Here is a 44247-nt window from a genome sequence, read left to right as displayed (position 1 = left end):
GAGCAAGGCTGTCAACCTCTTTCAGCCATGGGAATTCTTCCTTGTACTGTGCAGGGGTATTGTTCAGCTTCTTGCCAGTTTCCTTGTAATGGTCAAGGCGGTCTCCAAGCATTTTGTTATAGATGAATCTGGCACAGCCGAAGGTCTTGGCAAACATAATCTTCTGTTCAGTTGTTGGGTAGAGCCTGTATCGGTATGCCTTATTCACTATAATCACCGCCTTCCTACCAATATTTTATCACAAAAAAGTCACAAAGTATCGTATGGCTCAATTACTTACGTAAATTCGCCAGAAGTCCCCCACCTAAGAGGTGGAGGACTTCTGGCGTACTAGGTTAAATACAATTTGCAAAAACAAACAGCGGGCAGCTGACTTGTCAACAAAATTGACTTATCAACCACCCGCTGTTAACGAGTTTTCTTAATGTGCAGACTGCTTCTGCATAAATTCCTACACCCGCATAATCGGCAGTTTAACCAATTCGCGCGTCATTAGTATTATACATTGGCCAGAGCCTCCAACGCCTGCTCCGTAGTCATAAGAATCTCTCGTGGCTTACTGCCCAAATTAGGCCCCACGATATTTAGCTCCTCCATGGTATCAATCAGCCTTGCGGCCCTTGTATAACCGATATGGAAGCGGCGCTGGATGCTGGAGGCCGAAGCCTGTCCCGTGCTCATGACGAGATTTACTGCATCACCCAGCAGGGCATCGGTTTTGGGTGCACTGCGGGCACCGCCCTTGCCGCTATCTTCTTCATTTGCGGCTTCCATTTCCCGCTGGGTAAAGGCTTCGATTTCCTCATTGGGTTCCATTTCCTGTCCTTGGGCACGAATGAAGTCCAACAGTGTCTCCACTTCCCCATCGCTGATAAAGGCACCCTGCACACGGCGGGGCTTGGAGGCACCAATGGGGAAAAAGAGCATATCACCACGGCCCAGCAGTTTTTCGGCACCACTGCGGTCAAGGATGGTACGGGAGTCAATCTGACTCGATACGGCAAAGGAAATCCTCGACGGCACATTGGCCTTGATAATACCTGTGATAACATCTACAGACGGCCGCTGCGTAGCCAGCACCATATGGATACCGGCGGCACGGGCTTTCTGGGCCAGGCGGCAGATAGCATCTTCCACATCATGGGGAGCTACCATCATGAGGTCAGCCAACTCGTCGATGATGATGACGATGGCTGGCATCTTATCATCCGGGAAGCTGTCATTATAGCCCTGCATATTGCGGACACCCTTTTCCGCAAACTTGCTGTAACGCTTCTCCATTTCCTGCACTGACCAGTTCAATACAGAGGCCGCCTTCTTGGCATCGGTTACCACTGGCACCATCAGATGGGGAATCCCGTTGTAGTTGGACAGTTCCACCATCTTGGGGTCAACCAGGATAAACTTTACCTCATCGGGCTTGGCCTTGAAGAGAATGCTGGTAATCAGGGTATTGATGCAGACGGACTTACCTGAACCTGTGGCACCAGCTACCAGCAGATGCGGCATCTTGCCCAGATCGGCAAAAATGCCTTGCCCGCCGATGTCCATGCCCAAACCAACGGTGAGCTTGGATTTAGCCTTGTCGAATTTGGCATTTTCCAATACTTCCCGCAACTGCACACCTTCCAATTCCTTATTCGGCACTTCGATGCCGATGGCACTTTTGCCGGGAATCTGCTCAATGCGCACGGAAGCCGCAGCCAATCGCAGGGCAATATCGTCTGCCAGATTGGTGATCTTGCTGACTTTGACGCCCGGTGCTGGTTCCAGCTCATAGCGGGTAACCGACGGGCCATGGCAGGCATTGAGGATATTGGCCTTGACCTTGAAATCCGCCAATGTCTGTTGCAAGATACGGGCATTATCCGCAATTTCCATTTCCAGGTCAGCATTCTGACTCTTGACGTGTTTGCTGAGGATTTCCGTAACTTTCGGCAGGATGTATGGCTTGACAGGCTTCGGCTGTTCCTCCACTGCTTTTTCCGAACCATCAAGGATGGCCGCCGCTGGCATGATGGGCGCGATTTCCCCATAGCTGGGCATAGCCGTGCGCCTGGCGGCATCCTTCATGGTTTTTGCCGAAGGCGCTACCGGCTTGGGCTGGGCTACGCCTATGACAGGCTGGCGCTCCAGTGGATTTTCAGGCTGACTGGTCAGATTTGACCGGTCAGTTGACTGGTCAAGCGCTTGCTCTAGAGGCATGAAATCATCAGCCAATCCCAGCCCAGGCTCTTCGCCGCTATCTTCCTGCTCGTCATCGCTTCTGCCGTATTCAATGGTAAACTGCGGCAGCTCTGCTGGTTCCGGCTCTGGCGGCGGTTCTGGTTCAAAATCGTCCACCGCAGTTTGAACCGCGGTTGTTTTCGCCTCTTCCAAAGGAGGCTGAGCGAAATGTTCATCTTCCTCCTGATTATAGAAGGAAGATTTGACCTTCTCCACCACTTTTTCTTCCATGCGCTCGCTGACATCAGCCACCTTTTCATAGGCTACAGCCATGGCCTTGCCCGTGGCAGCGGCGCTTTTTGCTGCCGTGCGCTGAGTGCGCAGGACACCATTGGCCAAAGACCAGGTGGTACTCAGAAGGACCGAGCCGATCACACCGGCTACCAGCAAAATAGTCGAACCATCGACGCCAAAGAACTTCCGCAGGATCAGGAGCAATGCACCTGCCAGCAAACCGCCCCCCTTGGGCAAACTTTCCGGCAGGATCTCGGCTCCTGGTTCAATCATAAGACTATGCCAAACAGCCAGCACAGACAGGAACAATAAGCCCATGCCAAAAAATCTCGGACTATACACCAGCCCATGATGTTTGACAATATACTGATAGCCAATCAGCAGGATCAGCAAAGAAATAAGGATTGCCCCGACACCAAACATATAATGCAGGCACTTGGCAAAATACACCCCGACAAAGCCGACATTCAAGCCAAAAAGGCCACAAATGGATATAAGGCTTACCGCTGCTAAGAAAAGGCCCCATAATTCATACTTGCGTTCGGGATTGGCAGCAGGCTTTGCTGTTGTCTTCTTCCTGCCAGAGGCCTTTCTGCGCCGCGGAGCAGTCTTTCGCTCCGCTACTTTCTTATTCAAGGGATCACCTCAACCATGTTACTTTGTGAGGCGCTCAGCACAGCGCTGGGCCTCGAAGAAGATACGCTCTTCATCAAGCGTCTTGAGCTCGTTGTTTTCCATGATGACCTGACCATCACAGATAACCGTATCCACGGAGCTGGAATTTGCGGCATAGACCAGCAGGGAAACGAGATTATTCCGTGGGAACCAGGCCGCACTGTTCATATCCCAAAGGGTGATATCTGCCTTTGCCCCAGCTTCCAGACGGCCCAGGTTATCGATGCCTACAGCCTTGGCACCGTATTCCGTGCCCATCTTCAAGGCCTCAAATGCAGGAACAGCCAGCGGGTCGTACTCGTTGACTTTATGCAGCATAGCTGCCAGATTTACCTCTTCCAGCATGTCCAGATTGTTGTTGGAGGAAGCGCCGTCCGTGCCCAGAGCCGTGACTACCCCTTCTTTGAGCAGACGGGGTACCGGCGCAAAGCCGCTGGCCAGTTTCATATTGCTGCCCGGGTTATGTGCAACCGCGATCTTATGTTTCTTGATGATTTCGATATCGTTGTCATCCAGATGCACGCAGTGCGCAGCCAGTACATGGTCATTGTCAAAGATGCCCGTTTCTTCCACCCAGGCAAAAGGACGCTTGCCATACTGCTTGAGGGAATCCTCTACCTCGGTTCTCGTCTCATGCATATGGATATGGATACCTGCGCCTAAATCCTGTGCCGCTTTGGATACCTTTTTCAGGAATTCCGGCGGACAGGTATAGGGAGCATGAGGGCCAAACATTACAGAGATACGGCCATTATTGGCACCATGGAACTCCTTGTAAAGTTCCACATTTTCCTGCAGCTTCTTCTCTCCGTCCGGTGCCACGCCGATGATACCACGGCAGAGCACACCACGGATACCGGCATCCAGCGTTGCTTCGGCTACCCGGTTCATATACGGCCCATACATATCAGCAAATGTGGTGGTACCAGAACGCACCATTTCCACCATGGCCAGCATAGCTCCCCAGTAAATATCCTCTTCATTGAGTTTAGCTTCTATTGGCCAGACCTTGTCATTGAGCCATTCCATCAAAGCCATATCATCCGCATAACTGCGGGTCAGCGTCATGGATGTATGCGTATGGGCATTGACAAAGCCCGGCGTAGCCAGATGATTCTTGCCATCAATGATCTTACCCGGACGGAAATCCTCCGGCACCTCTCCAATAGCAGCAATCTTGTTGCCATCCAGCATGATATTGGTCAGCGGTGTCGTACCATCCGGCAGCACCACATAAACGTCTTTGATTAAAGTTTTCACAAATACTCCTCCTCTTATTTATTCCAAATTGAGATATGACCGTTGTTCCGGCGTGAGCTCATCAATAGCCAGCCCTAAGGATTTCAATTTCAACTCAGCCAATTTCACATTGACTTCATTCGGCATCAGATGTACCTCCTTGGCCAGCTCTTTGCCGTGTTCCAGCAAGTGCATCATGGAGAAGAACTGTACACCGAAAGACAGATCCATGATTTCGGCCGGGTGACCATCACCAGCAGCCAGATTCACAAGACGGCCCTCTGCCAGCAGGTAGATCTTGCGGCCATCCGGCTGCAGGAATTCCTCGATATTGTTGCGCACCCTGCGGCGGGACTGTGAGAGGCCTTCCAGTTCGGGGATGTTGATTTCGCAGTCGAAATGACCGGAGTTGGCCAGCATAGCACCATCCTTCATGGACTCGAAATGACGTTTGACGATTACATCCTTGTCACCGGTCAGCGTCAGGAAGATATCGCCAATCTTGGCAGCTTCATCCATAGGCATTACCCGGAAACCGTCAAAAACTGCTTCAATGGCCTTGATGGGGTCAACTTCCGTAATCACGACATTAGCACCGAGGCCCCGGGCACGCATGGCGCCGCCCTTGCCGCACCAGCCATAGCCAGCGATAACCACAGTCTTGCCCGCAATTACAAGGTTCGTAGTCCGCATGATGCCATCCCAGGTGGACTGGCCCGTACCATAGCGGTTATCGAACAGGAACTTCATATAAGCATCATTAGCGGCAATCATGGGGAATTCCAGCTTGCCTTCCTGAGCCAGGCCACGCAGGCGATGCACCCCCGTCGTGGTTTCCTCGGAACCACCGACAATCTTCGGCAGCAAATCACGATGGGTGGTATGCAGGGCATGTACCAAATCACCGCCATCATCGATGATGAAGTCCGGCTCAATCTTCAGCGCTTCGTCGATGAACTGGAAGTATTCCTCCTCCGTGCAATCATGCCAGGCAAAGACATGGACACCGTCTTCCACCAAAGCAGCAGCCACATCATCCTGCGTAGAAAGCGGATTGCTCCCCGTGATGGCCACTTCTGCCCCGGCATGCATGAATACCTCTGCCATATAAGCAGTCTTGGCCTCCAGATGCAGGGTAATCACCATCTTTTTTCCGGCAAAAGGCTTAGTCTTGGAAAATTCTTCGTCCACCGCCCGCATGACCGGCATAAAGTTCTTTACCCATTCGATTTTATCATGGCCGGATGGAGCCAGCTTAATATCGCGAATCATTGATTTCATGGTAATGCCCTCCCTACTACTATATAAGCCAAAAATCTCAAACTTTATTGTAACATGAAAACACGCTTGCCGCCATCTTATTTTTCCAGACGTTTATCCAGTTCCATATAGTCTGTCAAATCAGTCACCAGCGGCGTGATGGAGATATAGCCTTGCTCGGTGGCATAGATATCCGTGGCATTGCCCTTGTCCCGGTCATAGATTTCCCCAGCCATGGTATAAAATACCCTGCCATCCCGTTCTTCTTTCGTAAAGGCATTGAGATAGTCCCGCTTGCCCTGACGGCCAAAGACATACTGCGGCACATCATCCTTCAGGAACAGCGGGAAATTCATATTGAACAGGAAACATCTGCCCTCCTCCGGCATCAACTTCCGGAAATCCCGGGCAAAGATCTCCGCCGCTTCCTGATAAGTCAACCGGCTGTCCGCATCCAGCGACAAGGCAAAGGCAGGAATATCGTGGAAATACCCTTCCATAGCTGCGCCCACCGTTCCTGAATAGATGATATCCGTGGCAAGGTTCGCCCCGTGGTTGATGCCGGAAATCACCAGATCCACCGGCTTGTCTTCCGTCATGAAGGCTTCAATATAGAGTTTGGCACTATCTGCCGGCGTACCGCCAACAGCCCAGGCCTCAATGCCGTATTTTTCCTCCAAGGCTTTGTCCCGCGCCACTTCGATGGGCTTGCCAATGGTCAGAGCATTGCTCATGCCGCTCTGCTGCTGCATGGGTGCGGCCACAATCACTTCATGTTCCTGATGCAACGCCTGCACTAATGCTTCAAGGCCAGCTGCTTTTACACCGTCATCATTTGATAATAAAATACGCAAAAATCTTCCTCCTCCGTTCGTGCACTACCCCCTATTTTACACAATTTTACCACTCTCGTACAATAATATTTGCGCTGACGGAAAAAAGAGCGTATAATAGGTGGGTAAAAATTCTCAAGCGAGGAGTATTATAGTATGGCAAATAGATTTTATGATCTGACGGTAGCTGGCTGCAAGCGTTCGCTGCCCATTTTGAATGTTACGGACAAATTGGCGATTGCGGGCTTCATCATGCTCGGCGACCCGGATCTGACACTGGCCTGCGCCAAGGAATTGGCTAAGAAGATTCCAGCCGAAACGGACGTAATCCTTACGGCAGAAACCAAGGGTATCCCCCTGGCTGCCGATCTCGCCCGCGAACTGGGCATGGAACGTTATGTGGTAGCCCGCAAATCCGTCAAGGCTTACATGGAAAATGCTGTCTGGGTGGAAGATATCTCCATCACCACCAAGGGCGTGCAGAAGCTTTGCCTTGATGGCGTGGACGTTGACCGTCTCAAGGGCAAGAATGTCCTGCTGCTGGATGATGTCATCAGCACCGGCGGCTCCATGAAAGCACTCACCGAACTCACCGAAAAAGCTGGCGGCAAGGTAATCGGCGAGGCTTGCGTCCTTGCTGAAGGCGATGCAGCCAAACGCAAGGACATCATCTTCCTTGAAGCATTACCACTGTTTGACGCTGAATAAAACACAAGTCAGGGACACATAAAGAAAAGACAAGCTCCGATTCCAAGAGCTTGTCTTTTTTTATATGCGGATTTCACGGCGTACAGCATATTCAGCTACGCGATTGTCTGTCCAGGTACGTTCCGGCATGTTACGCCGCTCTCTTTGCAGACGGCGCAATATCGCCACCCGCCGGGGCGGTGCCGGAAAATCCTGAGACACCGTGAATATAGAAGCATTCGCCAGCTCCACCGCCAACATCCTCGCTGGCAGGACACTTACCTGACGGCAAGAATCAGCTAATGGTGCCCAGACAAAAGCAGCCAGTAACATCATAACGATCAAATTTCTTTTCATCCATACATGATAAGGCAAGATATGCCTTTCCGATTCCATTCACCTCCCTATGATCAATGAAGGCAATTCTAACAGAAAGCATGGTATTAATCTGTAACCAATGTCACAGAACCACAGAAATCTTCACCCGCACATCCAAAAACCTGTTACGCAGTCAATTCCTTGGCCGATTCCTTGCGCCGCAGAGAGAAGTTGCACAACTTCTGGGCCAGCCAACCCACTACCAATCCCAGAATATTGGAGCCGCAAATATAGGCAAAAGCATAGCCAAGATTCAGCCAGTAGTCACTCTGAACAGGAAAGGCACTTAAATAATAGCCGGCAAAAACACAGGAAAACGTATTGAAGCCTACCAGTGAATGTTTGATGCAGGATAATTTCAGCGATACCATCAGCACCAGAATCATGATGAAGACCGCCAGCATATTGGCAAGCAGCCCACTCATGAAACCGGCGAAAACGTCCGTGAGTACCACCGCCGTGAGTGCCATGATGCCAGATGCAACAGTGGTAACAGTCCCTTCCTTTATCGCCTTGCCATTGGCTCCGATAGCCAGATACCAGGCCCAGCCGATAAACACAGCCCATACCGGCAGTTCCAGCAATGCCCCCAGGCAAGCCACAGCAGAAACAGCCGCCACTACAACATCCGTCTGATTGATATCCTTTATTGCCCGAATTACTTGTTCCATAAGTCACGCTCCATATATTTTATATTGTTTATTATTATTTTACGCAGATGCGAAGTTTCTGAAAAGGACATGAGTCCCGTTGCAAAAAAAGAACTGCTCCATAAGGAGCAGTCTTTTATAGCATCCAGTAGATTATCATCGGTTTATCCGGCACTATATTTACTTCAAATAGGTCATTTGTTATAATGAATGATATTATCAACAAATCTTATCATAATCTTAGGAGCTGTTCGTTGAATGAAATGTAGCAAATGCGGAAAAAAACTGGAACGAAAGGTCAATTACTGCGCCCATTGTGGACACAAAATCGGGAGGCAAAGCAATCATACCAAGCTGATTGTCGCCTCCATACTCGCCCTTTTCCTCTTATTTGTGGGCGGCGGCATATTAAGCGCCCGCCATGTCATGCAAGCATCCAAAGCACCAATTGCCGAGCCAAATCAGGAAGCTACGCAGAATACGGCAGAAGGCAAGATCGCCGGCGCACAGGCGTTTTCCCTAAAACAGCCCATCAGTGTTCCTCATAATGCTGAAATCACCGTCAACGAACTGTCTTTCGGCAACAAAGCCGAGGGCAGATTCAGCGGGTATACCGCCGATGACGGCAAGACCTTTGCCATGATCACTGCAAACGTAAAAAGCCTGGCCAAAGAACAGGTTGACGAGCAAACTACCCCTCATGTTTCAGTAATCTATGATAACGGCTATGAATATAAATGCTTCCCGGTCAAGAAATCCCATGAATACCTTGATCGTCATTTCCTGCTGGAACCATTGACCAACAACAACATCATCTACCTTGTGAACGTAGACCCATCTATGGCTCATGACGGCAAAGCGCTAAAAATCAAGGTGCAAATTGGCACCAAAGCATTTGTCTGCCGCGTTCGCTGATTCCATACTAAAACACTTGCATTTTACATTTGACACTCCCCATGCCTAAAGGCAGGGGATTCTTGGTTCGATGAACACTGCGGTTTGACCGTAGCCAGACTGACTTACACGTTCTCCCCAAGCGTGAATTCCCGTGTGCCCCACGGTACTGATTTATGTTAGGCAACCTGTTTTTGTTCAAGTGCCTTTCGCAGTATATTTACAGCAGCATTGGTATCTCGGTCATGATGCGAACCACATTCGGGGCAAATCCACTTTCTGACACCAAGATTTTTAGTCTCCACGTTCTGGTGTCCGCATTTCGAGCAAGTCTGACTGGACGGGTAGAACGTATCTACCTTCAAGACTTCGGAGCCATGCAATTCTGCCTTATACTCAAGCTGACGGAAGAACTCAGACCAGCTTACGTCCGATATGGCACGAGCTAACTTGTGGTTTCTCATCATGTTCTTGATTTGCAGGTGTTCTATGGCTATAGTCTTGTTCTGTCTAACCAATGCCGCAGATGTTTTGTGTAGAAAATCCTTGCGGATATTAGCTATACGTTCATGAACTCTGGCAACACGGCTTCTAGCCTTATCCCTATTCACAGACCTTGGCATTTTTCGAGAAAGCCGTCTTTGTTCTCGCGCGAGCTTTCTAGTCAGACGCCGCAGGATTCTGGGATTGGCAACAGTATTTCCATTGCTGTCTGAATAGAACTCCTTTAAACCCACGTCAATGCCTATTTCTCCGCCGTCATTGGTCTTGAGCAAAATTCCCCTGTCCAATTCTACGCACAAAGACACAAAATACTTGCCAGAAGCATTACGGCCGACTGTAGCATTGAGGATTCGCCCGTCAAATTCACGGCTCTGCTTGATTTTCACAGTTCCGATTTTTGGCAGTTTAATTCGATTCCCTACGATACGGACGCCTTTGCTCTGATTCCTGGTGCGGTAGGATTGGCGATGGTTATGCTTGGATTTGAAGCGCGGGTATTTTGCTTGGTGTTTGAAGAAATTCTGGTATGCTGTGTCGAGATTCTTCAAAGACTCCTGCAATGCCATGCTGTCTACCTCTTTCAGCCAGCTATACTCCTTATACTTTTTCAAGTCCGTCAGCATAGCACTTGTCTGATTGTAGGTTACAGACTTATGGTTTGCAGTCCATTCATCTCTACGGATGGCGAGAAAATGATTGAACACAAATCGGCAACATCCCAGAGTATGGTTAATGCGTTCTTGCTGGGCATGGTTCGGGTATATTCTGAATTTGAAGCCCATTGTGTACTTGTCCATTTTCTCACTTCCTTTGCGATGTTTTCTGGCTCTCGATATACTGCTTCACGATGTTAAGCGGAGTACCACCGACAGTGGAGCAAAAATAGCTGTTTGTCCATAGGCTAGGCAGTTTAGTTGTCAGCCATGGAAATTCCTGCCTCAAGATGCGAGAGGTCTTGCCCTTGATAGTCTTTACGGCTTTGTGAACACCGAACTGCGGGTGAACCTCCAGTAAAAGATGCACATGGTCTGGCATGATTTCCATTTCGATTACATCGACTTGGATTTCTTCACAGATTGACTTGACCAGCTCCTTTAGTCTGGTGTCAACGCCATTGACCAACACTTTTCTGCGGTACTTGGGACAGAACACGATATGGTACTTACATGAATATACGATATTGTGGCTTGAATGATATTTTATTTCTCCCATGTTTGTATTATACAACTTTAAGAAAGCTAATACAACACAAGTTAAAAAGTAATTGTCCACCTTCAATTACCTACGTAAATTCGGTGGACACGCCGTAAACCCCCATAACTAAAGTTAGGGGTTTTACGGCGTTTTGGATAAGCCTTTCCATTCCGAATCAGATACATGAAAGCCTTCGGCTGCTGCTTTCGATAAAGGAGACTGTTGGCCAAGCTTATCCGCTTATAAATCGTTACCTTTGGATAAACCGCTCTAGCGACTAAACTGTGGCGGTTTAAGTTATAAAGTTTTTACTACTGTGAGTGCAACCGCTGGGCGGCACCTTCTATACGCCTATTCTAACATCTGCCTGAGTTGTTGGCAAATGCTTTTAAAATGCAAGAGCTAATTTATTGACTACTAAAATTACCAGAATTATAATTAATAAAAGATTATAATAGTTGCTTGGCCTATGATAAATATCATACGTCAGGGATGACAGCTGTTTTCATGATATGGAGGCTTTTGAATGCAATCACAAGACTTGAAGCACACGATGCAAAACGTAATCTGGGACGATGCTCCCGTGGATGTCACCGAAGAAGTCAACTTCATCTGGTCTATCGCCAACAAGTTACGTGGCCCTTACCAGAGCGATAAGTATAAGAACGTCATCATTCCCATGACCATCATCCGCCGCTTTGAATGTGCCTTAGAGAAGACCAAACCTGCTGTGCTGCAGATGGTCAGTACCAATCCCAACATACCAGACAAGGTTCTCTATAAAGCCGCTGGTTATTCCTTCTACAACAAAAGCCGTCTTTCCCTAAATGAGCTGCTGAATGACTCGGCTAACATTGCAGAAAACTTCAAATCGTATTTGCAGGGCTTCTCCCAGAATGTCAAAGACATCATTGCCAATCTGGAGTTCGAGAAGGAAATCATCAAAATGGATAAGCATAACCGCTTATATGGTGTGGTGGATGCTTTCTCAAATGTGGATTTGAACCCGGCGATTATTGACAATGTAAAGATGGGCTATATCTTTGAAGACCTCATTCGCCGTTTCTCTGAAAATGCTGAAGCCGGTGACCACTACACCGGTCGTGATATCATCAAAGTCATGGTGGAGATTCTCCTAGCCGAAGGTGCCGACGATATCTTTGATGACCACAAGGTAGTTACCGTGCTGGACCAGGCCTGCGGTACGGGCGGCATGCTCTCCACCTCCTACAACTGGATTAAACGCTTCAACAACACGGCAGAGGTCAAACTATACGGCCAGGAAATAAACCCGGAATCCTTCGCCATGTGTGTGGCGGAAATGCTGATTAAGGGCGAGGATGCCGATAAAGTTCAGCATGTCGATACCATGAAAACCGATAGCTTTCCTGGACAAAAAATGAGGTTCGTCATCGAAAATCCTCCTTTTGGTCAATCCTGGGGCGGCAAAGATGCTTCTGAAGGTGTCGAATCCGCTGTAAAAGATGAATTCGACAAAGCACATAGCCGCTTTATGGCTGGCTTACCTGGCACCGGCGACATGCAGCTGCTGTTCATGCAGTCGGCCATCGATAAAATGGACGATACCAATGGCCGTGCGGCCATCATCGAGAACGGCAGCCCCCTCTTTGCTGGTGGCACCGCCTCCGGTGAGAGTCAAATCCGCCGCTATATGTTAGAGCATGACTTAATCGAAGCCATCATCGCCCTGCCCACCGACCTTTTCTATAACACCGGCATCGCCACCTATATCTGGATTCTGTCCAAAAACAAACGGGAAGAACGTCAGGGAAAAGTCCAGCTGATTGATGCCACCCAGCTATATCACGTTCTGCGTAAGTCCCTAGGCAAGAAACGCAACGAGATTACCGCCGAGGACCGTGAGGCTATTGTCAAACTCTATGCCGACTTCACCGAAAACGAGAATAGCAAGATATTCCGTAATACGGAGTTCATGTATCGTGAGTACGCCGTCATGCAACCCCTGCAGCGCAGCTATGCCATCAATAAGGAGCGCATCGAGAATATGTTGGCAAAAGGTTCCTTAAACAGCATATACGATGAAGGCAAAATTGCGGAACTGCAAGCTAAAGAAGACCTGTCAGACAAAGACAAGAAAAAGCTGGATACACTTGAAGGCGGACAACCACTCTACGAGGATATCGTTACCACCCTGCGTAACTCTGTCTCTGACACGCTCTACCTGTCCCCGAAGGAATTCGAGCCAATCCTCAAAGCGGTCTTGAAACCGCATGCCGTAGAACTGGCCGTAAACAAAACCTTATTCAGCAAAATTATGGACGGCCTGTCCCTGATGGATAAAACTGCCGAAATCCAGCGTGACCGCAAAGGCAACATTATCTATGACAAGGAAACCAAAGACACGGAGATTGTCCCCTTCGAGGAAAATATCGACGACTATATGACCCGGGAAGTCCTCCCCCATATCCCCGACGCCAAAGCCTTCTTCGAAGAAGATATGAGTAAGAAAAAACCCGTCATCAAGACCGGTGCCGAGATTCCCTTCACCCGCTACTTCTACAAATATGTGCCACCCAAAGCCAGCGACGAACTGGCCCAAGAATTCTTCGCCCTCGATAAAAGTGTCAACGAGCGCATAGCGAAACTCTTTGGAGGCGCATTATGAGAGAGATGAAAGATAGTGGGATTGCGTGGATTGGGGAGATTCCTAAAGACTGGTCTGTTATCCCGTTAAAGTATTTATTATCCAATGAAATAGATAGCCTCCGTGTCGGACCATTTGGCAGCGAGTTAAAAAGTACAGATTTTACTGATGAAGGATATTGGGTATATAACCAACGTACAGTATTAGATTATAACTTTACTACAAACGATACCTATATTTCTGAAGAAAAATATCGCACAATGGCAGGTTTTCAAATTCGTCCTAAAGATATTTTAATTACCACTCGTGGAACCATTGGCAGGATTTGTCGTATCTCCGACAAATTCTATAAAGGAGTCATTCATCCATGTATTATAAAATTTAGGATTAATGAAGATGTTGTACTATATCCATATTTGGAATTAATTTTTAATTCCTCAAGTTTATTTCTGACTCAATTAACATATCAAAGCAATGCCACAACTATTGAAGTCATATATGGAGGAACCTTAAAGAATCTCATGGTTCCAATCCCTACGGACATCAATTTACAAAAACGTATTTCTAAATATCTCATGCGTCGCTGTAATGAAATCGATAATATTATTAAGGATATCCAACGTCAAATCGAAGTCCTGCAGGAATACAAGCAATCCGTTATCACAGAGGCGGTTACCAAAGGGCTGGATAAAGATGTGGCTATGAAGGATAGCGGTATTGACTGGATTGGTAACATTCCACACCATTGGACTGTGAAAAAAGTAAAGTATCTTGGTGATTCAAGAAACGGATTAACCTATAAGCCGATTGATATTGTTGATGAAAACGAAGGAACTTTAGTTTTGAGATCATCAAATATTCAAGACGGTAAATTAGTTTTTGATGATAATGTATATGTATCTAGTAGAATACCTAAAAACTTAAAAGTAAAAAAAGGGGACATTTTAATTTGTTCAAGAAATGGCAGCCGCGAATTAATCGGCAAAAATACACTTATCGATGATGTAGATGCAACATTTGGCGCGTTCATGATGATTTATAGATGTATAGCCCCACGTTTTATATATTATGTATTAAACTCGGAAGTATTCAAATATTATCTTGGAACTTTTTTCACATCAACCATTAACCAATTAACCGGTTCTAATTTTAATAATATGAAGATAGTATTCTGTCCTGACGAAGAAGAACGTCAAAAAATAACAAATTATCTTGATGAAAAATGTTCCAAGATTGATGTCATAATTGCCGACAAACAAAAGCAACTTGACACCTTAATCGAATACAAGAAATCCTTGATTTATGAGTATGTAACTGGTAAAAAGGAGGTGCCTATGGATGCATGAGATTTTATCGGAACGGGAATACCAGGCCTTTATCCTGGAGCAGCTGCGGGATGAGAATGGCTTTATTATCCGCAATGCCAAGACGGATTTTGACCGGACCGTGGCCATGGATAGAAAAATGCTCTTTGCCTTTCTGGAGGACACCCAGCCGGACGAGCTGGACGCCCTGCGGAAAATCTATAAGGAACGTACTGAGGAAACTATCGTCAACTACATCAATCAGAAGGTAACCTCCAAGAAGGACAGCCTGATTTCCGTGCTGAAGCATGGCATCGAGCCCACCACGGGCATCGTCCTGAAACTGATGTATGATAAGCCCGCCTCCAAGCTCAATCCTGACCTTTATGCCAAGTATCAGAAGAACCGTTTCTCCGTTATGGAGGAAGTATGGGCAAGTGACGACGAGCGCGTGGATGTAGTCATTTTCCTCAATGGCCTTGCCATCATGACCTTTGAGCTCAAGTGCAACTATCAAGGGCAGTCCTATGCGGATGCTATCTATCAGTATCGCAAAGACCGCAACCCCAAGACACGCCTGTTCCTGTTCAAGGCTGGTGCACTGGTCAACTTTGCCATGGACCTCACCGAGGTGCACATGACCACGAAACTTGCCAAGGACACCACCTATTTCCTGCCCTTCAATAAGGGCAATGGCGAAGGCGTCCAGGCTGGCAAGGGTAATCCCGTATACGAGGATAAGTACAGCGTCAGCTATATGTGGGAAGACATCCTGCAGAAGGATACCATCTTGGAGATTATCAATAAATTCATCTTTGTCGAGGTATCCGAGAAGTTCAACGAGGCCACCTGTAAAAAAGAGACGCGGGAGAACTTGATTTTCCCGCGCTATCATCAGCTCGATGCTGTGCGCAAACTGCTGGCGGACGTAAAGGTAAATGGCAGCGCCCTGAACTACCTGATCCAGCATAGCGCGGGTTCCGGCAAGACCAACAGCATTGCCTGGCTCTCCCATCGGCTGGCATCCCTCCACGATGATGCGGATAATATCATCTTTAACCATGTTATCATCATGACAGATCGCGTCGTGGTTGACCGCCAACTGCAGTCCGCCGTGCGCGCCATCGACCACAAGAGCGGCCTTATCCGCGTCATGGATGATAGCTGCACCTCCGCTGATTTAGCCAGCGCCTTATCGCAGAATACAAAGATTATCGTCACGACCATCCAGAAATTCCCCTTCATTGTCGATGAGGTCAAGAACCTCAAGGAACAGCGCTTTGCCGTAATCATCGACGAGGCCCACTCCTCCACGGCCGGCAAGAATATCGCCGCCGTTACCAAGGCCCTGGGCTCAAAAGAGGCACTGGATACCGAGGAAGAGCGCGATATGGAAGATGCCATCGCCGAAGAGATTGAGCTGAACGGCAAGCAGGCCAATGTCTCCATGTTTGCCTTCACTGCCACCCCGAAGGCCAATACCCTGAAGAAATTCGGGCGGCTCAATCCGCAGGGGATGTATGAGGCCTTCCATATCTACTCGATGAAACAGGCCATCGAAGAAGGATTCATCCTCGATGTACTCCAAAACTACACCACCTATGATACATTTTATAAGATCAACAAGATTATCGAGGATGACCCCGAGCTCAAGACCGCTGAAGCCAAGCGTAAGATTGCCCGCTATGCCGCGCTCCACGAGACCAATATCGCCCAGCGCATCGAAATCATCATCGAGCATTTCCGCACCTCCGTCATGGACGGACTGGACGGTACGGCCAAGGCTATGGTGGTTACCGGCTCCCGTCCGGAAGCCGTAAAGTACAAGCAGGCCTTCGACAGATATATCCAGCGGAAAGGCTATGATATGAAGGCTCTCGTCGCCTTCTCGGGCAAGGTAAAGCTCGATGGCGACGAATATACCGAATCTGGTATTAACGGTTTTGCCGAGCAGAAAACCCGCGACAAATTCGACACACCAGAATACCGTGTCATGATTGTGGCCAACAAATACCAGACGGGCTTTGACCAAAAGCGGCTCTGCGCCATGTATATCCTCAAGAAACTCCGCGGGGTTGCGGCTGTCCAGACCCTTTCCCGTCTCAACCGCATCTGCCCGCCCTATAAGAAAAAGACCTTCATCCTGGACTTTGTCAATGACTATGAGGATATCAAGAAGGCGTTCTCGGTGTATTACACGGTGACCTTCCTCTCCAACTCCATCCGCCCCGAGGCTATCTACGAACTCGAGGCCAAGATTGATGCCTATGGCATCTTTGATACGGAAGACGTCGAAAAGGTCAATACGCTACTATACTCCAAGGACAGCCACCGCAAGACGCGCATCGCCAGCATCCTGTATAAAGTGCAGAAACGGATGGAACATTACAAAGATGATGAGCACAGGAAACTGATGAAACTGCTGAAAGGCTTTGTCAAATACTATGAATTCCTCATCCAGGTCACCAGTTTCGAAGACCATGCCATCCATGAGAAATACACCTTCATCGACTGCCTGCTGGCCTTTGTCAACATCCGTCACAGCGGCGGCGGGTTCGATTTGCGCGGCAAGGTAAAGGCTACCGATTTCGTCCAGAAACTCAATACCACCTATGTAAAAGAAACCATCGTGCCTTACCCTGTTGTTACCTTGCCGGTGCCGGACGATATCAACGTATCACCAGAAACCTACAAGAAACTATCCCAAATCATCGAGGAAATCAACAGCCGCACCGGCAACAGTTTTGACAACGACGTTGCCGTCAAATCCATGCTGCAGCTGCGGGACATCATGCTCAAATCCGATGACCTCAAAGCCAGTGCGCAAAATAACACCGCTGCGAACTTTGAGATTTCCTTCTTCAACCGGCTCGATGATATCCTCGTCGAAGGCTACGAACACAACCAAGACTTCTTCTCCCTGCTGCTGAGAGACGAAGAACTTAAACGCTATTCCATGGGCATATTTGCCGATGAAGTATATCGGACGTTAAGAACAGACCAGTAACTCGTGAAACCAAAATAGCCGGAGAGCTGACTCGTCATTTGACCAGTCAGCCCTCCGGCTGTTTTCCTCTTTCCCTATCATTGTCTTTTATTCCACATCACTCACAAGGATTCAAAGCCCTCATGTTCAAGTAGTTTTTGGAATACCGAACCAATAGGTTCACGTATAACCAGCTCTGCCCACGAATCGGCAACAGTAGCTGTCTGATTTATAACAACTAAGTGCCTGCCCTGAAAATATTCTAAAAGATCTGCCGCAGGATGTACAGTTAATGATGTTCCTCCTACGATCAATGTATCTGCCTGCTGCATAAGCGATTCCGCACGCATTAGGTTTTCTTCATCCAGCATTTCATCGTATAAAACGACATCCGGTTTGATTATCCCACCGCATACGCACCTGGGCACTTCGCTTTGTTCCTGTATATCCTCCAACGTATAGTATGTATGGCATTTCACGCAATAATTGTTATAAATATTCCCATGCAATTCTATCACTACATTGGAGCCAGCCTGTCTATGCAGTCCATCAATATTTTGTGTGATTACACCGATTAATTTCTTTTTCTGTTCCAACTTAGCTAAAGCATAATGACACGAATTGGGTTTCGCATCGGAATGAATAAGAAATTTTCGATAGTATCTATAAAATAGTTCTGGATACCGTTCAAAGAAATCATGGGATAGTATTTCTTCAAAAGAATACTTGTCATGAAACAAGCTATGCCCCATGCCATGAATCCCGCGAAAGTCAGGTATTCCCGACTCCGTAGATGTTCCAGCTCCACCTAAAAAGACAATCTTACTGCTCTCACTTACTATGTTGAATAAATTATCCATAACAAATCACACGCCTTTAATGTTATCAGAAAATCTCTCCCACATATCATTACGCGCTTTCAATAAATCATCTACTTTTTGGTGCATCGCCACACATCCCAAATCATAATTTGGTTTTATACTCAACAAATCTCGCGAAAGTTCAAAGTTCAAATTTGATCTGTAATATCCTATCAATCGTCCGTCCTTTTTTATATCTATTTTTTCGGTTTGATCAGCTGCAAATAAATATAAATATTGACAACCTATCATCTTTATTATCTTCTCAATTTGTGGTACTATTTTTTCCCAAAAAAGCCCAAACCCTAACGGTATCCCCCTATATTTTTGAGTGGGATATTTTATATTTTTACAAAAATGCTGCAGTTCTAACGCCGGGTAGCAGTCTCGAACCAACTCCGAACTCTTATCATCTCTCGCATATTCAGCCGACTTTAACATGTCTGCCTTATCACGAGCAAGATTTAACATTTTATCTGCCTTCTCATAATTATCATTATCCGTATAATATTTTTCTAAATCTTTTAATGAAGCCTTATCATTTTGAAGCATTGCCTCTACTAAAAGTCTTAGCACTTCCTTATCCTCATCGTCTGACAAAGCATCGAATTCATTCTTTGTATATAACAAACCACACTTCAATGAAAAAAAAGCTGCTACTCGTGAATTTTCATCCACAACAAGATAGACGCATGTCTCGCCTTTACTATCGGCCTCCCATGCGTCCTCTTTTAAATAGCGTTCTAAGGCAATACCATTTTCTATTGCACTAAACCCTTCTATAATCTCTTTATTCTTTTTACAAGAAGTCAGTCTTACAATACGAAATTTAGCGAAATACTTTCTTACGTCTCTAATTTCCTGTTCCATTAATACACTAACTCTACACCATGTTTACGCTCAAATCTAACCCTTACAGCGTCGACTTTAATATCTTTCACTGCAATATGTACATTTCCATTTTCACTAGCCTTTAACCCCCGTCTAGCTTTTTTCCAGCTAAACTCTTCATGCGATAACATACTCAGACTCCACGAGGACATCTTGCCATACTCGTTTAGCACAAACTCTATAACTTTTTTTACTTTACTATCTTTTATCTCAGCACAGTCTTGAAAATCTAATGCCGTACGGAACAGTGTTCGAACACTTAAAAGAACTGGACCATACTTCCAGCCTTCAAAATCTTCTGAAAACAGCTGTTCATCATACCTTACGAGGAATTCTCTTTGGGCAAAATACATCAACTTATGCATCTTCATTTCATCCATATCATGCTTATGTCTCTGCTTATAGCCTAAGAATAGCGCTTTTTCCACATCTCTTGCAGTTTCCACGCTAACCCCTCCCATCTAAAACCTATCTACATTTATATTATACTACATTTTCGCCTCTTTTGGATTATTTATTTGTATTGTTTAGTTTATTTATTATTATTATTTTTTATTATTACTACTTTTATATTATATTATTCGGGACACTTTTGAAAACTCCTGCTAAATAAATATGTAAATATTTATACCTATTTTACCCATTTTTCAGGAGCAAATCCATTTTCATAATATGTCAGGCTCCAAGTTGGCTCTTTGTTCCCCAATGGCTTTTACCATACCAGTCCTCACAAAAAACAGCCTTACAGAGACTATTCTTCTGCAAGGCTGTTTCGTTATATCTGACAAGTCAATTTGACTTATCAAATCTGTTGACTGGTCAAATTCGTATTGGTCTTTTTTTCAGCGTCGATAAGTTCCTGTGCGGCGGTCAGCTGCAGTTTGACCTGCTCTGTTGACGTACCGCCCAAGGAAATGCGCTGGTTGACACAGGTCTCCGGCTTCAAGGCCTCGGCAATGTCGGCCTCGAAGAGTGGCGAGAGTTCTTGCAATTCCGGCAGGGTCATATCGGCAAGATATTTGCCCTCGGCAATGCATTTATGCACGGCCGTACCGGATACCGCATGTGCCTGACGGAAGGGCATGCCCTTCTTTACCAGATAGTCGGCAAGGTCGGTTGCATTGGAGAAGTCCTCCTCCACGGCCTTGCGCATAACATCTTTCTTGACCTTCATACCACGGATAAGCTGAGCATAGACACCCAGGCTGAATTTCACCGTGTCGATGGCGTCAAATATGCCCTCCTTATCCTCCTGCAAGTCCTTGTTATAGGCCAGTGGCAAGCCTTTGACCGTAGTGAGCATGGCCATCAGGTGGCCGATTACCCGGCCCGTCTTGCCGCGCACGAGTTCGGATACATCGGGGTTTTTCTTCTGCGGCATCATGGACGAGCCCGTGCAATGGGCATCGTCAAGTTCCACAAAGGAGAACTCCCGGCTGCACCAAAGGATGGTTTCTTCCGACAAGCGGGAAAGATGTACCATCAAAATGCTGGCCGCCGACAGGAATTCCATGATGTAGTCACGGTCGCTGACCGCATCCAGGCTGTTGCTGTAAATCTGCTCGAAGTTCAGCTGCTTGGCCACCAGTTCCCGGTCGATGGGGAACGTGGTGCCGGCCAGGGCACCTGCGCCCAAAGGCATGATGTCTGCCCGTTTGTAAACGCCTTCGAAGCGGGCGTAGTCACGGGAGAGCATGCCGAAGTAAGCCATCAGATGATGGGCAAAGAGAATGGGCTGGGCCCGCTGGAGATGGGTGTAACCAGGCATGATGACATCCTGATTTTTCTTGGCCAGCTCCACCAGGGCTTCCTGCAGATTGATGATTTCCTGCTGGACAGCCACTACTTCCCTACGCACATACATGTGAGTATCGAGAGCCACCTGGTCATTGCGGCTGCGGGCAGTATGGAGCCGCCCGCCAGCTTCGCCAATGGCTTCGGTCAATCGCTTTTCGATATTCATATGAATATCTTCGAGATCCACGGAGAAGTCAAAATCCCCCGCTTCAATCTGGCCTTCAATGTCCTTGAGGCCCTGCAGGATGGCCCCGCAGTCGTCCTCGGAGATGATGCCGCATTTGGACAGCATGATGGCATGAGCGATGGAACCGGCAATGTCCTCGTGGTACATGCGCTTGTCAAAGTTTATGGAGGCCTGGAACTCGTTGACCATTTCGTCTACGGTCTTGGTGAAACGGCCTCCCCACATAGCCTCGCTCATTTACCAGTCTTCTCCTGCATCAGGGCACGAACCTTCAGCGGCAGGCCGAAGAGGTTGATGAAGCCCGTAGCATCTGCCTGGTTGTATACGTCATCATGCTCGAAGGTTACGAATTCCTGGCTGTACAGGGAGTACGGGGAAGTGGAACCTGCGGAGATGATGTTGCCCTTGTAGAGTTTCAGTTTTACCTGGCCCGTTACGGTCTGCTGGGTGCTGTTGACGAATGCATCCAGAGCTTCGCGCAGCTGGCAGAACCACATGCCATCGTAAACCAGTTCAGCATAGCGGATGGCAACCTGCTGCTTGTAGTGATAGGTGTTGCGGTCAAGGCAGAGGTATTCCAGTTCACGGTGTGCATAGTAGAGCAGAGCTCCGCCCGGATTCTCGTACACGCCGCGGGACTTCATGCCCACCAGACGGTTTTCGCAGATATCCACGATGCCGACGCCGTTGCGGGCACCGATCTTGTTGAGTTCTTCCATGAGTTCCACAGCGCCCATTTTCTTGCCGTTGACACCCACCGGTTCACCCTGTTCAAAGTCGATGGTCACGTATTCCGGTTCGTCCGGAGCATCCTTGGGAGCCTTGGAAATCAGGAACATGCTGTCTTTCGGTTCGTTAGCCGGATCTTCGAGGTCAGCACCTTCATGGGACAGATGCCAGATGTTTCTATCCATGGAATAGGTCTTGTTTTCCGTAGCGATGGGAATGTCATGCTTCTTGGCATATTCGATTTCAGCGGAGCGGGAGTCAAGATCCCATTCACGCCAGGGAGCAATCAGGGTGATGTTCGGAGCCAGCGCCTTGACGGTGAGTTCGAAACGTACCTGGTCATTGCCCTTGCCGGTAGCGCCGTGAGCGATAGCATCCGCGCCTTCCTGCTTAGCGATTTCTACCAGTTTCTTGGCAATGATGGGACGGGCAAAGGAAGTGCCCAGCAGGTACTTATCTTCGTAAACAGCGCCAGCCTTGAGGGTGGGCCATACATATTCCTTGAGGAATTCTTCCTTGAGGTCAGCGATATAGACCTTGGAGGCACCGGATTTCAGCGCCTTATCATGAACGGCATCCAGTTCATCGCCCTGCCCTACATCAGCGCAGCAGGCGATAACTTCGCAGCCATCGTAGTTTTCCTTGAGCCAGGGAATGATAACGGAGGTATCCAGACCGCCGGAGTAAGCCAGAACTACTTTTTTAATCTGTTTAGCCATAATATTACTTCCTTTCCACTTCTAAAATCTATAATCGCCTCAGCCCATAGTCAAAGCCATAATGGCCTTCTGGGTATGCAGGCGGTTTTCTGCTTCGTCAAAAATCACATGGGCGTTTGCTTCCAACACTTCCTCGGTGATTTCCTCACCGCGGTAAGCCGGCAGGCAGTGCATGACGATGGCCCGCTTATCGGCATGAGCCAGAAGCTCCTTGTTCACCTGATAGGGAGCAAAGATTTTCTTGCGTTCATCATGCTCCTCTTCCTGGCCCATGCTGGCCCAGGTGTCGGTAACCACGATATCGGCACCTTTGACGGCTTCCACCGGGTCGGTTACCAGTTCGATGCTGGCGCCCGTGAGCTTGGCATCTTCTTTGGCCAGCTTCGTCACCGTGGCATCGGGCTTGTAGTTTTCCGGGGTAGCTGCCACAAAGGTCATGCCTGCTTTAGCACAACCGTACATGTAGGAGTTGGTCATGTTGTTGCCATCCCCCACATAGGCCATCTTGAGGCCCTTGAGGTTCTTGCCCTTGTGCTCCTGAATGGTCAGGAGGTCCGTAAGCACCTGGCAGGGATGCAGCAGGTCCGTCAGGGCATTGATAACGGGGATATCGGCGTATTTTGCCAGCTCCTCCACCCGGTCATGACCGTAGGTACGAATCATGATGCCGTCCAGATAACGGGACAATACCCGTGCCGTATCCTTGATGGGTTCGCCGCGGCCCAACTGCAGATCACGGTTGGACAGGAACAGAGCCTGACCGCCTAACTGATACATGCCCACTTCAAAGGAAACCCTTGTTCTCGTGGAGGATTTTTCGAAAATCATGCCTAAAGTCTTCCCTTTAAGCAGATGATGTTCGATCCCCGCCTTCTGCTTGGCCTTCAATTCATGGGCAAGCGTCAGAATTTCCTGTACTTCATCCACGGAAAGTTCGTGGATGGATAACATATCGCGTCCTTTTAACATCCAAAGCCCCCTTAGTCCGCGTATTTGCCGATCACTTCATCCATTACGGCAAACGCTTCGTCAATCTGTGCGGTCGTGATGATGAGTGGCGGGATAAAGCGCAAAACTTTCCCGGCCGTGCAGTTGATGATGAGGCCCTGAGCCAGGCAATCATTAACGATATTCCGGCCATGGTCTGCGCTGACCAGCTCTGCTCCGAGAATCAGCCCTTCACCACGCACATCTACTATAAATTTTGGATATTTAGCAGCTAATTCCTGCAATTTATCCTTAAAATATTTGCCTACGACCTGGATATTTTTGAGGAAATCTTCCTGCGGCACCGTATCCAGTACCACATTGGCTGCGGCACAGGCCAGGGGGTTGCCCCCGAAGGTGGTGCCATGGTCGCCGGGCTTGAAGGCCGCTGCCACCTTGTCGGTGACGATAAAGGCTCCGATGGGCACGCCGCCTGCCAGGCCCTTAGCCAGGGTCACGATATCCGGCTTGATGCCGTAGTTCTCATAGGCGAAGAACTTGCCGCTGCGGCCGATACCAGCCTGAATCTCATCGAGAATCAACAAAGCGCCATGCTTGTCGCAAAGTGCTCTGACCTGCTTGAGGTAATCCGCATCCGGTGTATGGACGCCGCCTTCCCCCTGAATGGTCTCGAGCATCACAGCTGCCGTCTTGTCGCTGATCTTTGCTCCCAGCTCGGCAATATCGTTGTAATGCACATAGCTGAAACCAGCGGGCAACGGCCCTAAGCCCTCATGATAATGGGGCTGGCCCGTAGCCGTCAGCGTGGCAATGGTACGACCGTGGAAGCTTTCCCAGGCGGAGATGATTTCCGTCTTTTCCGGGTGGATGCTGTAACCGTACTTGCGGGCAATCTTGATGGCCCCTTCGTTGGCTTCCGCACCGGAATTGCCGAAGAAGGCCTTGTCCAAACCACTGAGCTTCACGAGCTTGGCCGCCGCATCAGCCTGAGGCTGGGTGTAGTAGAGATTGGAGCAGTGGATGAGTTTCCCTGCCTGCTCAGCTACGGCCTGTACCAGTGCCTTGTTGTTATGGCCCAGCACATTTACTGCAATGCCCCCGAGAAAGTCCAGATATTTCTTGCCGTTAATGTCCCAGACATAGGCACCATCGCCATGGTCAAGGACTATCTTATAGCGGTTGAAGACCGGCAGGTAACTTGCCTGGTCCTCCGCAAAAATTTCCTGTTCCTGCATAGAATGTCTCCCTTTTTATTTAACGCACCACCTGGGTGCCAATGCCCCGTGAGGTGAAGATTTCCAAGATGATGGAGTGCGGCAGGCGCCCATCGATGATATGCGTCTTGCCCGTGCCCTGCTCCAAGGAAGTCAGGCAGGCTTCCACTTTCGGAATCATGCCGCCGGCGATAATGCCTTCTTTGATATACTGGCGGGCATCCGGCAGGTGCAGCGTGGAGATGAAACTTGACTTGTCATTGAAGTCCTTGTAGATGCCTTCAATATCCGTCAAGAGCAGCAACTTTTCTGCTTCCAAAGCCCCGGCAATCTCCGCCGCCACATAGTCAGCGTTGATGTTGTAGCTCTCGCCGTTATCTCCGACACCAATGGGCGCGATAACGGGCACATAGCCCTGCTCCAGCAGGTCTTCGAGAATCCCCGTGTCCACCTTTTCCACTTCGCCTACATAGCCGATATCCACCGTTTTGGTGTCCTCGCCTTCGTAGACCGTGGCCAGCTTCTTCTTGGCCTTGATGAGGCCTGCGTCTTTACCGCTGAGGCCCACAGCCCGCACACCACGGCGGTTCAGGAGATTGACGATTTCGGAGTTTACCTTGCCGTCCAGCACCATTTCCGCAATCTCGATGGTTTCCGCATCGGTAACCCTGAGGCCCGCTACGAAGTCCGACTCCTTGCCCACCTTCTTGAGGAAGCCCGTGATATCCGGGCCGCCGCCATGGACGATTACCGGACGGATGCCCACATATTTCATCAGGGCAATATCCTGCATGACCTTTTCCTTAAGGTCATCATTGATCATGGCGTTGCCGCCGTATTTAATGACGATGGTCTTGCCGTAGAACTGCTGGATATAGGGCAGGGCCTCCACCAGGATGGCGGCTTTGTCTTCTGCTGTAAACATCGCCCTGCCTCCTTAGGTGTGATATTCGCCGTTGATCTTCACGTATTCATAGGAGAAGTCACAGCTCCAGATATCGGCTTTTGCATCGCCTTCGCCCATATCGATGTCGATGACGATATCATGGGCTTCCATGACCTTGCGCAGTTCCGTTTCGTCGTATTTTGCGCCGACGCCATTGGCGTAAACGGGAATGCCGCCGAATTTCACCACGGTCTTATCAGGATCCATGGGCACGCCGGCATACCCCACGGCACAGATAACTCGCCCCCAGTTGGGATCCTCGCCGAAGAAGGCCGTCTTGACCAGCGGGCTCTTGGCTACGCTCATGCCGATGGTCTTGGCATCGGCAAAGCTCTTGGCGCCGCTGACGGAAATGGTCAGGAACTTGGTAGCGCCCTCGCCATCGGCCGCAATCTTCTTGGACAGCTCCTGGCAGATATTCTTGAGGGTAGCCTTGAAGAGTTCATAGTCCTCGTTTTCCTCGGTAATCTTGGCATTGCCAGCAACACCGTTAGCCATCACGATAACCATATCGTTGGTGCTCATATCGCCGTCAATGGAAATCATGTTGAAGGAAACCTCCACGATTTCCGACAGTGCCTTCTGCAGGAGCTTGCTATCGATAGCCGCGTCCGTGGTGATGAAGCAGAGCATCGTTGCCATGTTGGGCTGAATCATACCGGACCCCTTGGCAATGGCACCGAAGCGCACTTCCTTGCCCCCGAGGGTGATTTCCGTAGCGCAGGCCTTGGAATAGGTATCCGTGGTGATGATGGCCTTGCCGGCGTTCTCGCTGCCCTCGGTGGAGAGCTCCTTTACCGCCTGTTTGATGCCTGCTTCCATCTTGTCCATGGGCAGGTTCACACCGATAACGCCCGTGGAAGCTACCACTACATCATCAGCCTTGCAGCCCAGAGCCGTAGCCGTGATATCCTGCATGGCAGCGACGTCCTTTTCGCCCTGCTCGCCGGTGCAGGCATTGGCGCAGCCCGCGTTGGCAGTGATGGCATGAGCCATGCCCGTAGCCACAACCTTCTTGGAAGCCCGCACCGGTGCCGAAGCCACGGCATTCTGGGTAAAGGTGCCAGCTACTGCCGCTTCCTGTTCCGTGTAGATGACGGCTACGTCGAGGTTGCCGCTCTTCTTGATGCCGGCTTTGACGCCAGCTGCCTGAAATCCCTGCGGATAGGTAACACCCGCTTTTTTATGTGCATCACTAAACATGAATATTCCTCCCAAAAATTTTTGTCTATTGCTTCAATCAGGGATAAATGGGTACGAAATCCAATCCCATGCGTTCTTCAAAGCCACAGGCGATGTTGAAGTTCTGTACTGCCTGTCCTGCCGCCCCCTTCACGAGGTTGTCGATGGCGGAAAGGACGATTACCCGGCCCGTGCGCTCATCCACATGCCAGGCGATATCGCAGAAGTTGGAGCCTCTGACTTCCTTCGTCGAAGGATATGCTCCCTCGCCCAACAGTCGGATAAAGTATTCTTTGCCGTAGAGCTTCTCAAAGGCGGCGCTGACGAGATCAGCCGTTACGCCTTCTTTGAGACTCGCATAGCAGGTGGAGAGAATCCCGCGGGACATGGGCACCAGATGAGGCGTGAAGTTCAGGAGAACCTTTTCCCCGGAAAGTTCCGTCAACGCCTGCTCAATCTCCGGCGTATGTCGGTGCTTGGCCACGTTGTAAGCCCGGAAGTTATCATATAGCTCTGGGAAGTGGTTGACCTGCTTGGCGCCGCGCCCTGCTCCCGATACACCAGACTTGGCATCCACGATGATGGTATTCACATCAATCAGATGCTGCTTGGCCAACGGTGCCAGTGCCAGGATGCTGGCGGTGGTGAAACAGCCGGCGTTGCCGATAATCTTGGCGGATTTTATCTGCTCCCGATAGAGCTCTGCCAGACCGTAAACCCTTTCCGCATCCTGATGGGTGTGCGGAACATGGTACCAGGCCTCGTAAACTTCCGTATCCGTGAAGCGGTAATCTGCCCCCAGGTCGATGATCCGCACCGGCATCCCCGCCAATGCCCGGCCAACTTCCATGGCGTGGCCATGAGGCAAACCGATGAAAACGAAGTCGCTGTCCTTACCAATCCGCTCGATGTCCTTCATGGACTCCAGCTCCATATCGTAAAGCCCCCGCAAATGCGGATAAAGGCTGGCAATCTTCTCGCCGGTATGACTTTCCGAAGTGATATGCACCACTTCCGCTTGCGGGTGCTGATAGAGCAACCGCAACAGTTCGGCACCGGCATAACCGGTAGCTCCGATAACGCTGACCTTCATAGAGAAATCCTCCTCTGGTATCAATTTGACCTGTCAATACGGATTCAGTTTCCGTTATTTTTGACCTGCAAACTGTACCCTGTAAACTATGTTTATAATTATACAACCATCATGCATAAAATTGCAACCCCTATTTATAAAAATTCATGTTATAATATGAGTAGAATTTTTCAAGGAGTATACTTATGAAAAAACATAAAAAACGACGAATTTACCGAAAATTTTTCCGCTTTATCTTTCTTCTGGGATTGATTTTCTTGCTTGCCTTTTTCCTGGCAGGCGGTTTTACTTTCTTCGCACCTCGGACCTGGCAGCATGTGGGAGATTTTCTCCCCAGGCTCGCTGCTGTTTTGCCTGCCAACCAGCAGCATGATCCACCTAAGACTATTTCGGTCACGGATCGCCTCAGCCGCATGATTTTTCTCAAACGAGCAGTTGATGCCCGTATTGATCGAGAACATTATGTGAAACTCCGGGATATTCCCGAAGATATGCAGAATGCTATCATCGCCGTAGAGGACAACCGCTTTTACAGTCATTACGGTTTTGATGTGCAAGGTATCATGCGGGCTACCCTGGTGAATCTCCAGTACGGAGAAGTCACCGAAGGAGCCAGCACCATCACTCAGCAATTGGTCAAGAACCTCTTCCTTTCCCACGAGCAATCCTTTGGCCGCAAAGCGGAAGAACTCCTGCTCTCTCTGGATATGGAAGCCAACTACAGTAAGAGTGAGATCCTTGAGCTCTATCTCAACACCATTTACTATGGTTCCAATTATTATGGCATTGGTCCGGCAGCCCAAGGTTACTTCGGCAAGAAACCTCAGGATCTGAAGCTGCCCGAAGCTGCTATGCTCGCGGGCACTCCCAACGCCCCTTCGCTCTACTCTCCTTACGTAGATTTCATGCTGGCCAAAAAACGCCAGTTCATTGTGATTGACGCCATGGTGCGCAATGGTTATATTGACGAAACAACCGCTGAATCAGCAAAAATCAAACCGCTGTATCTAGCCACCCCCACAGACTGATCTTATAATGAAAAGGAGACAGGACTCCCCTTATCGGGGAGCCTGTCTCCTTTCTTTTATTTCTTTTTGCTATTAGCCTTTAACTGATCATCAGTAGAACGATCTAAGTGTTTATAGAACTGTTCACAAAGGTTGTTGAACGTAGCTACGGAATCCTCTTCGCTTTTATTCGCACGGATTTCATAGGTATAGAGCAATTCGTTGGTGCCTGCTTTGAACACATCAAAGAAGAACGTAGTACGGCTGCTGTTTGCTACCGTCAATACTACATAGGCATCTGCATAATTTGCTGCATTTTCCTTGAAAACCTTGGCAGCCTGACGGCGGTCAAGGGACTTGATATCTACGTTTGTAGCGGTCTTGATGCCTTCGGCTACGCCATCATATGATATCACATAACGGTGGGATACCCGGCTGGCATCAGACAAAATCTGCGTCAATAATTCCTTATTCGGAGCCTTATCACTGACAGGCATATACAGCGGCGCAGCCACAGCAATGCGCTTTACGGCAGTAATATCAGCACCTTCCTGTACCGTAGCCCTGTCAGCATTGGCAAAGGCCACCTGTGCGCTAAATACAACCATGCACATAATGAGCAGCATTTGAACAAATTTTTTCATGGATTGTTTCCCTCCACACATATAAAATTTTGCGAAAAATCGCACCAACTCTATTTTACACTATTTAAACCAATTCTGCTAGTGTCTCAATCAAAAATTCGTCGCTTCTAAAAAATTCAAGGCTGCCTTCATACCATCTACAGCTGCGCTCATAATACCACCAGCATATCCTGCGCCTTCTCCCATCGGATACAGCCCTGCCACACCATCAGCCATCATGGTTTCCCGGTTGCGGCAAATACGGCAGGGCGCAGATGATCTAGCCTCTACTCCGGTCATTACCGCGCCTTTATGAGCAAACCCTTTTATTTTACCATCAAAATAAGGCAATGATCCCTCCAGCGTTTGCGTAAGAAAATGCGGCAGACATTGATGCAAGTCCGCAGCCTTTACCCCCGGCTGATAGGTCGGTGTCGTCAGGAATTGCGTTGACCCGGAAGTACCAGCCAGGAAATCTCCCACCGTCTGCACTGGCGCATAGTAATTCTTTCCACCTGACACAAAGGCCGCTTTTTCCAGCTCATCCTGCAACTTCATCCCAGCCAATACTTCCTGGCCGAAATCATCAGGGCCGACCTGCACCAGCAGCGCACTGTTGGCAATACCGGAATCGCGCTTATAATTGCTCATGCCATTGGTGCAGACCTGTCCTTGCAAAGAAGTTGCCGCTACTACCTGACCACCGGGACACATGCAGAAAGAATACGCCCCCCGGCCGGTTTTAGGATCTTTATAGGTCAAAGCATAATCCGCTACAGGCAGACGGGGATTTCCCGCATCCTCACCATACTGAGCTTGATCGATAAATTCCTGAGGATGTTCAATGCGCACACCAATAGCAAAAGGTTTCGCCTCCATCCTAAGGCCTTTATCCAATAACATGCGGTATGTATCTCGGGCAGAATGGCCAATTCCCATAAACACATCACTGCAAGGAATGCGCTTTTCTCCATTGACAATAACCGCCTGCATCCGCCCCTGCACGATTTCCATATCCGTAACCTGCGCATTGAAACATACCTCACCGCCTAAATGGATGATTTCCTCACGGATATTCTTCACAACCCCCTGCAACAAGTCCGTGCCGATATGCGGTTTATGAAGATAGCGGATTTCTTCCGGAGCACCAGCCTTAATAAAAGCTTCCAGCACATCCTGGATATGTCCATCACTGATGCGGGTAGTCAGTTTGCCATCTGAGAATGTACCAGCTCCGCCCTCACCAAATTGGACATTGGATTGTTCATTCAAGGTACCTGTCTGCCAAAACAATTCAATAGCCGCCTTACGGCTATCCACATCACCGCCTCGTTCTAAGACCAGCGGATTCCAACCAGCTCTGGCCAGCGTCAATGCAGCGAACATGCCTGCAGGGCCAAACCCCACTACGACCGGACGCAGCTCACCCTCCTTATAGGGACGGAAATTATGGAAAACTTTCTTTTTCTCCGGCAGGATTTCCACGTTTTTATCCCTGCGCAATTTTTTCAGCACAGCCTTTTCTGGCATATTCACCTTAACGTCCAGCATATAGACAAAACTCACTGGCGCGCCACGATAACGGCGGGCATCCACAGCCTTACGCACAATTACCACCTCAGCAATGGCCTGAGGTGGTAATTGCAAGCGTTTGGCCGCAAGTGTTTCTAACGGTAATTCCGTATCAAAAGGTATCTGCAGATTTTTTATGCGAATCACTTGTAGCTTCACTCCATATTTTTTCCTGTTTTCTTACTCTTTACCACAATATGCACCAACACATCATGATTGGTTACCGTCACTCCCGCCGGGAGTTCCAGTTTTACGGTCTTATTGGTATTTTTTAATACATCAGCCAGCGAGACTTTCTCTGTCGGGACAGAGGTAAGATTGGCGATGATGTTTTCTGAACCAGCAATCTCAATCTGCAAAGGTTCTGCCTTCAAAGCTACCAGTTCAAGATTATCAGGCAAATCATCACCAGGTATCGGCTGAATGGTAACAATCTTCTTGGTAAGGCCACGAGCCATCTGCACGGCCACATACATCGTGGAAGGCTGTATAGTCAGCCCCGACACTTCTTTCCCTTCGGCATTGATAGCTGTCAACGGCACTTGCAAAGCGAAATCCGTATCATTTTTGCTGGTAAGCCCCACATAGCCAATCAGACGATCCACTTCTGTAACCAACGAAGCCGGGCCTTCCACCAGCACTTCGGAACTGGCCTGACTGACACTGGCCACCGTCACACCGCTGGCTGGCGAACCATTCACATTGATATCGGCCCTTACCCTCCGGCTGATGATGGGATCTAAATTGACTTCTACCGTATCAGGGGTCATGTCCACCAATTCAAACCCTGGGGGCATTTCCATGCGCACCTTGTACTCTTTCTTTCCTTCTTCGGCTCCCCGTAAGTCCACATAAGCATGAAAATCCACATCACTATTGTTGACAAAAAGAGATCTGACACCACGGACCGTGACTTTCACCTTATCTGTGCCTTGCGTGACTTTATATCCTTCCGGTACATTCAATAACTGCACCTGAACCGTGAAACTGCCCTCAGAAGACGGATTCTGATCATTCATCACGTAACCCCAAAGGATCAACGCCACCAGCATGGCAACAATTTTTGCGACTAAATTACGTTGTATCAAACTGCGAAAGCGGGAAATCATTTCTTCTTCCTCCAGTTCATTACCATATCTTTGATACCAGTGGTGGGCATTTCAAAAGCAGGCATCAGCACTTCCTTCAGGTATTCCGGGCTCAAATGGCGCATGATATGACCGTTTTCTGCCACAGAAATCGTCCCCGTTTCTTCACTGACCACCACAATCAGAGCATCGCACTGTTCAGAAAGACCGATAGCCGCCCGGTGACGTGTCCCGAGTTCTGTAGAGAGGGCACGATTTTCCGTCAGCGGCAAAAGACAGCCTGCTGCAATCAACCGATTTCCCCGGATAACGGTAGCACCATCATGCAAAGGTGTGTTGACGATAAAGACATTAAGCAGAAATTCTGCCGAAATCAACCCATCTATCTGAATCCCTGTAGCGCTGACATCATTCAGGCCCATATTGCGCTCAATAACCAGCAGAGCACCGGTCTTCGTTGCAGAAAGCTGCTTTACAGCCTTCGTTATTTCATTAACTACCGTACGAGCTTCTTCATCATCCAACAATGCCGCCGTTCCCAAAAAACGCCCCTGTCCCAGATGCTCCAACGCTCTCCGCAATTCCGGCTGAAAAACGATAGGCAGCGCCACAAAGAGCAGCGTCACTGCTTTTTGCAGCAGCCAGGATATCACATGCAGATCCAGCCAGCTGCAGACCATGGTTACGGCCAACAGGACCAATATCCCCTTCACCAACGTGATAGCCCTTGTATCCTGGAGCATTTCATAGATTTTATAAAGGATTGCTGCCACAATCAAAATATCCAAAACATCAAACCAGCCAATGGTTGACAGAATGCCGTGGAATTGTATGGGCAAGGAAAAATCAATCGGCATAAACAAAACTCCCTAGTGTTACATTCCTGTTATATCTTCATCTACTATTATAAAGAGAATTCGTGTTCTTTGTAAAGAACTCCTTGTTATTATTGTAATAAGTTTACGCCTTTTTTCTAAAAATCACATGAAAAAAGAAGATTCGCCGTCAAGAAACGACAAATCTTCTTTCGTTTACTGATTATTTGATTTCGCGAATCCAGCCTTCCGGTGCCTCTACCGTACCAAGCTGCACACCTCTGAGCGTGTTGTAGAGTTTCGTAAGGACAGGTCCCATTTCCTGCATACCGCTGGGGAATTCAATGGTCTTGTCTTTGGATACGACCTTGCCTACCGGGCAGATAACAGCAGCCGTACCACAGAGGCCAGCCTCAGCAAATTCTTCCAGTTCCGTAAACTTCACAGGACGATGCTCAACCTTATAGCCCAGATTTTCGGCCAAAGCCACCAACGAACGGCGCGTAATGGATGGCAGGATAGAATCCGATTTCGGTGTAACGATAACATTATCCTTGGTAACAAAAAGGAAGTTAGCACCACCGGTTTCTTCTACATAAGTACGCGTAGCTGCATCCAGATACATATTTTCGTCAAAGCCGTTTTCATGGGCTACAATATAGGGATGCAAGCTCATAGCATAGTTAAGGCCTGCCTTGATATCACCAGTACCATGAGGAGCAGCACGGTCAAAATCACTGACGCAAATGGTGATCGGCTTGATACCATTCTTGAAATAAGAACCAACCGGCGTACCAAAGAGGCGGAACTGATATTCATCTGACGGTTTAACGCCAATAACCGGGCCCGTTGCAAAAAGGTACGGACGCAGATACAGTGCACCACCGGATTCATAAGGAGGAATCCAATCCTTATTGGCAGCAACCACCTGATCCACAGCCTCCATGAACATCTCTTCCGGTACCGGCGGCATAACCAGACGTTTAGCTGAATCCACCATACGTTTAGCATTCAGATTCGGACGGAATGTTACCACCCGGCCATCCTTCGTACGATAAGCCTTCAAGCCTTCAAAAACTTCCTGGCAATACTGTAATATACCAGCGCACTCATTGAGTACGATCGTGGCATCTTCCGTCAAACCACCTTTTTCCCAGTGACCATCCTTATAGTTGGCCACATAACGCTTGGTAATCGGCTGATAACTAAAACCGAGATTTGACCAATCAATGTTTACATTTGCCATGCTAAAACCCCTTTTCTTTTCCTCAAAGTAACTACATTCTATTCCTGCAATACACAGTTGTCAAGTATTTCCATACATTTTCATGTTTTTGTCACCAAAAAACTATCTTGTTACGTTCTTTGAGGATATTTGTCTGTATGGTTGGGACATCATGAATCAGCGGCCAGCCATCTGTTTTTGCCGCAATTCCTTTAAAGCAGCAGGCAGATTATCCCGAATATCGCCAGCCAACAGCCCCTCTCCCTTTTCGCCATAAACAATATCGCCTGCCCGGCCATGAAGGTATACACCAGCCAAAGGTGCCAAGCCGCCTTCCGTCTGTTTCATCAGGCCGGTAATGGTTCCCGCCAGCACATCTCCGCTGCCAGCTGTGGCCATCCCCGGATTTCCCAGCGAGGAAAAGAATGCCATTCCATCGGGATAGACAATCAATGTGCACTCGCTCTTTACCACCAATATGCACTGATACTCCGATGCAGCTTCCCGTACAATGGGCAGAAGCGCCTCCTGTAACTCCGACACGGATACGCCTAACAGTCCAGCCATTTCTCCTAAATGAGGTGTCAGCACCGGAACCTGCGGCAATTTGCTCAAATCATCCGGCTGATTATTGAAGGCAAATATAGCATCTGCATCCATGACCAGAGGTTTGTTGACTTTGGCCGCAAACATACGGATCAATTCCTGTGTCTCCATACTGCGCCCCAACCCCGGGCCAATCAAAACAGCATCATGGCTCTGCGCTAATTCCAGCAATTTGTTCAGAGATTTCTCGCCCCCGAGAAAAGTCTGTTCCGGTTCGCCTACAGGCTGCACCATCACTTCCTGCAGCTGGCCGGCTAAAATGGGCTGTAAAGACGCCGGTACAGCCAAAGTCACCACGCCTGCGCCAGCCCGCAAAGCCGATGTTGCAGCCAAAGCTGCTGCTCCTGTCATCCCTTGAGAACCAGCAATCACCAGAATCCTGCCACAATCCCCCTTATGGACAGCCTTTCCTCGCAGAGGCAGGAGTGTTACAGCCATTTTCTCATCCAACAGATTTTGCTGGATTTTGCTATCCTGCAACAAAGACTGGGGAATACCTATATCGTCCACAATCAGCTGGCCAGTCATATCAGCCCCTGGGCTGAGCAGGTGTCCAACTTTAGGCAGCCCCAGGGTCAAAGTCATATCCGCTACAATAGCTACTGTCGAGACCTTACCTGTATCAGCCTCTACACCACTGGGAATATCAATCGCCAATACTTTTTTTCCGGCTTCATTGACTTCTTCAATCAGACGCAGGACTTTTTTCTTTAATTCACCACTAAAACCTGTACCTAAAAGTCCATCGATAATACCATCAGCAAATTTCAACGCCACATGCAGACGATTCCAGTCCCTATCCTCATCCAGGCCGTGTACCTCAATCCCCATCTGCTTACATACTTTCATCATTCTCGCAGAAGCGGTCTTTAAATGTTCCGGCTCACAAGTGAGGAAAATCTTGATTTTTGCTCCCATATTACTCAAATAGCGGGCCGCCGCGAAAGCATCCCCACCATTATTGCCGCTGCCAGCCATTATACAGATATTCCTGCCAGCTACATTTCCCAATAAATGTTCCATTGCCTGAGCTACCATGTGCCCGGCATTTTCCATGAGCAACAATTCCGGCAAGCCGTATTCCTCAGCAGCAGCCCGATCGATATTGCGCATTTCCTCACATATTGCTATCTTCATCTCTATGCCTCCATTACACACTGTGCTGCCCCATACTCTTTGGTATGCGTCAGCGACAGCCAAATATTCTTGATCTCATGTTTCCTGGCCAATTCTGCAAAATAGCCAGTAAGCTGTACTTCAGGACAGCCTAACTCATTTGGCAGGATCTCCAAATCTGTGAGTTTTCCCCCCCTTAATCCCGTACCAAAAGCCTTCAAAATAGCCTCCTTTGCGGCAAAACGGGCGGCAAAGCTTTGTGCAGCCTGCTGACCACGACTCTGACAATAATCAATCTCTGCCGGAGTAAATACTCTTTTAACAAAGTGATCATTGACAATAGCTTTTTTTATCCGGCCTACTTCTACCATATCCATGCCAATTCCTATAACCAAAACGTCCTCCTATGATTTTATCATTAATTTGATATTCAGGCAAAGAAGAAGCCGGCTTTTCAGCCGGCTCAATCCTGCTTTTCCTACATCGTTGTTGTTGCCATCTTACTGCCTGCGGCTCCATCAGTCGAAGGAGTAACAGGCGTATTGCTATCAGCAGGTTTCGCTGCACCTGTATCAGTGCCAGATGCCTGCTTGCCTCCCACCGGTTCATTGGGATTGAACCGATACGACCGTGCAATGAAAATCTCTACCCGGCGATTCTGCTGTCTGCCAGCATCGGTTTTATTATCCGCAATAGGCCGGTATTCACTGTAGCCAATCGCGCTGAACCTCGCCGGATTCAAAGATTTTTCTGCGGCCAGTACAGCCTTCATCAGATTCATCGCACGGGAAGCACTGAGCTCCCAATTGGACGGATATTGCGCCGTATTGATGGGCACATTATCCGTATGCCCGGATATGACCACCCGTTCCGGCAAGGAAGCCAGCATACCTGCCACCACCGGTACGATAGACTGTGCCTGCCCCACTAACTGGGCAGAACCAGAAGGAAACAATGCCCGCTCCTTGATACGGATCATCAGCCCTTCTTCCGCCATTTCCGTACTCAGCTGATCTTCCAGGTGATTTTCTTCAATATATTCCTGCATCTTCTTCTGGACTTCTTCCAACTGACTGTTTTCTGCAAAATAAGCAGAATTACCCTTGTCTTCATCAGAAATCGTCTCTGCGCGGCGGCCTACATTCGGTCCCGCTTTGTCAAAGAAGGACGGACCGCCCATATTGAATGCAGAACTAAAGGCCTGTGCCAATTCTGCCATCTTCTTCTGGTCAGTCTGAGAAATTGCAAACAAAGCAATGAAGAGTGCCAAAAGCAGCGTCATCAGATCGGAGTAAGGCAGGAGCCAGGGCTCACCTTCATGTTCTTCGTGAGGCGGATGTGGTTTCTTTCTAGCCATCAAATCACTCCTTCTTCAACCCTTCGCGTTCGGACTGAGGAATGAATACCATCAGTTTTGCTTCAATGGCCGTAGGTGAATCACCGGCCTGCAAGGAAAGTATCCCTTCAATGATCATACGCTTCTCGCTGACTTCTGCCTTAGACAAAAGCTTCAGCTTATTAGCCATGGGCAGGTATACAACGTATGCCGTGAAAATACCAAGAATCGTAGCAACGAATGCAGCTGCGATAGCATGACCTAATTTGTTGATATCATTCAGGTTGCCCAGTGCTGCAATAAGACCGATAACGGCGCCCAACACACCAAGGGTCGGTGCATAAAGGCCAGCCTGCTCCAACATGGCACGCCCCTCAGCATGGCGTTCCTGCATGACTGCCAGTTCTGCATCCAATACATCACCAACGAATTCCGGATCCATACCATCGATGACCATCCCCAACCCGGTACGGAAAAAAGGATCGTCAATCTCTGACACCTTGCTTTCCAAGGCCAGAATACCTTCGCGGCGAGCGATCTGGGAAAGCTCGACAAAGAGTCCCAAAAGCTCTGACTTTTCATGTAGAGACGGCTTGAAAAAAACCATCTTGATCAGCTTAGGCAGATTTTTCATCTGATTCATATTGAAAGCTGTGAACAGACAAGAGAAGGTACCACAGATAATGATCAGGAATGCTGCCGGGTTATTCAATGAGCTGAGAGGTGCACCTTTGATGATCATACCTACGAATACAGAGATAAGACCACCGACTGCGCCTATGACTGTTGAAATTTCCAAGATAAAAGCCCCCCTAACCTTCCTTTGCTATTGAAGGAACATCATCTAAGTCGAAATACACATGTATCTAATTTGTATAATTCCATACGCAGGACAAAAATCCTACTATAGCGTCAGAAAAATTTTTCTATTTTTTATAATAAATTTTTATTATTATATCATACATTCATCAAAAGTATGGTATAATAGATGTGAATAAAACTAGTTTATAGAGAAAGAAGCGATACGATGGAACTTAGACAACTTGAATATTTCCAGATGGCCAGCCGTCTGCGAAATATCACCCGGGCCGCAGAACGCCTTCGCGTGTCCCAGCCCAACATCACCGTAGCGATCAAAAAACTAGAAGCCGAACTGGGCATCCAGCTCTTTGACCGCAGCCAGAAGCAGCTGTCCCTGACGCCGGAAGGTGCCGTCTTTCTCAATCGCGTAGAACTGGCGCTCCGCAATATCCAGGATGCCGTGCTGGAAGTCAACGACTACAAACAGCTGCAAAAAGGCACCATCAAGATTGGTATCCCTCCCATGATGGGTGCTTACCTCTTCCCCAAGATCTTCTCCAGTTTCCAACGCCGTTATTCCCATCTGGAAATCTTCATGCACGAGGAAGGTTCCATGTCCATTCGCGAGCAGCTGGAGCGGGATGAACTGGACTTTGGTATCATCATCATCTCCGGTGCTTCCAGCCACTTGCAGCTGTTACCCATGACCACGGATCAGATTGTCTGCTGCGTGCCAGAGGACAGCCCTCTGGCGGAAAAGAAGAGTATTTCCCTGCAGGATATTGCGGAAGAAAACATCATCATGCTCAAGGAAGGCTCCTTCCTGCGCCAGACCATCCTCGGCAAAATGAAAGAAGAAAACGTAACCCCCAACATTGTACTGGAATCCAACCAGGTTGTCACGTTAAAAGGCCTGGTTGCCAGTGGTGTCGGCATCGCCTTCCTGCTTAACATGGTAGTAGAAGATACGCCAGGTGTCAAGGCTATTCCTCTGGCCGATCCTCTCTTTGTCGATGTCGGTCTTGCCTGGAAAAAAGATCGCTATATCTCCAAGGCTGCTCAGTCCTTCATTGACTTCTGCAAAGATTTGCTGAAGGAACGAAAAGCCAACAACAACAATTAAAGACACAAAAACAAGAATCGGCAGTTCAGACGAACCGCCGATTCTTTATGGAAAAATATTCGCTTACATTACGATATGTGCCATGACAAATCCCATGCAGCAACCAGTTGCGATACCGATAAGCCCCGGAATCATGAAGCTGTGATTCAGGATGTACTTGCCGATACGGGTAGTGCCGGAACGGTCAAAGCCAATGCAGGCCAAATCGGAAGGATAAGTCGGCAGGAAGAAGTAACCATAGCAAGCGGAGATAAAGGACATGATCATCACCGGATCCATGCCTACAGACAGAGCCAACGGCACAACAATGGCGATAGCAGCTGCCTGAGAGTTAACCAGCTTGGAAGTCAGGAACGCAATGATGGCATAAGCCCAGGGATAAGTCGTCACCGCTGCACCCAGGCTTTCTTTGAGGAAAGTCATATGTGCACCAAAATACGTGCTGGCCATCCAAGCAACACCATATACGGATACGAGAGCTACGATACCAGAGCGGAATACCTGGCTGTTGCCAACATCCTTCGCTTTGATCTTGCAGCTCAGGAGAATCAATGCTGCTACAAAGAGCATAACCATCTGGATGACAATCGTCATGGAGATAGGTTTCATCACGCCCTTAGCGTTCTTGAAATGCGGCAGCAGATCAGGGAAGTTACCCAGGCAGGCAATGACGAGAATGCCTGCAAAGAAGATGTACATTGCCCGGTAATAAGTTGCAGGCAATTCCTTGTCCATCAGGGATTCCGTGTCACCATATACATAGTCACGGTTTTCCGGATCTTTGATGAATTCCTGGAAGCGTTCATCATCGGCCAGTTCCTTACCGCGGCGATAGGACCACAGTGCAGCACAGAGCACGCCAAAACCAGTTGCAGGAATAGATACTGCTAAAATCTGCAAAACAGAATAATGGAAATCAGCAGCTGCAAAGAAGCTGACGATGGATACAACAGCTACCGATACAGGGGAAGCACAGATAGCCATCTGCGAAGCCACCGAAGCCACAGCCATCGGACGTTCCGGACGAATATTCTGCTTGATAGCGATATCATAGATAATCGGGAACATGGTGTAAACGACATGTCCTGTACCACAGAGTACCGTCAGGAACCAGGTAGTGAGTGGAGCGAAAATCGTAACCTGTTTCGGATTGCTGCGCAGGAAAATTTCCGCGTATTTCAGCATAACCGTAAGACCGCCGGAAGTCTGCAGGAAACCGGCGCAGGTTACTACCGCCAGGATGGTAAGCATAACATCGATAGGCGGGTTCCCCGGCTTATAGCCGAAGATAAAAGTGAAGATAATGAGACCAATACCACTGATAACAGCCAGACCAATGCCGCCATGACGGACGCCAACAATCAAGCAAGCCAGTAGTACCACGAGACCAACTAACATTTCCATAATTGTAATCTCCCTTTCCTTATAAAATTTTGTTAGCAGATATCTCCCCTTGTGGTTTCTATTCGTCAAAGCTAGTCAATTTCCTGCAATCATAAAAAAAATTTCATAACTTTTCTAAATAGTATCAATAAACCATTCATCTGCTAAGTCCTTGCTAATTATACTACAATGACTATATATAAGTAAATACTATTTATCATAAAATATTTTAATAATTACTTATATTTATTATATATTAAATATAAGTAATCAAAAACGTGCAAAGCACGTCAAAAAACCAGGGGCAGACAATGTACTGAAATGACATTGTCTGCCCCTGGTCAATCTACAATATGGAAGTGTTACGATTTATGGCTATGGCATCCTGAACATCCGCAGCTGCATTCACTGCTGCTGCAGCAATCATTATGTCCCGTGCGGAAGTTGTTATACACATGCCGCAGGGCAAAGAACAAGGCAATCGCCAGTACTACACCTACAACATAAGTTGCCATAAAAATTCCTCCAATCAGAAGCCGAGGAGTCTGCCAACCTGATATACCAGCAGGGAAACTACCCAGGCAATCACAAACATATAGACAGCGGAGAAGCCCATCCACTTCCAGCCGCCAGCTTCTTTCTTGATCGTACCCAGAGCCGTTACGCAAGGCGTATAGAGCTGGGAGAAAATCATGAATGCAAACGCAGACAAAGCCGTGAAGCTGGAAGCCATGCCCGTCTTCATCAGGGTATCAGCCGTTTCCAAAGCATCTTCTGCCTCGGTGGAAACATCAGCTGCACCATAGAGAATACCAATCGTTGCTACTACCGTCTCTTTTGCCATGATGCCAGAGAGCAGTGCTGCACCAGCTTCCCAGGTATCGAAACCATGGAATACGAACAGGGTGCTCATCCAGCTGCCCAGCGTAGCCAGGATGGACTCGTTGATTTCGCAAGGACCGTCGAAGTTGTAGTTGGACATAATCCACAGGAGAACAGAAGCGGCAAAGATGATGGTACCAGCTTTGACGAGGTAACCTTTGCCCTTATCCCAGGTTTCCAGCAGGACCGTCTTCATATCCGGCATACGATACGGCGGAAGTTCCAGCAGGAAAGTAGAACCGCCATCTTTGAACACCGTGCTGCCCAGCAGTTTAGCAGCGACAATGGCCATAACCACACCGATGATATACATGGAGAATACGATATCCGCAGCATTATCCGGGAAGAACATCGCTGCAAACAGAGCCATGATCGGCAATTTTGCACCACAGGTGAGGAACGGCGTAACCATGATGGACACCATGCGGTCTTTCTCCGAATCCAGCGCACGGGCACCCATAATGGAAGGAACGCCGCAGCCAAAGCCCATCATGAGAGGCATAACGCCTTTGCCCGTAAGGCCGCAGCGGCGCATGATCGGGTCCATGATGAAGGCAATACGTGCCATGTAGCCCGTGCCATCCAGGAAGGACAGGCAGAAGAACAGGACGAAAATCAGTGGTACGAAGGTCAGTACTGCGCCTACACCACCGATAATACCATCGCAGACCAGGGAAACCATCCAGTCTGCCACGCCGGCAGCTTCAAGGCTTTCCTTGGCAAAATCCAGGAAATCCTCATTGATGGCAGCATCCAAAGCATCGGCAATGGGCTGGCCAATCCATTCGAACGTAATATTGAACACCGCATACATGATGGCCAGGAAAATCGGCAATGCCAGAATGCCATTAGCCAGGAACTTGTCCATCTTCTCCGACATATCGGAACCGACATTCTTCACCGTAACAGCCTCTGCTACCACAGAGTCAATCAGTGCATAGCGGGCTTCGATGATTTCTTCATTCTTCTCTTCTTCGCTCTTAGCGCTGGCTTTGATTTCCTGTACCTTGGCGATATGAGCTTTTACCCGGTCGCTGGGCTGGTAATTGTCCATCACCGTGCTGGTGAATACATCCAACAGGCTTTTTGTACTCTTGCTGCTGCGGCCAATGCTTTCCACCACCGGCATGCCGAAAGCATCTTCCATCTTGCGGCAGTCTACCTTGATACCACGGCGTTCGGCATCATCCTTCATGTTGAGGTCAATCAGCACGGGAATCCCCTGCTCCAACAACTGCACCGTCAAGAACAGGTTGCGCTCAAGGTTGGAACTGTCCACGACATCCACCACAAGGTCAAGCTTATTGTTCAGGAGGTAATCAATAACGATCTTTTCCTCCGGTGAACGGGCATTGATGCTGTAGGTACCCGGCAGGTCCACAATGGAAATTGCCCGATCATTGTGACGGGTATAACCAACTTTCTTATCGACTGTAACGCCTGGCCAGTTACCGATTTTCTGGCGGGCGCCAGTGAGCTCGTTGAAAATCGTGGATTTACCGACATTCGGGTTGCCGGTAAGTGCTACTGCTAATGTTGACATTGTATTAACTACATCTCCTCTGTCCATAATTGTCAATCTCCATGACGATCAATTTACCTGCTGCACCTGAACCTTGGCTGCATCATCACGACGCAGAGCCAGATTGTAAGAGCGCACACCGATGGCGATAGGATCGCCCAAGGGAGCACTGCGCAGCACCTTGATTTTCGTTCCGGGGGTGAGGCCCATGGTCATCAGTCTTTCTTTGAGGTCGGAATCGCCAATCTGCTGAATTTTCAGCGTCATGCCGGTCTTACCGTCTTTCAATGTCAAAATCAACGCCTCCTAATAAATTCTCTAAAACTTATGATAAGATTATTACTACTTAAGTTATGATAACGCATATCAATCACACTTGTCAAGGATTCTCATTTACAAATAAAAAAGATTATCATTCATCAATTTTCAGTTTATTGCATCATATTCAAAAGACATTTCACCACACATATAAACTGCAGTTTGTTGGTGCGAGTTGGAACACAATTCGTTACAAAGCAGTGGGGCGGCGGTGGGAATACTTTTTCGCCGCTCCACTAAATGACCCGCCAGCAGAAGTGCGCATCTTCCAGTTACCTGCGCCGGGCAGGCCAACGGCGCTCCAATCAACGAAGCTTCCAGCCAATGCTGTTTGCGGGCCAGCCTTCACTTCGTTCAGGCAGTCGTTCCGTCGGTGAAAAAGCATCCCCACCTCCACCCACCGTTACGTTTGAGTATATTGCTATGTTCCGGCTGTAAGGTGCAAGCACATCGATGTTCTTGTTACAGGAGAACCGAGTTCGTGTCAATTGCCAAAATCGTGACGGGGGGGCGAACGGGGGAGTGCTTTTTCTGTGGGAGCGACCGTCTGAGCGCAGCGAAGACCGGCCCGACG

At 48.5% G+C, this 44247-nt stretch carries 40 protein-coding genes; 7 read left to right on the top strand and 33 right to left on the bottom strand.

Features of this window, described 5'->3' with window-relative positions:
- From BUB68_RS12120 to surE, 5 genes are all read right to left on the bottom strand, one after another.
- Positions 1–208: helix-turn-helix domain-containing protein (locus BUB68_RS12120; RefSeq protein WP_256625924.1), on the bottom strand; the 208-nt coding region annotated here is incomplete at its 3' end.
- Positions 209–498: 290 nt separating this feature from the next.
- Positions 499–3096 carry an FtsK/SpoIIIE family DNA translocase gene (locus tag BUB68_RS12115; RefSeq protein WP_073091788.1) on the bottom strand — a complete coding sequence of 866 codons (2598 nt, stop codon included), beginning with the start codon at positions 3094–3096 and terminating at the stop codon, positions 499–501.
- Positions 3097–3114: 18 nt separating this feature from the next.
- Positions 3115–4395 (bottom strand): amidohydrolase, encoded by a 1281-nt coding sequence (locus tag BUB68_RS12110; protein WP_073091785.1) that lies wholly within the window; start codon positions 4393–4395, stop codon positions 3115–3117.
- Between the two features lie 18 nt (positions 4396–4413).
- Positions 4414–5655: an adenosylhomocysteinase gene (locus BUB68_RS12105; RefSeq protein WP_073091782.1), complete on the bottom strand. Its 1242-nt coding sequence runs from the start codon at positions 5653–5655 to the stop codon at positions 4414–4416.
- A gap of 77 nt (positions 5656–5732) precedes the next feature.
- Positions 5733–6488 carry a 5'/3'-nucleotidase SurE gene (gene surE / locus BUB68_RS12100; RefSeq protein WP_073091778.1) on the bottom strand — a complete coding sequence of 252 codons (756 nt, stop codon included), beginning with the start codon at positions 6486–6488 and terminating at the stop codon, positions 5733–5735.
- A 135-nt stretch (positions 6489–6623) separates the two neighbouring features.
- On the opposite strand from surE, the gene BUB68_RS12095 reads away from it, so the two are divergent.
- Positions 6624–7175 carry a phosphoribosyltransferase family protein gene (locus BUB68_RS12095; RefSeq protein WP_073091775.1) on the top strand — a complete coding sequence of 184 codons (552 nt, stop codon included), beginning with the start codon at positions 6624–6626 and terminating at the stop codon, positions 7173–7175.
- Positions 7176–7235: 60 nt separating this feature from the next.
- On the opposite strand, the gene BUB68_RS12090 is transcribed toward BUB68_RS12095, so the two are convergent.
- The gene (locus BUB68_RS12090) at positions 7236–7499 is read right to left on the bottom strand and encodes a hypothetical protein (RefSeq protein ID WP_143188164.1); all 264 of its coding nucleotides are present in this window, start codon (positions 7497–7499) and stop codon (positions 7236–7238) included.
- A gap of 158 nt (positions 7500–7657) precedes the next feature.
- Positions 7658–8203 (bottom strand): DUF1097 domain-containing protein, encoded by a 546-nt coding sequence (locus BUB68_RS12085; protein ID WP_073091769.1) that lies wholly within the window; start codon positions 8201–8203, stop codon positions 7658–7660.
- Positions 8204–8440: 237 nt separating this feature from the next.
- Between BUB68_RS12085 and BUB68_RS12080 the strand changes: the two genes are divergently transcribed.
- Complete coding sequence (locus BUB68_RS12080; RefSeq protein WP_073091766.1) at positions 8441–9097, top strand: zinc-ribbon domain-containing protein; 657 nt, start codon at positions 8441–8443, stop codon at positions 9095–9097.
- A gap of 158 nt (positions 9098–9255) precedes the next feature.
- Here the strand turns inward: BUB68_RS12080 and tnpB are convergent, their stop codons facing one another.
- Positions 9256–10377, bottom strand: coding sequence for an IS200/IS605 family element RNA-guided endonuclease TnpB (gene tnpB, locus BUB68_RS12075; RefSeq protein ID WP_081371992.1), 1122 nt, complete (start codon positions 10375–10377; stop codon positions 9256–9258).
- Between the two features lie 4 nt (positions 10378–10381).
- The gene (gene tnpA / locus BUB68_RS12070) at positions 10382–10792 is read right to left on the bottom strand and encodes an IS200/IS605 family transposase (protein ID WP_073091791.1); all 411 of its coding nucleotides are present in this window, start codon (positions 10790–10792) and stop codon (positions 10382–10384) included.
- Positions 10793–11300: 508 nt separating this feature from the next.
- Here tnpA and BUB68_RS12065 point away from each other — a divergent pair.
- The 3 genes from BUB68_RS12065 to BUB68_RS12055 are packed head-to-tail and all read left to right on the top strand — an operon-like array spanning position 11301 to position 17711.
- Positions 11301–13421: a type I restriction-modification system subunit M gene (locus BUB68_RS12065; RefSeq protein WP_081371991.1), complete on the top strand. Its 2121-nt coding sequence runs from the start codon at positions 11301–11303 to the stop codon at positions 13419–13421.
- Positions 13418–14746, top strand: a complete 1329-nt coding sequence (locus BUB68_RS12060; RefSeq protein ID WP_073091760.1) for a restriction endonuclease subunit S — start codon at positions 13418–13420, stop codon at positions 14744–14746. The genes BUB68_RS12065 and BUB68_RS12060 overlap by 4 nt, the downstream gene beginning before the upstream one ends.
- Positions 14739–17711 carry a type I restriction endonuclease subunit R gene (locus BUB68_RS12055; protein ID WP_073091757.1) on the top strand — a complete coding sequence of 991 codons (2973 nt, stop codon included), beginning with the start codon at positions 14739–14741 and terminating at the stop codon, positions 17709–17711. Before BUB68_RS12060 ends, BUB68_RS12055 begins: the two co-directional genes overlap by 8 nt.
- A gap of 101 nt (positions 17712–17812) precedes the next feature.
- Here BUB68_RS12055 and BUB68_RS12050 read toward each other — a convergent pair whose 3' ends face one another.
- The 10 genes from BUB68_RS12050 to argC form a co-directional block, all read right to left on the bottom strand.
- Positions 17813–18550, bottom strand: a complete 738-nt coding sequence (locus tag BUB68_RS12050) for an NAD-dependent protein deacylase (RefSeq protein WP_073091754.1) — start codon at positions 18548–18550, stop codon at positions 17813–17815.
- Between the two features lie 6 nt (positions 18551–18556).
- Positions 18557–19420 carry a hypothetical protein gene (locus tag BUB68_RS12045; RefSeq protein ID WP_073091751.1) on the bottom strand — a complete coding sequence of 288 codons (864 nt, stop codon included), beginning with the start codon at positions 19418–19420 and terminating at the stop codon, positions 18557–18559.
- Entirely contained in the window at positions 19420–19887 is a 468-nt protein-coding gene (locus BUB68_RS12040) for a Panacea domain-containing protein (RefSeq protein WP_073091748.1), read from the bottom strand. Before BUB68_RS12040 ends, BUB68_RS12045 begins: the two co-directional genes overlap by 1 nt.
- Positions 19888–20243: 356 nt before the next feature.
- A complete protein-coding gene (gene argH, locus BUB68_RS12035) occupies positions 20244–21662 on the bottom strand; it encodes an argininosuccinate lyase (RefSeq protein WP_073091745.1) in 1419 nt (472 codons plus the stop codon).
- A complete protein-coding gene (locus BUB68_RS12030) occupies positions 21659–22873 on the bottom strand; it encodes an argininosuccinate synthase (RefSeq protein WP_073091742.1) in 1215 nt (404 codons plus the stop codon). Before BUB68_RS12030 ends, argH begins: the two co-directional genes overlap by 4 nt.
- Before the next feature lie 39 nt (positions 22874–22912).
- Positions 22913–23842 carry an ornithine carbamoyltransferase gene (gene argF, locus BUB68_RS12025; protein WP_073091740.1) on the bottom strand — a complete coding sequence of 310 codons (930 nt, stop codon included), beginning with the start codon at positions 23840–23842 and terminating at the stop codon, positions 22913–22915.
- A gap of 11 nt (positions 23843–23853) precedes the next feature.
- Positions 23854–25056: an acetylornithine transaminase gene (locus tag BUB68_RS12020; protein ID WP_073091737.1), complete on the bottom strand. Its 1203-nt coding sequence runs from the start codon at positions 25054–25056 to the stop codon at positions 23854–23856.
- Positions 25057–25075: 19 nt separating this feature from the next.
- Positions 25076–25960 carry an acetylglutamate kinase gene (gene argB, locus BUB68_RS12015; RefSeq protein WP_073091734.1) on the bottom strand — a complete coding sequence of 295 codons (885 nt, stop codon included), beginning with the start codon at positions 25958–25960 and terminating at the stop codon, positions 25076–25078.
- Positions 25961–25972: 12 nt separating this feature from the next.
- Positions 25973–27184, bottom strand: a complete 1212-nt coding sequence (gene argJ, locus BUB68_RS12010) for a bifunctional glutamate N-acetyltransferase/amino-acid acetyltransferase ArgJ (RefSeq protein ID WP_073091731.1) — start codon at positions 27182–27184, stop codon at positions 25973–25975.
- Positions 27185–27221: 37 nt separating this feature from the next.
- On the bottom strand, positions 27222–28256 hold the full coding sequence (gene argC, locus BUB68_RS12005) for an N-acetyl-gamma-glutamyl-phosphate reductase (protein ID WP_073091728.1): 1035 nt from the start codon (positions 28254–28256) through the stop codon (positions 27222–27224).
- A 185-nt stretch (positions 28257–28441) separates the two neighbouring features.
- Here argC and BUB68_RS12000 point away from each other — a divergent pair, with 185 nt between their 5' ends.
- Positions 28442–29284, top strand: coding sequence for a transglycosylase domain-containing protein (locus BUB68_RS12000; RefSeq protein ID WP_073091727.1), 843 nt, complete (start codon positions 28442–28444; stop codon positions 29282–29284).
- 56 nt (positions 29285–29340) lie between these two features.
- Here BUB68_RS12000 and BUB68_RS11995 read toward each other — a convergent pair whose 3' ends face one another.
- The 9 genes from BUB68_RS11995 to motA all read right to left on the bottom strand — a co-directional run bounded on the left by BUB68_RS11995 (position 29341) and on the right by motA (position 38443).
- Positions 29341–29907 (bottom strand): coenzyme F(420) biosynthesis enzyme, encoded by a 567-nt coding sequence (locus tag BUB68_RS11995; protein ID WP_073091724.1) that lies wholly within the window; start codon positions 29905–29907, stop codon positions 29341–29343.
- A 90-nt stretch (positions 29908–29997) separates the two neighbouring features.
- A complete protein-coding gene (locus BUB68_RS11990) occupies positions 29998–31605 on the bottom strand; it encodes an NAD(P)/FAD-dependent oxidoreductase (protein ID WP_073091722.1) in 1608 nt (535 codons plus the stop codon).
- An 8-nt stretch (positions 31606–31613) separates the two neighbouring features.
- A complete protein-coding gene (locus tag BUB68_RS11985; protein ID WP_073091720.1) occupies positions 31614–32567 on the bottom strand; it encodes a CdaR family protein in 954 nt (317 codons plus the stop codon).
- The gene (cdaA, locus tag BUB68_RS11980) at positions 32564–33403 is read right to left on the bottom strand and encodes a diadenylate cyclase CdaA (RefSeq protein WP_073091717.1); all 840 of its coding nucleotides are present in this window, start codon (positions 33401–33403) and stop codon (positions 32564–32566) included. The genes BUB68_RS11985 and cdaA overlap by 4 nt, the downstream gene beginning before the upstream one ends.
- 181 nt (positions 33404–33584) lie before the next feature.
- A complete protein-coding gene (locus BUB68_RS11975) occupies positions 33585–34649 on the bottom strand; it encodes a branched-chain amino acid aminotransferase (protein ID WP_256625925.1) in 1065 nt (354 codons plus the stop codon).
- A 114-nt stretch (positions 34650–34763) separates the two neighbouring features.
- A complete protein-coding gene (locus BUB68_RS11970; RefSeq protein WP_073091713.1) occupies positions 34764–36329 on the bottom strand; it encodes a bifunctional ADP-dependent NAD(P)H-hydrate dehydratase/NAD(P)H-hydrate epimerase in 1566 nt (521 codons plus the stop codon).
- Between the two features lie 2 nt (positions 36330–36331).
- Complete coding sequence (gene acpS, locus BUB68_RS11965) at positions 36332–36703, bottom strand: holo-ACP synthase (protein WP_073091710.1); 372 nt, start codon at positions 36701–36703, stop codon at positions 36332–36334.
- A gap of 83 nt (positions 36704–36786) precedes the next feature.
- Entirely contained in the window at positions 36787–37665 is an 879-nt protein-coding gene (locus BUB68_RS11960) for a flagellar motor protein MotB (protein WP_073091708.1), read from the bottom strand.
- Between the two features lie 4 nt (positions 37666–37669).
- Positions 37670–38443, bottom strand: coding sequence for a flagellar motor stator protein MotA (motA, locus tag BUB68_RS11955; protein WP_073091705.1), 774 nt, complete (start codon positions 38441–38443; stop codon positions 37670–37672).
- Between the two features lie 228 nt (positions 38444–38671).
- Between motA and BUB68_RS11950 the strand changes: the two genes are divergently transcribed.
- Positions 38672–39568: a LysR family transcriptional regulator gene (locus BUB68_RS11950; RefSeq protein WP_073091703.1), complete on the top strand. Its 897-nt coding sequence runs from the start codon at positions 38672–38674 to the stop codon at positions 39566–39568.
- Positions 39569–39631: 63 nt separating this feature from the next.
- On the opposite strand, the gene BUB68_RS11945 is transcribed toward BUB68_RS11950, so the two are convergent.
- From BUB68_RS11945 to BUB68_RS15310, 5 genes are all read right to left on the bottom strand, one after another.
- Positions 39632–40972 (bottom strand): anaerobic C4-dicarboxylate transporter, encoded by a 1341-nt coding sequence (locus BUB68_RS11945; protein ID WP_073091700.1) that lies wholly within the window; start codon positions 40970–40972, stop codon positions 39632–39634.
- A 341-nt stretch (positions 40973–41313) separates the two neighbouring features.
- The gene (locus BUB68_RS15075; RefSeq protein ID WP_102013420.1) at positions 41314–41466 is read right to left on the bottom strand and encodes a FeoB-associated Cys-rich membrane protein; all 153 of its coding nucleotides are present in this window, start codon (positions 41464–41466) and stop codon (positions 41314–41316) included.
- A gap of 14 nt (positions 41467–41480) precedes the next feature.
- On the bottom strand, positions 41481–43376 hold the full coding sequence (feoB, locus tag BUB68_RS11940; protein ID WP_073091698.1) for a ferrous iron transport protein B: 1896 nt from the start codon (positions 43374–43376) through the stop codon (positions 41481–41483).
- Positions 43377–43424: 48 nt separating this feature from the next.
- The gene (locus BUB68_RS11935) at positions 43425–43649 is read right to left on the bottom strand and encodes a FeoA family protein (protein ID WP_014424750.1); all 225 of its coding nucleotides are present in this window, start codon (positions 43647–43649) and stop codon (positions 43425–43427) included.
- Between the two features lie 214 nt (positions 43650–43863).
- Entirely contained in the window at positions 43864–44058 is a 195-nt protein-coding gene (locus tag BUB68_RS15310) for a hypothetical protein (RefSeq protein ID WP_178139527.1), read from the bottom strand.
- Between the last annotated feature and the right edge of the window lie 189 nt (positions 44059–44247).

Source organism: Pseudoselenomonas ruminantium (assembly GCF_900142515.1).
Classification (GTDB): Bacteria; Bacillota; Negativicutes; order Selenomonadales; family Selenomonadaceae; genus Selenomonas_A; species Selenomonas_A ruminantium_D.
The sequence above is the reverse complement of the archived record's forward strand: the minus strand, read 5'-3'. Positions and strand labels throughout refer to the sequence as shown.

Excerpts from the sequence above, each read along its gene's own strand:
- BUB68_RS12105 (WP_073091782.1), bottom strand. The coding sequence starts at position 5,655 with ATGAAATCAATGATTCGCGATATTAAGCTGGCTCCATCCGGCCATGAT.
- BUB68_RS12095 (WP_073091775.1), top strand. The coding sequence starts at position 6,624 with ATGGCAAATAGATTTTATGATCTGACGGTAGCTGGCTGCAAGCGTTCG.
- BUB68_RS12085 (WP_073091769.1), bottom strand. The coding sequence starts at position 8,203 with ATGGAACAAGTAATTCGGGCAATAAAGGATATCAATCAGACGGATGTT.
- BUB68_RS12080 (WP_073091766.1), top strand. The coding sequence starts at position 8,441 with ATGAAATGTAGCAAATGCGGAAAAAAACTGGAACGAAAGGTCAATTAC.
- tnpB (WP_081371992.1), bottom strand. The coding sequence starts at position 10,377 with ATGGACAAGTACACAATGGGCTTCAAATTCAGAATATACCCGAACCAT.
- tnpA (WP_073091791.1), bottom strand. The coding sequence starts at position 10,792 with ATGGGAGAAATAAAATATCATTCAAGCCACAATATCGTATATTCATGT.
- BUB68_RS12065 (WP_081371991.1), top strand. The coding sequence starts at position 11,301 with ATGCAATCACAAGACTTGAAGCACACGATGCAAAACGTAATCTGGGAC.
- BUB68_RS12060 (WP_073091760.1), top strand. The coding sequence starts at position 13,418 with ATGAGAGAGATGAAAGATAGTGGGATTGCGTGGATTGGGGAGATTCCT.
- BUB68_RS12055 (WP_073091757.1), top strand. The coding sequence starts at position 14,739 with ATGCATGAGATTTTATCGGAACGGGAATACCAGGCCTTTATCCTGGAG.
- BUB68_RS12050 (WP_073091754.1), bottom strand. The coding sequence starts at position 18,550 with ATGGATAATTTATTCAACATAGTAAGTGAGAGCAGTAAGATTGTCTTT.
- BUB68_RS12045 (WP_073091751.1), bottom strand. The coding sequence starts at position 19,420 with ATGGAACAGGAAATTAGAGACGTAAGAAAGTATTTCGCTAAATTTCGT.
- argH (WP_073091745.1), bottom strand. The coding sequence starts at position 21,662 with ATGAGCGAGGCTATGTGGGGAGGCCGTTTCACCAAGACCGTAGACGAA.
- BUB68_RS12030 (WP_073091742.1), bottom strand. The coding sequence starts at position 22,873 with ATGGCTAAACAGATTAAAAAAGTAGTTCTGGCTTACTCCGGCGGTCTG.
- argF (WP_073091740.1), bottom strand. The coding sequence starts at position 23,842 with ATGTTAAAAGGACGCGATATGTTATCCATCCACGAACTTTCCGTGGAT.
- BUB68_RS12020 (WP_073091737.1), bottom strand. The coding sequence starts at position 25,056 with ATGCAGGAACAGGAAATTTTTGCGGAGGACCAGGCAAGTTACCTGCCG.
- argB (WP_073091734.1), bottom strand. The coding sequence starts at position 25,960 with ATGTTTACAGCAGAAGACAAAGCCGCCATCCTGGTGGAGGCCCTGCCC.
- argJ (WP_073091731.1), bottom strand. The coding sequence starts at position 27,184 with ATGTTTAGTGATGCACATAAAAAAGCGGGTGTTACCTATCCGCAGGGA.
- argC (WP_073091728.1), bottom strand. The coding sequence starts at position 28,256 with ATGAAGGTCAGCGTTATCGGAGCTACCGGTTATGCCGGTGCCGAACTG.
- BUB68_RS12000 (WP_073091727.1), top strand. The coding sequence starts at position 28,442 with ATGAAAAAACATAAAAAACGACGAATTTACCGAAAATTTTTCCGCTTT.
- BUB68_RS11995 (WP_073091724.1), bottom strand. The coding sequence starts at position 29,907 with ATGAAAAAATTTGTTCAAATGCTGCTCATTATGTGCATGGTTGTATTT.
- BUB68_RS11985 (WP_073091720.1), bottom strand. The coding sequence starts at position 32,567 with ATGATTTCCCGCTTTCGCAGTTTGATACAACGTAATTTAGTCGCAAAA.
- cdaA (WP_073091717.1), bottom strand. The coding sequence starts at position 33,403 with ATGCCGATTGATTTTTCCTTGCCCATACAATTCCACGGCATTCTGTCA.
- BUB68_RS11970 (WP_073091713.1), bottom strand. The coding sequence starts at position 36,329 with ATGAAGATAGCAATATGTGAGGAAATGCGCAATATCGATCGGGCTGCT.
- BUB68_RS11960 (WP_073091708.1), bottom strand. The coding sequence starts at position 37,665 with ATGGCTAGAAAGAAACCACATCCGCCTCACGAAGAACATGAAGGTGAG.
- BUB68_RS11950 (WP_073091703.1), top strand. The coding sequence starts at position 38,672 with ATGGAACTTAGACAACTTGAATATTTCCAGATGGCCAGCCGTCTGCGA.
- BUB68_RS11945 (WP_073091700.1), bottom strand. The coding sequence starts at position 40,972 with ATGGAAATGTTAGTTGGTCTCGTGGTACTACTGGCTTGCTTGATTGTT.
- BUB68_RS15075 (WP_102013420.1), bottom strand. The coding sequence starts at position 41,466 with ATGGCAACTTATGTTGTAGGTGTAGTACTGGCGATTGCCTTGTTCTTT.
- feoB (WP_073091698.1), bottom strand. The coding sequence starts at position 43,376 with ATGTCAACATTAGCAGTAGCACTTACCGGCAACCCGAATGTCGGTAAA.
- BUB68_RS15310 (WP_178139527.1), bottom strand. The coding sequence starts at position 44,058 with ATGCTTTTTCACCGACGGAACGACTGCCTGAACGAAGTGAAGGCTGGC.